Source organism: Chryseobacterium sp. HNCC26DJ241 (assembly GCF_057180505.1).
On sequence record NZ_JBXUGL010000024.1, the window covers coordinates 1 to 54,718 of the forward strand.

The following is a 54,718-nucleotide window of genomic DNA, read 5'->3' on the forward strand; positions in this document are numbered from 1 at the left end:
GTTCTGATTTATTATTCAAGTCTTCATAAGTCATGACGCTAAGATAAATAATCTATTATGAAAGAGGTCTAATTTATTTTTTTTGAATTGTAATATCTAATAGATTCTATTTTTGATACAAAGTTAATTTGATATTCGCTTTTTATAAGTAGCAAAATTAAATTTGTAAACCATATCAGAAATTTAATTTTATCTATCAGCGTTATAATATTTTTTTACAATAGTATAATATAAACTTTATTTGGATTTAGTAAATTTGAATTTAAATATTTAATCTAAATAAAAAATATTATGTCATTTGAATTACCAAAATTAAGTTACTCTTACGATGCTTTAGAACCAACCATTGATGCCAGAACAATGGAAATTCACCACACAAAACATCATCAAGCATACATTGATAATCTGAATAAAGCTATTGCAGGAACAGATTTGGAAAACAAAACTATTGAAGAAATTTGTACAAAAGGAACTGATAAACCTGTAGTACGAAATAACGGAGGCGGACACTTCAATCATACATTATTTTGGGAAATCCTTACACCGGGAGGAAGTAATGAACCAATAGGTAATGTAAAAAATGCTATTGAAAATTATGGTGGTTTTGAAAAATTTAAAACCGATTTTTCCGAAGCTGCAAAAACAAGATTTGGTTCAGGATGGGCTTGGTTAGTAAAAAACAATGATGGTTCTGTGGAAGTATCTTCTACTCCTAATCAGGACAATCCTTTAATGCCTGTTGCAGACAAAAAAGGAACTCCAATCTTAGGACTTGATGTATGGGAGCACGCTTATTATTTAAATTATCAAAATAGAAGACCAGATTATGTAACTGCTTTTTTTGACCTTATCAATTGGGATAAAGTAGAAGAGCTTTATAATAAATAAAAAAATCATAAAAAATCCGCTTCAGTTGAAGCGGATTTTTAGTTTATTAATAATATTCAAGTTAGAATTAGTTTATAAACTCAAATCTTGCATATTCGGCAATTTTCTTAGGAATCCGAATTCCGTTTTCTGTCTGATTGTTTTCCAGCAAAGCAGCCATAATTCTCGGAAGAGCCATTGCAGATCCATTCAATGTATGAACCAGTTGGGTTTTTCCTTCTCCTTTATATCGGCATTTCAAACGATTAGATTGGAACGTTTCAAAATTGGAAACAGAAGATACTTCCAGCCATTTTTCTTGGGCAGCACTCCACACTTCAAAATCATACGTCATAGCAGAAGCAAATCCTGTATCTCCACCGCAAAGTCTCAAAATACGAAACGGCAATTCAAGGTCAGTTAAAATTTCTTTTACATGTTCTACCATTTCTTCCAAAGCGGCATAAGAATTTTCAGGTTTTTCAATTCTTACAATTTCTACTTTTTCAAACTGATGAAGGCGATTCAATCCACGAACATGAGCTCCATAACTTCCTGCTTCTCTTCTGTAGCATTGAGAAAAAGCCGTATTTTTCACCGGAAGATCTTTTTCATCCAAAATTACATCTCTGTAAATATTGGTAACCGGAACTTCGGCAGTCGGAATCAAATACAAATCATCTTCGCCAATATAATACATCTGTCCTTCTTTATCCGGAAGCTGACCTGTTCCATATCCGGAAGCTTCATTCACAACATGAGGCGGATTGACTTCCATATAACCGGCATCTACGTTTTTATCCAAAAAATACTGAACCAAAGCTCTTTGCAAACGTGCACCTTTTCCAAGATAAACCGGAAAACCCGCTCCTGCAATTTTCACTCCTAATTCAAAATCAATCAGATTGTATTTTTTTGCCAATTCCCAGTGTGGAATTGCACCTTCTCCAAGTCCGGAAACTTCCACAGATTGGAAAACGATTTCATTATCATCGGCAGAAACTCCTGCTTTTACTCTCTCATTCGGAATATTCGGAATCTGATACAAAATCTGTAAAAGCTGATCTTCGCTTTCTCTCAATTTTTGCTGAAGATTTTGGGAGTTTTCTTTGTATTCGGAAGTTTTAGCTTTTGCAGCTTCTGCTTCCTCTTTTTTCCCTTTCTTCATTAGCATTCCGATTTCTTTCGATATTCTGTTCATCTGAGCAAGGTTTTCGTCCAGCTCAAATTGTATTTTTTTACGTTCATCATCTACAGAAATGGCTTGTTCCACCAATTCCGGATTTTTAAAATTTCTTTTTTGTAAACCTTCCAAAACGCGATCTTTACTTTCGCGCAAAAAATTAACTTGTAACATAAAAGTTCAATGTTTAATATTCAAAGTTCAATGTTAAAAGCTTTCATAAAAACTTTGAACACTGAACTCTAAACTTTGAATTAATAATTGCAAATTTAGCGATTATTTCGAGATTTTAATGATATTCGGCTGACCGTCTTGTTTTGTAAATACCAATTGATTGTTATACCACGCTTTTTGAAGTTGGAAAACCTCTGGTTTCAAAACATAATTTAGAACAAGATTATCTTTGAATGTGGAAGTAGTAGAATTCGTAGTCTTTTTTGTTATAATCAAAGTGATTTTAGATTGGTAGATTTTCGCATTCGTGTCTGAAGAATCAATCAGGATTCTTTTTGCCCCCGAAACATATTCAATATATTTTACAGAATCTGCATCATATTTTAGAGAGAAAGAAACAGGTGCATTATCAGTAGTTCCATTTACATCATTCATCGAAATACTTTGGTACGAACCGGCAATTGCAGAATTCAGCATATCCTGACCTACAGAATCTATGTAAAGATTCGTAATCTGATCTATTTGCTGAACAGTTTCATCATTGCCACGACAACTTACAATCGCCATCAATACGATCAAAACTGCAAAAAAAACGTTCTTCATTTCACAAAGATACTTTATTTCAGTTTTCGGAGGTAAAGGAAGAATGAAAACATAAGAAAAAATCCTGTAAAAATTAAAGTGGACGCCATAGAAACAGCCATTCCTTTTACTCCCAGATCCGGAACCAGAATTGCAGAAAATACCAGCAGAATAATAAGCGCCAAAACAGAAACTGTTGTATTGACTTTCATCAACCCAACCGCCGAAAGCAAATTTCCATAAAGATTCCGAAACAGCATATTCATACAAAAAGCTCCCAAAAGAATGGTAAAAAGCAAAGTATTATCTGAATATTTTTCGCTAAAAAACAAATGAAGAATTTCCGATCTGAAAAAATATCCAACAGCAAAAATCAAAACACAAACCGGAATAAAAATTTTATAATAGTTGGAAATATAATGAACTAAAAAAACACGATTTTTAAAATTCTTCGCTAAAATAGGAAAATCACTTTGAAGAAAAGTGAGTGCTAAAAATGTAATATTAGCTGGAATCAGAATGGCGACTTTATAATTGGCAACTGCGTTTTCATTCATTAAAAATCCGAGGAGCAAAACATCGGCAGAAAATAATGCATCGGAAAGTAGTGCCGTTCCGGACGAATGCAATGCGTAGTTCCAGATTTCTTTCGTATTCAAACTCAAACCTTTTTTTTCTGAAAAAATCTGATCTTTTTTATACCAAAATAGCGAAATAAAAGGAGCTATTGCATTGGCAATCAAATATCCGATCATTCCAAAAAAATACGTCAGAACCAACATCAGAACCAGAGTAGAAATATTGATAACATTGTTGATTTTTGCAAATTCTTTATTATTCCCGCTAATTCTGAGTTCCGATTGAATATGGCTAAAAAAATACGTTCCGAAAAGTCGTATCGCAAAAAATAAAAATATCCAGAAAATATCTTCGTATTTCGTAGTATAAAAAACGCTAATTATTAGAAATACAACGCTCAATAAAATCTGATAGAGAAATCCTTTACGAAATAAATATGTTGAAAGTATTTTTTTATCGGTTTCAGATTCTGAAATAGAGCCAAATCTCAGAAGACTTTGCATACTTCCAAATCCACTGAAAGGCGAAAAAATGGAAAATACAGAAGCAACTATACTCAATGTACCAAAATCTTCTTCCGGTAAAAGCCTGATTATGAATAGCGAACCTGCAAAAGCGCAAATCTTGGCAACCAAAAGCGAAACGAAAACATATTGCCCTTTGTTCTGAAAAAATGCTTTTACAAAATCTGCTAAACTTTTCATTTTAAAAATACAGCTTAAAAATTGCTAAAATATGTACAGCCATAGCTTTAGAATAAAAATCCGTAGAACTAAAAAGTTGGGAAACTTCATTTTTCAGATCTGCATAATGGTCTAATCTTCCGATATTTTCTTCAAAATAGTTTTGATAGTAGTTCTGATTTTCTACACTCCTGTCAAAATAATACTGATATGGATACATACTCGCATTTTGTGGAGCATTCAATATTTTTTCATTTATTTTTTTAAAAACAGGTTTCAGAAAACGATCTCCAAATGCAGTTTTCCAGGCTGCATTGGGCTTCATCAGTGTTCTTTCCCATGCATACTTTGTAGCTTCTTTGCAATATTTCGATATCCATTCCAGATAAAAATGATGGTTGTGTTTCCAACTTTCAGGAAGAGTAATCGCAAATTTCAGAAAATCTTTCGTCATAAAGGGCGAAGTCTGATACGCTTTTTGCTGAAAAACGTGAGCTCCTAAAAGTGTCCGATTAAATGCCAGATTCCGGATAAGAAACGTTTCTTCCGTTTCATATTTTTTCAGAGTTTCTTGCAATGAATCTTGAATTTTCTGAAGAAATACAGGATTGGAAACAATCTTGAATTGCGAAGGTTTCATACGTTTTGGTTCAGAATTGAAGCCTCCCAAAACTCCATCACCAATCTGTCCACTGTGAAAAATCGAAAAATTTTCATAGTGCAATCGGTCTACTGCGTGCTGCACATGAATTCCACCGGTGTACAAAACCAATCCTTCGGAAATTTTCGTAAGCTGATCTATTTTTTTGAGAAAACTCCCATCATCCAAAGAAACAAACTCATAATGAAGAAGATAATCTTTTGCTATTTTTCGGGAAATAGTTTCGTCAAAATATCCGGATTGTGAAAAGCAGAATACATTATCCGGAATTTTTTGATTCTTAATAGCATACAATAATGCAACACGGCTGTCCAAGCCACCACTGAGAAGCGAAAGATGATGCGTTCCCAATTCGTCGTCTTTTTCATATTCCAATAGGATGGATTGGGTAAATACCTCATCCATTTTCTGAAAAGCCCTGTCTTTAGAATGTGCAAAATACGATTCATCGAAAAAGGAAAAATATTTTTTTTCACTGAAATTCAAATCATTACAATTTATTTCAATGTAATGTCCATCATAAACTTTAAAAACATTTTCCAGAATGGTTTTATTTTCCAGCATATTTCCATAACACAGAAGCTGATAAACAGAATTTAAATCCGGTTTGGAAACGATTCCTTTTTCTTTTAACGTTTGGTTTAGTCTTATCAAGCTGGTATCTACAAAGAATTGTTCATTCATTTTTGAATAAAAAACTCTTTGCGTGGAAGTAGGATTCGTAAAAACAAAAATTTTCCCTGAAATCTTATCCCAAATAAATCCACGAAATTCCCCTTCAAATTCTTTGATGATGCTTTCCTTTCGATTATTGTACACTTCCAGAACGAACGTTCTGAAATCTTTCAGTGCATATTCCTGAAGAAGTTTTTTCTTATTCAGTACAACTCCTTCAATCAAAAATTCCAAATGACTTTCCTGCAAATGAAAATCATCATACTTCCCGGAAAGAAAAGTTCTGACTTCGGTTTGGTTGTCTGAAATGGTAATAGAAAATCCGGAATTCATCTTATTTTTCTATTTATAAAAAACGAAAATACGGGAAACATTCTAATATTAGGATATTATTTTTCAAGAATTTCTTTATAAACAGCATCAAATTTTTCGGCAATTTTCTGCATAGAAAAGTTTTCTTCTACATATTGATGAAGTTTTTCAGGAGAATCAAACTTGTTTTTGGAAACTAAAACGTTCTTCATGGCCTCATAAAGTTCAGCTTCGGATTTTTCAATAATCATTCCGCAATTCTGATGGACAATTTCAGGAATTCCGCCAACATTTGTCGCAATTACAGGAATTCCGGAAGACATAGATTCTAAAAGAACACACGGCAAATTTTCATAATTGGAAAAAAGAACAAAGCAATCGCTGCTTCTCATTTTTTCAGCCACCTCAACAGAGGAAATTTCTCCAAAGGTTTTAATATAATTTTCCGCTTCTAATTTTTTAATCAATTGATTCAGTGTTTCCACATCGCCATCTCCACCAATATGCAATTCAAAATTCTGAAATTCATTTCGGAGACGTGAAGCTGTTTGTATAATTAAATCAGGGTTTTTCAATGGAATCAAGCTGGAAACGTGCAAAAATTTAAACACTTTATTTTCATGCTTTTCAGTAATGAATACATTGGTATCGACTACATTTTCCACAATTTTATATTTTTTCCCAATGTTCAATTCTTGCAGATTATTCATCAGATTTTTGCTTACCGGTAAAATGTAAGATGCATAATCTGCAATTTTCCGGGCAATAAAAAGCTGGGATTTTGAAAGTCTTGAACGATTGATTTTCAAAAAACCAGACCAATGTTCAGAAATTATAAAAGGAATTTTATAGTTTTTTTTCAGCCAGACCGCAAAAAGCATATTATTCTGCATCACATTTCCGTGAACAATATTCGGTTTCTGTATTTTCTGAAAACCGACTTTATACGCTTTCATTCTTCTAAGAAAATTCAGAGCCGGATTTTTAGATTGTGGATAATACACAATCAGGGTTCGAATTCCGTTCACTGTTCTATCATCGAAAATATATTTTACTTTCTGAGAAGGATCTCCAATTGCATGAAGAATCTCCACATGATGAAGCAAAGAAACGGCTTCTGCATGACGCTGTACAAAATTTCCGTTTGTAGATTCCAGTTTATTCGGAAACCATGATGAAATAAAGAGAATTTTGTAGCGCATCCTAAAAATTTATTCACACAAAAATAATGCATTTCAAACAAAAAAGCTCTCCGAATTTTTCCGAAGAGCATTTATACTACGTTTAATTATTTTTAATCCAGATAAATTCCTGCCCAGCTTCTTTTCAATGGTAAAAGAAAATCTGAAAGGAAACTTACATAGGTAGATTTTGAAAAATCAAAAACTTCAATATTTTGAGAAATTTCTCCGCTTTTCAATCCGTTTCGGAATTCGGAGAGTTTCATGGTTTTTACTTCTCCATTTTCCACAAAGCTGGCTTTCATTCGATCAAAAAAACCAAGATCAAATTCTTTGTCCAATTCACGAATCACTCCTGTCAAAGAATCTATGGAACAACCGGAAGCCATTTCCTTTTCTTCATCTACACAAACAACAATAAACTGATTTTTTTCAATTTTAAAAGAAGAAGAAAGCGGTTTTCCATGAGCAGCCCAAGTCGCCAAAAAATCAAATAATTTTTCAGAAATTGCTTTAGCTTCTTTTGCTGTAAAAGGTCTTGATGCAGGATAAATGATTACTCGGTAATCATTGGTTTCTATTATTTCGGATTCTTGTATTTTCATAATTGTTGGTCGGATGTAAATTTACAAATCTTCGGTTTCAGCTAAAAGCTCTGCAATATCTTTAACGGCAACTTCTGTATTTTTATTGAAATGCTTTACACCGTCCGTCATCATCGTCATACAAAACGGACATCCGGTTGCTATAATATTCAGATTTTCAGAAAGTGCTTCTTCCGTTCTTTCAATGTTGATGTCTTTATTTCCTTTTTCCGGCTCTTTGAACATTTGTCCACCACCAGCTCCACAACAAAGCCCGTTTTGGCGACAACGTTTCATTTCTACCAGTTCGGCATCCAATTTTTCTAAAAGTTGGCGAGGTGCTTCATATTCATCATTTGCTCTTCCCAAATAGCAAGGATCGTGAAAAGTGATTTTCTTTCCTTTGAAACTTCCGCCTTCGATTTTCAATCTGCCTTCATTCATCAATTGCTTTAAAAATTGTGTATGATGCAAAACTTCATAATTTCCTCCCAATGAAGGATATTCGTTTTTCAAAGTATTAAAACAATGAGGACAGGCTGTTACAATTTTTTTAACTTCATAAGCATTGAGAATTTCAATATTGGTAAGAGCCATCATCTGAAAGATGAATTCGTTTCCGGCACGTTTTGCAGGATCTCCGTTACAGGATTCTTCCTGTCCTAAAACTGCAAATTCCACCCCAATTTTGTTAAGAATTTTGCAGAAAGCACGAGTTATTTTTTTTGCTCTGTCGTCAAAACTTCCGGCGCAACCTACCCAAAAGAGAACTTCAGGAGATTTGCCTTCGGCAGCATATTCTGCCATTGTTTTTATTGTAAAATCCATATTCTAAATTTGGATTAATGATTTAATTTTTTTGTCATTTTGATATTACAGCGTTGATATTCCGATTTTTCAACAGGAACTTCTTCAAAGCCAAATTTTTTGTAAAGATGAATAGCCGGAGATAATTTGGTATTGGAATACAAAATCAAATTCTGAGCTCCCATTTCCTTAGCATTATCTATACAACACTGAATCAATAAATTTCCGTATCCTTTTCCTTGTGCCGATTCATCAACTCCCATTTTGGTAAGTTCCAGTTCGTTATATTCATTGTACATCAAGGCAACTGTTCCTTTCGGAATATCATTTTCTACTGCGAAAAAAATTCTTCCTCCATTGTCTAAAATATACTTTTCCGGATCGGAAAGCACTTCTACATCATAAGGTTCTGCTACAAAATATTTTCCCAGCCAATCCATATTCAATTTTTTAAAATATGGAGCCCACTCTTTTTTATATGAAACTATTTCAGCCATTTTATTCTGTTGCCCATTTTAGACGATCTGCCTGATTGTATTGCCAAGGCGCTCCATTATTTTCAATATTGGTCATCATCAGATTCCATTCTTGAGGAGCAGAAGATTCTTCCATTATCATAAATCTTCTCAAATCCATAATAATAGAAAGTGGATCAATAAGAACCGGACACGCTTCTACACAAGCATTACAAGTTGTACACGCACGAAGTTCTTCTCTTGAAATATGATCGTCCAACAATTTTTTCCCATCATCTTCAAATTTTCCTTTTTTGTTGATTATTTTCCCCACCTCTTCTATCCTATCTCTCGTATCCATCATAATTTTTCTTGGAGATAGCTGCTTCCCGGTAATATTGGCAGGACAAACAGCAGTACATCTTCCGCATTCTGTACAGGAATAGGCATTGAGTAGCTGAACTTTATTCAAATCAAAAATATCGCTTGCTCCAAATTTTTCAGGAACTGCAATCGGATCTGCTTCAGGCGGTGATGCATAAGGATCAGCATTCGGATCCATCATCAGTTTTATTTCTTTGGTAACAGAATCCAGATTATTGAATTTTCCTTTTTTATTGAGATTGGCAAACCATGTATTCGGAAAAGCGAGGATAATGTGTAAATGTTTGGAGTAATATAAATAGTTCATAAAAAACAATACTCCCAAAATATGAAACCACCAAGCTGATTTCTCAATACTATGCAAAGTTTCTAAACTAAAGTCTTTAAAGAAAGGAAACAAATATTTTGAAATTGGAAAATTATTAGAAAAATTTTGGATATTCCATTGTGCATCTGCATAATAATCCGCTCCATTCATCATAAAAAATGCCACCATAAGAGCAAATTCTATAACTAGAATCCAGTTGGCATCATTTCTTGGCCAGCCGAAAAGCTCTTTCATATTGAGCCTTTTAACGCCTAAAAAATTTCTACGGATAAAGAAAACAACAACCGCAACAATCACTAACAAAGCTAAGACTTCCAAGGTTGCCGTAAACACAGCATAAAGAGAATGACCAAAAATTCCGAAAAGAAAACGATGCGTACCAAAAATACCATCTATAATAATTTCGATCAGCTCCAAATTGATAATCACAAAACCAACATACACAAAAATGTGAAGAATTCCGGCAATGGGTCTTTTTGTCATTTTGCTTTGTCCAAGTGCCACTTTTGCCATGGTTTTCCATCTTTCCGGTTTATTATCGGATCGATCAATAGCTTTCCCTAATTGAATATTTCTATAGATTTCTTTCAGGCTTTTTGCAAAAAGTCCGATTCCGGCAATAAGACAAATCAGAAAAAGGATGTTATCAATATATTGCATGATGTAATAGTATTAGTCTTTATTATTTTTTCCGAAAACTGAAAAATTAACATAACGTTTCGGATTGGCTTTCAAATCTTCTGCTAAAGCATTCATACTTGCAGCCGTCTTATTTAAGTTTTTATAAAGTTCATCATCTTTTGTTAATTTACCAAGACTTCCCTCTCCTTTTTCTATGCCAGAAATAATGTTATTCATTTTACTGGTAGTGATACTGAGCTGGTCGATAGTGGCGTTCAGTTTTTTTGTATCAATATTTTCCGCCAAATTTCCATATTTATCTATTGCAGTTCTTGCACTAATGGTTGCAAGGTTGGCATTATCCAAAACTTTCTCAATTTTAGGATTGGAATTTGCCAATAAAGCATTGGTTTGTTTCGAAGTAGCTTCAAATGCTGTAACGGTAGTATTAAGATTATGAAGCAAAGCAGCAAGTTCTGCTCTGTTTCTTTCATCAAAAATTTTATTGGCATTATTGGTTAGAGAATCTACACGTTTCAGAACCACCTGAAGCTGATCTTTCACAGGTCCTACTTGTGAGGAAAGACTGTTCAAAACAGATGGTTGGTAATTTCCTGTCAAAGTGTCTCCATCTTTTGCAAAAGGTCCACCATAAGCAAGATTCACACGCATTTCTTTTCCGGACATCAATCCCGGTTCAAATACCTCAAGAGTAGATTTTTTGGAAAAAATATACTTGTCATCTACTAAAATCTTGACAACAAAATGCATCTTACCCGTTTTTCCGATAACAGGCTTTATTTCATCTACCTGACCTACTTTTAGTCCATTGATAGAAATCGGACTAGAAGGTTCCAAACCTTCTACATTATCGAATTGTGCATAAAAAATATTATCTGTAGTAAAAAGGCTTTTCCCTTTCATAAACTGGTATAGATAAACAAATCCACCGATTGCAAGAACTGCAATTAAACCCGCTTTTATCTCTTTTGAAATTTTCACTTTCTTCTTTTTTATCAATTAACAAATATAATTATTTTATCCGTTGTGTTTTTCCAAACCTATGCCAAAGACCAAAAAAAGCGACATTTCTGCCGCTTCTATTGTATTCTGAATAAAGGATTATTGTTGCCCTTTATTATAGACTTCATTTCTATAATCTTCAATATCTGCATTATCCTGAAGACTCTTCATCAAACCTTGTCCAAACATTTGAGAATTTTGCTGAGAAATAGATTGGATCATACTTTTGATATCACCCGGCTGCTTATTCGTAGAAAGTGATTTTCTCTGAACAATATACACTCCTGAAAACCCTTCTACTGGATTTGAAACCTTATTATTTCCTACTCCGAAAGCAGCACCTGCAACTTTTGGCTCCATTGATCCTAATATTGACGGATTTAAAAGATTAATTTGCGCTGTCTGTCTTGATGTTGCAAACAATTTTGCAATTGCATCAAGTGAAGTTGCTTTTGCAGCGGTAATTTTTTCCTGAATTTTTTTAGCAAGAAGTTTATTCTTTATTATTGGCTCTACTTGTTCTCTTACGCTTTCAGGATCTGCACTTCCTGCTTCCTGAATTCCGTTTACAAATGCAACGATTTTGTCTCCGGTTCCTTCTACAGTAAAGATTTCGGTATCTCCTTTTTTTCTATCTTTTTCAAATGCCCAAACAATTACATCATTATCCTTATCTGTACCAACTCCCGGAATTTGTCCCTGAAAACGGGTTACATTTTTAGGATTGAAAAATTTATAATTATTTTTCTTAGCGATGTTAGAGAAATCATTGAACGATTTACCCTGAACCTGCTGAATGTATTTTGTAGCTTTCGTATAAATATCATTTTCAGTTTTGTCGGATGCTTTAATTGCTTTTACAAGATTAGCAACTTTGTAACCCATTGCTCCTGCTTTCTTGTCCTGAACATTAATAACATGATAACCAAATTGAGTTTCTGCTAATCCTGTTGATCCTTTTGCATTACTTGCAAGGAAATTTAAATATCCAGGTGCAAATTGACTTTCTGGTGTAGTCCAACCCACACTTCCTCCTCTTTGAACTGCATTTGGCTCATCAGAAAGTTTAAGTCCATCCGCAAATTTTGCAGGATCTGTCTTTATAAGAGCCAATAAACTGTCTGCAATTTTTTTAGCCTGTTCTTTAGTTCTGCTTGCAGTAGAACGTTCTGCTCCTTTGTATGCAATCAAAATGTGTTTTGAAAGAGTAGAATCTGATGGCTTTTTATCCAAAAGTTTAGAAACTACATAAAAATTTTGTTCTTTATATGGCCCGAAAACCTGTCCTACACTTGCTGTTGCAATCTTGTCTTTAATTCCAGCAGGCAATTGATTAGCCGGAAAATATTGAGGCATAAAACGGATATCAGAATTAGCTTCCACGAAAAGAGAATCATTCGTAGTATTTAGGAAGTTTTCTTTTCCGCCGCTTGCTTCGCTTCCAACGTTAAGCAATTTATCAATATCTTTCAAGGTAGCTGCATCATCTGCAGCACTTGGTACAGCAGGGAAATATACTACTCCAAGATTTCTACTTGCATCTCTTTTGAAGTTGATAGGATGAAGTTTAATATAATCTGTAATATCCTGAGTTGTAACTTTCACTGGATTTTTTTGTGCAAAAGAAGTATAATCAATTTTCACAAAATCAATTGTAGCCAACTGATCTCTTAGTTTTGCCACTTCTTCAGCTTCTTTTTTACTGGTTGTGATTGCAGAAGATATATTAGCAAAAACTTGTCTTGCCATTATTCTATATTCGATCGTTTTTCTGGTTTTCAACCAATTGTTATATTGTTGAATTTCTCCACTATTTTTAAGATCTTCAATTTGCTTTTTTAGTTCCTGAACCTTGAAGTTTCCTTTTTCATCTAAAAATGCCGGATTCTGAGCAAACATCTGGTCATACTGAACTTGACTCCAGAAAAAATCATCAGTCATTTTCATGCCCATTTTTTCAAATTGCTGTTTAACCAACTTGCTTTGAACAAGAACTTGCCATGCTTGTTCTTCCAGCCCATTTGTAGGCTGCCCCTGTTGCTGAGCTTGTTGCTGAAGAATCATGAGTTGATCATTAAACTCTTCTCTTGTAATTTTTTCTCCGTTTACTTTTCCAAAAACATTGGGATCTTTCCCGAATACCTTATCAATACTATCCGGATTTACCAAAAATGCAAGCAAAGCAATTGCAATTGCTCCCATCAAAAGCCAAGGACGTTTTCTAATCTCTCCTAAAACTGCCATCGTATATTATTATATTTTTATCAGTCTGCGAAAATACACATTTTTAAAATATTAGAAAAATTTAAATCTCTTTTTTAATTATTGTTATAAAACAGAATTTTTGAAATTCTGACCATTTTGTAAATATGGCATAGGAATTGGGCGATAAGTTGTTACCCTTAAAAAGTGTTTGATTTTCAAACAAAACAAAAAAATAAGCATTATTTTAAAAATAAAAAATGACAGATTGTCACATAATATGGTAGAATTTGAAGACTTTGATTTCGGAGATATTGTAGATGAAAATTTTAGTATTGTAGCTGAAGAAATTGATCTTTCCGAAAAAGAAAATGATAAAAGTAACGAGCAAAAAATATATCCTGTTCTTCCCGTAAGAAACATGGTGATGTTTCCTAAGGTAATTATTCCAATAACAGCAGGAAGAGACCAGAGCAAACAGCTTTTAGAAGAAGCTCAGAAAAATGGAGAACTTATAGGAATTCTTAGCCAAAAGAACTCTAATGTTGAAAACCCATCCGAAAATGATTTGTTTGCTGTAGGAACTATTGCAAGAATCATTAGAATCATAAAACTTCCAGACGGCAACATCACAGCAATAACAAGAGGTATTGAAAGATTTAAGATAAAATCTTTTGTAAGCGATCAGCCGTATTATAAAGCCAAACTTGACAAATTAAAAGATACGAAACCTAAAGATAAGGAAGGATATGAAGCACTTTTAGCCAATATTAAAGATTTGGCTTTAAAAATTATTCAGCTGGATCCCAATATTCCAAATGCTGCCAATTTTGCCATTAATAATCTTAACAACAGTGAAGATCTACTAAATTTCATCTGCACAAATGCTAATTTTCCCTCTTTGGAAAAACAGAAACTTCTTGAAGAAAAAAGCCTTCAGAAACGTGCAGATTATTGCTATGAACTAATGTTGGAAGATTTCAGAAAATTGGAACTTCGCAATCAAATTCATCAGAAAACCAACAGAGAACTGGATAAAAGCCAAAGAGAATATTATCTGAACCAACAGATGAGAACCATTCAGGAAGAATTGGGTGGTGGTCCGGATTCTGACGTGGAAGAACTTTTGGTGAAAGCAAAATCCAAAAAATGGAATATTGAAACCGAAGAGCATTTTCAAAAGGAAATAAAACGCTTACAAAGACACAATCCGAATTCTCCGGATTATAACGTGCAGAGAAATTATTTAGATTTCTTTACCGATTTGCCTTGGGAAAATTATTCCAAAGATATTTTTGATATTAATAAAGCTGAAAAAGTTTTGGATAAAGCTCATTTTGGATTAGAAGATATCAAAAAAAGAATTTTGGAACACATGGCTGTTCTGAAACTTAAAAGCAATATGAAATCCCCGATTTTATGTTTGGTAGGACCTCCCGGTGTCGGAAAAACTTCTTTGGGAAAATCTATTGCTGATGCTTTAGGTAGAAAATATGTACGTGTTTCTTTAGGTGGTCTTCATGATGAAAGTGAAATTCGTGGACATCGGAAAACGTACATTGGAGCAATGGCTGGAAGAATTATCCAAAGTATCAAGAAAGCAGGAACTTCAAATCCTGTTATTGTTTTGGATGAAATTGATAAAATCGGACAAGGAATTCACGGAGATCCGAGTTCAGCCTTATTAGAAGTTCTTGATCCTGAACAGAATAATTCATTTTATGATAATTATCTGGAAATGGGTTACGATTTATCAAAGGTTATGTTTATTGCTACTGCCAATACGCTTTCTTCCATTCAGACACCACTTTTAGACAGGATGGAAATCATTCAGATTGCAGGCTACACTTTGGAAGAAAAAATAGAAATTGCAAAAAGATACCTCCTCAAAAAACAACAGGATGAAAATGGTCTTACCACAAAATCTTTCAAACTCGGCAATGCCGAATTAAAGCACATTGTGGAAGCACATACTTCCGAAAGCGGTGTAAGAACTCTGGAAAAAAGGATTGCTGCAATCGCTCGTTGGGTTGCTTTGCAAACTGCAATGGAAAAAGATTTTGATTCTAAAATTTCGATTGAAAAAATTGATGAAATACTCGGAGTTCCGAGACCGAAAAGTTTATCGGAAACCACTTCTGTTCCGGGAGTTGTAACAGGATTGGCATGGACAAGTGTAGGTGGTGATATTCTATTCATTGAAAGTATCGTTAGCAACGGAAAGGGAAATCTTACCATGACGGGAAATCTTGGAAATGTGATGAAAGAATCTGCTACAATTGCTTTAGAATACATCAAAGCCAAACATACAGAATTAGGAATTGATTCCGAAGAAATTGAAAAGAAAAACATTCACGTTCACGTTCCGGAAGGTGCTACTCCAAAAGACGGCCCTTCTGCCGGAATTGCCATGCTTACCTCCATGGTTTCAAGTTTCAGGAATAAAAAAGTAAAGCCGCATCTTGCCATGACGGGAGAAATCACACTTCGAGGAAAAGTTCTTCCTGTAGGCGGAATTAAGGAAAAACTTCTCGCAGCAACAAGAGCCGGAATAAAAGATGTAATTCTTTGTGAAGCCAATCGGAAAGATGTGGAAGAAATCAATAAAGAATATCTTAAAAACCTCAATGTTCATTACATCAATAATATGAATGAGGTTATTAAAATTGCTTTGAAATAAATCTACAGGTAGTTTTACCATAATTGAATAATCCGTTCAGAATTTTTTTCCGAACGGATTTTATTTTATTCATCAATTCAATTTTTTTATAAATTTGTTGTTTATACTATTTATATGAAAAAAATATACTCTGGTTTTCTGCTTTTTTTACTGTATGTAAATTCTATTAACGCTCAAGAGATTCTTCCAAAAGGATTATCCCCGGAAGAACAGAAAATCGTTTCCAGCTACAACTTTAAAGGAGACGAAAAAACACCGGCTCCCAGTCTTCCGGTAAGAACAGCAGCTCAATGGGAAGAAGTAGAATATCTAGTACTTTCCTGGAATAATCAATATAAAAATATACAAAGGCAAATTGTGCAAGCAGCCGTAAAAGAATGCAAAGTTCTGATTGCAACACAAAGTGAGGCAACCGTGAAAAGCTATCTGACATCCAATGGTGTAGATCTTACCAATGTACGATTTTTGAATGCTGCAACCAATAGCATCTGGATAAGAGATTATGCTGCTAATACAGTTTATACCAATGATGTAGGAAGCCGTGCTTTGGTGGATTGGATATACAATCGTCCACGTCCATTGGATAATGTTTTGCCATCAAAACATGCAGCTTATCTTAATGTTCCGCTTTATATTACCGACACTTCTCCAAATGATTTGGTAAATACCGGTGGAAATTTCATGTCTGATGGAATGGGAAATGCTTTTGCTTCAAAATTAATTTTGGAAGAAAATATGTCCGGAAATTCTTATGGTGTGAGTCCTAAAACAGAAAATGAAGTAAATACAATCATGCACGATTATATGGGAATTAATTCTTACCGTAAAATGAATGTTCTGCCATACGATGGGATTCATCATATTGATATGCACATGAAATTATTGGATGAGGAAACAATCCTTGTTAGCCAATATCCGGAAGGAGTTGCAGATGGCCCATACATCAAACAAAATATAGATTACATAAAAAATACATACAAAACACCTTTCGGAAACGACTACGACATCAAATGGATTCCGGCTCCACCCAGTACAACAGGTGCTTATCCTGATACTGGAGGCTCTTACAGAACTTATACCAATGCTGTAATTATCAATAAAACCATTTTAGTTCCTACTTATCGTCCGGAAGTAGACGACGCTGCTCTTAATATTTACAAACAATTGATGCCCGGTTACAAAGTTGTGGGAATAGATGTTGATAATTCCGGAGAAGATTTGATAAGTCTAAGTGGAGCTATTCATTGTATTACCCATACAATTGGCGTTGCAGATCCGTTATGGATTACTCATTCCAAAATAAAAAGCGTAACCTCTTTTACTGTGCCTGTAGAAGCTCAGATCAAACATATTTCAGGAATTTCCCAAGCTAAAGTTTTTTGGAGAGAATCGGGAAGTACAGTTTTTCAGGAAACAAGTATGACGAATTCTACTGAAGATAAATGGAAAGCAAATCTTTCTCTTCCTTCAAACTCAAAAAAAATCGAATATTATATTTGGGCTCAAGCTAATTCAGGAAAATCCATTTCTCGTCCGATTGTTGCTCCAGATGGATATTGGAGCTTTAATGTAAATCAACAATTTGCTGTAGAAGAATTGAATACCAACAATATACAAGATCCTTTTCCGAATCCTACAAGTAACAAAGTATCTTTCAATGTAAAGAATCTTTCTGGTGATACTAAAGTTTCTATTCATACTATTTTGGGACAAAAACTTTCTGAACAAAAAATAAAGACTGAAAACGGAATCATTACGCTTGATCTTAATCCAAAATGGAACGGTGTCCTTCTGATCACTTTTGAAGGAAAATTTGGTAAAGTGACAAAGAAAGTCATTAAAAAATCTGAACTGAACTAAAAATTCTCTCAATTTTAAAATTTTTGAACTATGAAAATCGTAAAAACCATCATTTTTGTATTATTTGCATTAATGTTCATTAATGCCGGCTTGGACAAGTTTTTCCATTATATGCCAATGCCGAAAGATATGCCGCAAGAACAGATAAATGCTTTTAATTCTCTTATGCAAGTTACATGGTTGCTGCCATTGGTTGGTGCAGTCGAACTAATTGGAGGATTACTGGTTATTTTCCCAAAAACCAGAACACTTGGCGCAATTGTTATTTTACCGGTAATGGTTGGAATTTTAGCACATAATTTCACGGTTGCTCCGGCTGCATCAGGAATTATCATGTCTTTAGTTCTTTTCATTATTAATCTTTGGATTTTGTTTGATAACAAGCATAAACTAAATGCAATTTTCAGTTAAAACAATATTATTTTAATAAAATTTATAAAGCCTTTCTTGTTGATAAGAAAGGCTTTTTATTTTACAAAACATTAAAAATCAAAACATTGTATTGCAAATTCTCTTTACAGAAACAAAATAATGCATTTACAAACTTTACAAAGATTTCAGGCGGAAATTTGGAGTAGTCAAACCCGAAAAATAGATCGTCATGAAAACAAACTATTCAAAATTCCTTATCTGTGTATTAGTAGTAAGCATTATTTTTTCTTGCAAAAAAGGAGAAATAGCAGAAGCGGATTATAATTCTAAAATTTCAGCAACAGCCGATTCAGCAGCAGTAGTTTCGGACAGCATTTCTTCCGCAGCTACAATGACGGTAAAAGACAAAAAATTCATCAAAACCGCAAGCGTGGATATGGAAGTGAAGGATGTTTATGATGCTACTATTTCCATAGAAAAATCTGTAACTGATTTGGGCGGATTTGTTACCAAAAGTAACCTCAACAGCAATGTGGTTTCAAGCGAAACATTCAATACATCAGATGAAAATGCGATGATGGTGAAAAAATTCCAAACCGAAAATTCTATGGAAGTGCGTGTTCCTACCGAAAATTTGGGAGAATTTTTACAACTCATAAACAACAAAAAACTTTTCCTGAATTTCAGAATTATTACTGCTGAAGACGTAACCGCCAATATAAAATACGCCGGACTGGAAGCCAAAAGAACGCAAAAAACAGGAGAAAACATTGCCCAGCTAAAAACCAATAAAGATAAGGTGAACATGAGCAATGAAAATATGAGCGAAGAAAATATTCAAAAATTAGAAAGCATGAATATTGCTGATAATCTGAAATATAGCACCATTAGCATCTACATCAAAGAGCCTCAACTAAGAATTGCAGAAATCCCTGTAACCAATTCTAAAAATATTGATAATAAGTATAAATTCAATTTTTTCTACGATGCAAAAAATGCTTTTGTAGAAGGATATTATCTGATACAAATGATTCTGGTAGGAATTATAAAAATCTGGCCATTCGTTTTAATCGGAATTGTAATTTTCTATTTGTTAAGAAGAAAAAAAATAAACTTCAGCAAACAAAATTCAAATCCATCGGAAACGTAACCTTCGGGTGATCTTCATAGTTTTAATTTTGATTTTTACAGCCTTCGGAATTTTTTTTTCGGAGGCTTTAAAAATTCACATTCCCTTCACGTAAAGCATACATTTAAGATTACAATTTTTATGTAAATTTGCAGCTTCAAAATACTAAAGATTTTAAACTCATAATTAAAATAATTTGTAATTAAGATGTTATCTAAAATAAATCCAATACATACCAAAAGCTGGGAAGCACTTGAAAATCATTTCGCACAAAATGATTTCGAAATGCGAAGTCTTTTCCAATACAATCCGAATCGTTTCCATGAATTTTCAGTAAAAAGGGAAAACTATCTTTTTGATTATTCTAAAAACCTGATGGATGCTGAAACTAAAAAACTCCTTCTGGATTTGGCCGAAGAATGCCAACTGAAAGATGCTATTTCCAAAATGTTTTCTGGTGACAAAATCAACGAAACAGAAAGAAGAGCTGTGCTTCACACTGCGCTCAGAGATTTCTCGGATAAAGAAATTCTTGTAGATGGCGAAAATATAAAACCGGGAATCCGGAAAGTTCTGGAACAAATGAAAACCTTCTCAGAAAAAGTAATTTCTGGTGAACACAAAAGTTTTAGCGGAAAAGAAATTACCGATATTGTCAATATCGGAATTGGAGGTTCGGATCTTGGACCAGTAATGGTGGTTTCTGCATTAAAACATTTTAAAACAAGGCTTAATGTACACTTCGTTTCGAATGTAGATGGAAACCATATTGCCGAAGTCGTAAAAAATTTAAATCCTGAAACTACGCTTTTCATTGTTGCTTCCAAAACATTTACTACTCAGGAAACAATGACGAATGCCAACTCTGCAAAAGATTGGTTCTTAAAAGTCGGAAAACAGGAAGATGTAGAAAAACATTTTGTAGCTTTATCTACTAATATTCAATCGGTTAAAGCATTTGGAATTGCAGAAGAAAATATTTTTGAATTCTGGGATTGGGTTGGCGGAAGATATTCGCTTTGGAGCGCAATTGGTTTAAGCATTTCTCTTGCAGTTGGTTATGAAAATTTTGAACAACTTCTGAAAGGTGCTTATGAAACAGATGTTCATTTCCAAACCACCGATTTTTCTGAAAACGTACCGGTTTTAATGGCTTTGATTGGAGTTTGGTATCGCAATTTTTACGGAGCAGCTTCTTATGCAATTCTTCCATATTCTCAATATTTGGATAGATTTGCTGCGTATCTTCAGCAAGGAGATATGGAAAGTAATGGAAAATGCGTAGACCGAAACGGCGAATTTGTGGAATATGAAACCGGCCCAATAATTTGGGGAGAACCGGGAACCAACGGACAACACGCTTTCTATCAGCTGATTCACCAAGGAACTGAATTGATTCCTTCCGATTTTATTGCTTATGTCAAAAGTTGCAATCAAATTTCTGATCATCAGGAAAAACTTTTGGCTAACTTTTTCGCTCAAACTGAAGCACTTGCATTCGGAAAAACAGAAGAAGAAGCAAGAGAAGAGCTTCAAAATTCCGGAAAATCAGAAGAGGAAACGGAAAGACTATTAAACTACAAAGTCTTCCATGGAAACACTCCCACCAATTCATTGCTAATTAATGAATTAACTCCTTTTTCGTTAGGTCAATTAATTGCTTTGTATGAACACAAAATCTTTGTGCAAGGTGTAATTTGGAATATTTTCAGCTTCGATCAGTTTGGTGTGGAATTAGGAAAAGTTTTGGCAGGAAAAATCCTTCCGGAATTGGAAAGCAATGAGAAAATTTCTTCTCACGACAGCTCAACAAACGGGTTGATTAATTATTACAAAGAGAATAAGTAAGGCAGTTTAAGACTTTATCAAATTTTAAAAAATCTTTGACAAAGTTTTGTACACCAATCCTCCGGAATTTTGATTAATTTTGAGTAAAATTAAGACGATGACACAGATTACCATACAAATAAAAAACAAAGAAGAAGAAACCTTCATAGAAACTTTTTTGAAGAAAATGAAAATTAGCTTTGAAAAAAGCGAAGATGACGATTTTGAATTTACGGATGAAATGAAAAAAGTAGTGGATGAAGCGTTGAAAGAAGATAAATCCAAATTTCGGGATGCTTTTGAAGTCCTTGATGAAGTTTCTAAAAAATATGGCATTTAAAATTAAAATTTCATCACTTGCTACTCGTAATATTCATGAAGCTATTCAATATTATAGTTTTAAATCAAAGCCAACAGCAAGAAAGTTTAAAAAGAAAGTTCAGGAAGGATTTAATACCATCAAAACAAATCCTTTCTTCATTGTAAAATATAGAGAAGTAAGAGCTTTGCCTGTCAATAAATTTCCTTATTTAATATTATTTGATGTAGATGAAAAAAATATGATTGTTAATATCCTCTCCGTTTTTTGTACACATCAAAACCCTGAAAAATATCCGTAAATAAATTTAACAAATAATAGTAAAAATGGCTCAAATCCTTGATGGTTTATCACTGTCCAAAAAAATAAAACTGGAAATAAAGGAAGAAGTAGAAAAAATCCTTGCCAATAAAAGAAGAGCTCCGCATTTGGTGGCTATTTTGGTAGGAAATAATGGTGCAAGCAAAGCGTATGTAAACAGTAAAGTAAAAGATTGTGAAGAAGTAGGATTTCGTTCGACACTTTTAAAATTTCCGAGTACCGTTTCCGAATCAGAACTTTTGGAAAAAATTGATGAACTCAATAGATCTAAAGCGGTAGATGGTTTTATTGTTCAGCTTCCGTTGCCGAATCAGATCGATCAGGAAAAAATCATCATGGCGATTGATCCCAGAAAAGATGTGGATGGTTTCCATCCTGAAAATTTTGGAAAAATGGCATTAGAAATGGACACTTTTTTGCCGGCAACTCCGTTTGGAATTTTAACGTTATTAGAACGTTATAACATTGAAACCAAAGGAAAACATTGCGTCATTATTGGAAGAAGCCGAATTGTAGGAAAACCAATGAGCATTCTGATGGGAAGAAAAGATTTTCCGGGAAATTCCACTGTAACGCTTACACATTCTTACACAGAACACATTGAAGAATACACCCAGAAAGCAGACATTGTAATTACAGCTTTGGGCGATCCTAATTTCTTGAAAGGAAGCATGATAAAAGAAGGAGCCGTAATTGTAGACGTGGGAATTACCCGTGTTGAAGACCAATCCGAAAAAGGATACCATCTTGCAGGTGATGTAGATTTTGAAAGCTGTAACGAAAAAGCAAGCTGGATTACTCCCGTTCCTGGTGGAGTTGGACCCATGACAAGAGCAATGCTGATGAAAAATACTCTGCTTGCTTATAAAACCTCAGTTTATGATGACTAAAGAAGAACAGGAAATATTGATGAACGAAGGAAGAATGCTTCCCGTAATGGAACATTTTTATACCATTCAAGGAGAAGGTTTCCATACCGGAAAAGCAGCTTATTTTATTCGATTGGGAGGTTGTGATGTTGGCTGCCATTGGTGTGATGTGAAGGAAAGCTGGAATCCCGATCTGCATCCGCTAATGAATGCTGAAGAAATTGCAGAAACTGCTGCAAAATATTGTAAAACTATTGTGCTTACAGGTGGAGAACCATTAATGTGGAATCTCGAGATTTTAACTAAAAAATTGAAAGATTTGGGTTGCACTATTCATATTGAGACTTCCGGAGCGTATCCAATGAGCGGACATTTGGACTGGATTACACTTTCCCCAAAAAAAACCGGTCTCCCAAAAGAAGAAATTTATAAAAAAGCAAATGAACTTAAAGTAATTGTTTTCAATAATAACGACTTTAAGTTTGCTGAGGAACAAGCATCTAAAGTTTCCGAAAACTGTATGCTCTATCTCCAAAGCGAATGGAGCAAAAGAAACGAAATGTATCCAAAAATTACAGATTTCATTATGGAGAATCCAAAATGGAGAGCTTCTGTGCAAACTCATAAATATTTGAATATTCCGTAAATTATTTTAAATTTACCTTCCCTGAATACATTATATGCAACGAATTCGATATTCGAGATATTTCAAATCTTTATTCATACTTATTGACGTTATCATCATTACGGCAATTTTTGTTCTTTTCTTTTTCAGGAACAATGATTATAAATTTGATAAAAATATTGAAGAGCATAATTATATTCTTATCATCATTTTCGTTTTTTTCTGGATACTTTTAAGTGGACGTACCAAATTGTACAGCATACCTAGAAATCTTACCTATACCATCTATCTGGAAAGGCTCATCACGCATATTTTTATTTTTATTTTTGGAGTTATTCTTCTGGCAAAAGTAAGCAATAATGAGTTTTTGAAGGAAGACCGTTTTATAATTGCGGGAGCACTTTTCATTCTTTTATTTTTTGTAAAATCCTTTCTTTTCTTTTCCCTGAAATACATCCGTACTTTGGGAATCAATCATAGAAATGTTATGTTTTTATCCGAAAATTCTTCTTCGGAAATACTTAGAAATATTCTTACACAAAGGAAAGATTACGGTTTTAAAATTTTTGATTTTCCGGCAGAAAAAGATCATAATATTCCAGAAATTGTAAAATTTTGGAAAGACAATGGAATTCATACCATGTATCTCCCATCAGAATATTCTGAAATGGAACACGATTTTGAACGCCAACTTTTCCGTGAAGCCGAAAAGCATAAAGTGAGAATAGCGCTCATTCCGAATATTATTCAAAACAATTTTTTCCGGTATGATCTCACTTATATTGAGACTCAGCCTGTTCTTTCCCAAACCAAATTTCCGCTTGATTATCTTACTAATTTTATTATAAAAAGAACTTTCGATATAGTATTTTCAGTGATTGTTCTTGTACTAATCTGTAGTTGGCTTTTTCCGATTATTGCTTTATTGATAAAACTTGACAGTAAAGGTCCTATTTTTTTCTTTCAGAAAAGATATGGTTTTCACGACGAAGTTTTTAAATGCATAAAATTTCGTACGATGTACAAAAATGGAAATTCTTCAACAAAAACTACAGAAATGAATGATGCAAGAATCACCAATTTCGGAAAATTTCTAAGAAAAACCAGTCTTGATGAATTGCCTCAATTTATCAATGTACTATTAGGTGATATGTCCGTAGTAGGACCTCGACCTCATATGTTATTGGTAGATGATTATTATAAATTAAAAATAGGAAGATATTCTATCAGAAGTCATGTAAAACCCGGAGTTACAGGATTGGCACAAGTGAATGGTTTACGTGGAGATTCTGGAGACATGAATATCGGAATGCAAAAAAGAATTCTTGCGGATACATTCTATGTAAAAAACTGGAGCTTTGTTTTGGATCTGGTAATAATTTTCAAAACGGTTTTTCTTGTAATCAAAGGAGATAAAAAAGCGGTATGATTTTTTATTCATAAATAAAACACTAATTTCGCAGGATGCTAAAAAAATTTTTTGAACACATTGGTGCATACATACTTTTGGTAGGTATTTCTTTAAAAAAGCCTCAAAAAATGAAGGTATTTTTAAAGGATTTCATGCGGGAGATTTATGATTTAGGGGTTAATTCTTTTGGATTGGTTGTCTTTACTTCCGTATTTGTGGGTGCTGTAGTAGCCATTCAGATGTATAATAATTTCAGTGCTTCCAGTTTTCCTATTCCCAATGCATTTGTAGGATATGCTACAAAAGTGGTATTGGTATTAGAATTTTCTCCTACTATCATAAGTTTGATTCTTGCAGGAAAAGTAGGTTCTTATATTGCTTCCAGTATTGGTACGATGCGTGTTTCCGAACAAATTGATGCATTGGATATTATGGGCGTGAACTCTGCTAATTTTTTGATTCTTCCAAAAATTTTTGCATGTGTACTGTTTAATCCTTTACTTATTGCGATTAGTATCTGTGTCGGAATTGTCGGTGCTTATTCAGCGGGAGAACTTACCGGAAATTGGACTACAGCAGAATTTACGACAGGAGTACAAATGTATATGCCAACTCTTTTTATTAAATATGCATTTATAAAAACACTGGTATTTGCATTTATTATTGCCACCGTTCCAGGATATTTCGGATATTATGTAAAAGGAGGTTCGTTGGAAGTAGGTAGAGCCAGTACACAAGCTGTAGTTTGGACAATGGTTTTCATTATTATTTCAGAATTATTATTAACTCAAATGCTTTTAAGCTAATGATAGAAGTAAAAGATTTGAAAAAAAGTTTCGATAGCTCAGAAATTCTGAAAGGAATTACTACTTCTTTTGAAACCGGAAAAGTAAACCTGATTATCGGGCAAAGTGGTTCAGGAAAGACCGTTTTCCTGAAATCTCTTTTAAACGTTTATGAACCCACTTCGGGAACAATTCTTTTTGACGGAAGAGATATTACAGCCATGAGTCCTTTGGAAAAGCAGCATTTGAGATCGGAAATCGGAACTGTATTTCAGGGAAGCGCACTTTTTGATTCACTTACAGTAGAGGAAAACATTTCCTTTCCTTTGGATATGTTCAGCAATCTTACTTATAGAGAAAAGAAAAAAAGGGTGATTGAAGTAATGGGGCGAGTTCATCTTGAAAATGCCGGAAAAAAATATCCTTCCGAAATTTCGGGGGGAATGCAAAAAAGAGTGGCTATAGCAAGAGCTATTGTAAACAATCCGAAATATCTTTTTTGTGATGAGCCTAACTCCGGTCTTGATCCTTATACTTCTAATATTATTGATGATCTTCTATTGGAAATTACCAAAGAATATAATACTACTACCATCATCAATAGCCATGACATGAATTCTGTAATGACAATTGGCGAAAAAATTGTATATTTAAGGCTAGGTGTAAAAGAATGGGAAGGAAATAAAGATATTCTCATTACTGCCGGCAATAAAAATCTAATTGATTTCGTTTATTCTTCAGAGCTCTTCAAGGAGTTAAGAGAATATTTATTAGAGAATAATAAAACCTCTATCGAAAATATAATAACTAAACCACAAGAAAATGAAAACAATATTTAATACACTCCTTATTTGTACTTCAGTATTTGCCTCAGCGCAAATTAGTTTAGCCGGGAAAGCCAACTTACTTTTCCCAACAGCTTCTCCTTCTTGGGAAAATTTGAAAAACACTGCTAATAATGCTTATAATTCCAATGGTAAAAACAATGTAGGCTTCAATGTAGGACTTTCTTTAAAAATTTCTACACCTACCTCATTTTTTGTAATGCCGGAATTATACTATACCACATTTAAAAATGAAGTTACCGATGAAAAGACCGGAACTACATTGGAAGCGAAGAGCAACAGAGTAGATCTACCTGTACTTTTAGGATATAATTTATTGGGAAAAAATCTGGGCGTTTTTGCAGGCCCTGTTGCAAGCTATAATATAACTTCAGATGATACGTTTCAGGATTTTCAGGAAAATGCAAAAAATAATTTTACGGTAGGATATCAGTTCGGGGCACAAGCGCAAATTAATAAACTGATTTTGAATGCCCGTTATGAAGGTTCATTTTCTAAAGACCAAAGAGAATTCATTAATAATAATGTAGCCGGAGGTTATACTGTTCGATATGATAACAGACCCAGCTTGTTCATTGTTGGTTTAGGATATCAATTCTAAAACAATAGTTTTGACAAAAAAATATAATCCTCAGATTAAATCTGAGGATTATTTGTATTGCTCGTTTGCTTTTTCAATTTTTCCAATTCGGCTGCTTGCTTTTCCAATTCCAATTTTTCTTTTTGTAGCTGCTTCATTTCTTTTCTTTTTTGCTCGGCTTTCACAGCAGATCCTTTGCTGATATATCCTACTAATCCTCCAATAATCAACCCAATTCCTACACCTGCCAAAATCCCCATTAAAGTGGTAGGTTCAAAAAGTTTCATTACAGTGAAACCGGTATTGAAATAAAATAAAACTCCTGCTAAAGCTAATAAAATGAGTCCTATTAAAATTAAACTTTTCATTATAAATAAATTAAAACCTTCCCAAATTTAATAAAAAAATTCAGGAAGGCTATATTTTAAATTATTATTATGCTTTTCCTCCTGCCGCTTTATAATATTCCAACGCTTTAGCCATATGTTTTTCTAAATCCGCTCTTCTATTTTCCGGACTTGGGTGGGTAGACAGAAATTCAGGGGTTTTGCTTCCACTGGAGCTCGCTTCCATTCTTTGCCAGAAAGATTGTGCTTGTCTTGGATCATATCCTGCCATAGACATTAGATAAAGTCCCATTTCATCGGCTTCCAATTCCTGATTTCTTCCATATTTCAGTAAAGCCACTTGTGCACCAATCGGATATGCCTGTTGAAAAATTTTCGCCCATTGTGAATTGGAAATAGAACCTCCAATAATAGCTCCTCCATATTGAGCAACCATTGCTTGTGAGATTCTTTCGTTTCCGTGACCTGCCAATGCATGAGAAATTTCGTGTCCCAAAACAACAGCCAAACCTGTATCATCCTTTGTTACAGGCAAAATCCCTGTGTAAACAACCACTTTTCCTCCCGGCATACACCAAGCATTAAGTTGTTTATCATCTATTAAATTAAATTCCCACTGATAATTTGCAAGATCCGCTTCTCTTCCAATACCGCGATAATAATTTTCCGCAGCATTTTTAATTCTTAATCCTACATTTTTAACACTTTTTGCTTGAGAAGTTCCTGATATTACTTTTGATTCTTTCAGAGTTTGCTGGTATTGTTGTAATGCCATCGCCGCTAATTCCTGATTATTGGCGATCTGAAGAGATTTCCTACCTGTAATCGGATTGGTAGTACATGCTACTATTGCCAAAGAAATAGCGCCAATTCCTAAAAATTTATATATTTTCATAGTCCAAAATATTGATTATTTTTTTGATATTTACAATTATTATTCCAAAAGCAGGAATGCTGTATGTTATATCAGGTATCAAATTTAGCACTATTTTTGATAGAGTTTTAAAAATTTAATATGGAAAAATCTTTTTATTATATAATAGTAGTTTTTTTGGCATTCTCAGTTTTATCTTGTAGCAGTAGATCAAATCTGGATTCAGAAAAAACCGAGCATTTATTGAACTCCGGTAATTTCAGTTTTATGGCTGAAAAAGCAAACCCGACCAATATGGATGTCATTAATATGATGAATTCTTTGCCTTATGGCAATCCTCCAAGAATTTTAAATTTAGACCCTGGTTACTCGGTAGATTTTACCAGTGATAAAATTATTACACGACTTCCTTATTTTGGAAGAATGTTTATTGCGAATATAGACACTACTAAAAACGGCTTTGATTTTACTTCTAAAAACTTTACCATTGACAAATCTAAATCCACAGACAAAAAAACAGTATGGATTATAAATTTTGATGATGTTCAGAATATTAGTCAGATGTTTTTAGAAGTGTACAAAAATGGAAGAGCCTATCTTTCTGTAAATTCTAACGACAGACAGGCAATTTCCTATGATGGTTTCATTGCTGACACTCCTCAAAATTCAGGGAAATAATTTTTCTACAAAATCTTTTGCTTCGGATATCGGATTGCTTTTCAGTTCCGAAGCATTTTTTTTGTGTTGTTCATAAGATAATTCTGAGGAATCATTTTTCTGCATCTTTTGGAGAATAAGTTCTTTCACCCAATATTCAAAACGTTTCTCAGCTTGAATTTTCCGTATTTCATCAAACCTCCCATTCTCCTTTTTTTGAGAAACAAATTCATCTATTTTTTTGTAAACATCATAAAGTCCAGAGTTTTTCAATGCTGAACCTAATAAAACTGGAACTTTCCAATCTTTCTCTTTTAGAGCATGAAACTGCAAAGCTCTTATCAATTCAAGTCTTGTGTTTTTAGCCGCTTGAAGATTGTTTTCATCTACTTTATTAATGAAAACAATATCCACCATTTCCATGATTCCGCGTTTGATTCCTTGCAACTCATCTCCACCTCCGATAATTTTTATAAAAAGAAAAACATCTGTAATATCGGCAACCAAAACTTCACTTTGCCCTACTCCAACCGTTTCAATCAAAATATAATCAAAACCTGCAGCTTCGCAAATAAGCATAGTTTCAAAAGTAGTATTGGCAACACCTCCCAAAAATCCGGAACTCGGAGAAGGACGAATAAAAGCATTTTCTTCTTTTGCTAAATCTTCCATTCTGGTTTTATCTCCTAAAATAGAACCTTTGTGAAGAGATGAACTAGGATCAATTGCTAAAACTGCCACTTTTTTGCCTTCTTTTATGGCTAATTTTCCAAAATTTTCGATAAAGGTAGATTTTCCGGCTCCAGGAACTCCGGTGATTCCGATTCTGACAGAGTTTCCAGTGAAAGGCATTATTTTTTTTAATACTTCTTCTGCTTGTTCCCGATGTTCGGTTTTTTTACTTTCCACTAAAGTAATGGCTTTCCCGATAAGACGCTTGTCTCCGGATTGTATTCCTTTTACTAAATCTTCTGTGGAAATTTTCATAAAAACAAATGTAATAAAAGATTAACGATTTCTTTGAGTTTGATTATCATTTAAAAACATATTCAAGGAAGTATTAATGCGAATTTTCATAAGTAATTTACCTTTGTAAAGAATTCATTTTCAAAATTTAAATTTGAAATATTTCTAATGCATCTTTAAAATTAGCGAATTGTGGTTGATTTATATTTGTTGAACACGCCTTTGTGGCGTGTTCCTACATATATATAGCCTTTGTGGCGTGTTCCTGCATGTATACAGATTTTTGATGTGTTTTCTTGATTGTAATCATCTAAAAAATGTTGATCATTTTGTCATTAAATTTACTTCATAAATATAGCGCTCCTACGGAGCGCATTTGCAATAGCATAATTTCTGCTACACAGATGTTGCTCCTACGGAGCAAACTATCTTAAAGTATTTTCAAAGATTATTTAATATTACACTTTGACTAAGTTTAAATTTTAAAGTTATTTTTAACATTAAGAAACCTTTAGATTCGATGAAGTCAAACATAAGACCTTGCTTAAAAAGTTTAACAAAAATCAATTCATTAATCCCTTAATAGTATTTAACTTAATCAATTTATAATCTTAATATTAGAAAATTAAGAAAACGCTATAAAATAACACTGAATAAAATTTAAACAGTCTCTGAATCTATGAATTTTCACCTTTGAAAACGAGCAAAAGTCCGTTCCTATAGACTTTTATAAAATCAGATCATCCAGCTCAGTTATTTATAAAAATTCTAAATCATATATTTTTTATCAGATTTCGATATAAAATAATATTTTTGAGAAAAGTTTAACTATGAAAAATATATTCTTCATTATAGCCGTTGTTGGAATTACAGCCGCTTCATGTACTTCAAAATCTACGTCAGTTGCAACAACTACTTCTTCCAATATGGGTACTACCGGAAAATTAGCAAAAGGGAAAACCATTTTTGAAAATTCTTGCGGAAAATGCCATGATCTACCGAACCCTACCCATTATAATTCTGTAGATTGGGTGGGAATTATGAATAGAATGGCTCCAAAATCTCGACTTAATGATGAACAACATCAATTGGTATATGACTATATTGTTTCTGTAAAAAAATAATCTACTTAAAGTATCGAAATTCCTAATCCCGGATTTTCGGACAGTATTATTTTTCCATTTTCTACAAAACTTCCTGTTGCATAATCGTTGGAGATAAGATTTGCTCCGTCCAGATCTGCATAATCCAGAAGTCCGGCTAAAGCACATCCCGCAGAAATTCCTACGGAAGATTCTGTCATGCAACCAAGCATCACCTTGTAATCCAACTCTTTAGCTTTTAAAATAAAATCCAAGGCAGGAGTAAGGCCGCCACATTTCATTAGCTTGATATTTATACTTTTATAATGAGACGTTAATTTTTCTAAAATTTCAATATTTTGAGCATCTTCATCTGCCATCCAATTGGCAAAACCATCACGTTTCAAAATTTGAAAATCTCCAATAGGAAGTGGCTGTTCAACGTACATTAATTTCTCAGAATCAGGGTTTTCCTGAATCCAAATACAATCCTTATCTGTAAAACTTGCATTAGAATCCAAAGCGATATTTCGGTTCAATGAGATTAATTCTTCAAAATTTTCTTTATTGAAGCCATTGCATTTTACCTTAAATTTATTCCAATTGCTTTTTTCAATTTTCTGGACTTGCTCATCAATTTCTGCAATGGAAATAGTAATGGAACTTTCGGCTAAATGCTTATTTTCCAATTGATTCAATTCTGCAAAAGTTTTGTTTTCCAACTTTCCAAATAAATCCCAATAGGCACAATCCAAAGCAGAAAGCAAAAAAGGATGCAGTTTCAAATTCAGCAAAAATTTAAAAAAATCTTTCGGATGAATGATTGTTTGATTTTCAATTACAGATTGGATTTCTTTTAGTTTAGAAACGAATTCATTCAGATGTATTCCATAGTAATTGATGGAAACACATTCTCCATATCCTTTTTTTCCTAAATGTGAAAGCTCTATCAATAATGCATCACGCTTATCATAATTTCCATAAGCAATAGAAAATGTCTCTTTCAGCATTAATTCTTTGAAAATATATTGTAATTGCATGGAATAAAAATAGGAAATCTTAAATTTAGTTTTGTAAAACTCTTGTAAAAATTTCACATCAATCTGTTTTTCAGTAAATTACATTTTACCAAACAAATACATTTCATTTTCAAAAGAAAATTTTGAAACGGTTCTAATTTTACCTCAACAAAAAATCAAGAAACTTAAAAAATTACCATTATATGAAAAAGATTATCTTAACCCTTATCGTAACATTGAGCATTGTTGCCTGCAAAAAAGCAGAATTAAACGAATCTCAAAATCCTACCGCAACAGCAGATTATTCTGCTTCTGTTTCTATGGCTGCAGATTCTATAGAAACCCCAATTGTAACTGCAAAAAAAGAAATCACATCCGAAATTCTTAAACTGGAAGAAGCAAAAAAAATATTGGATGAGAAATTTAAAAACGAAATTGATTCTACAGCTAAGAAAGAAATTGTATCCGAAATCAAAATCACTCAGAAAAAACTTGATTCTGCAAAGGAAAAAATAGTTTCCAGTATCGAAAAAATTAAAGCTCCTCAAAAAGTAGTAAAAGAGACGAAAGTAATTTATAAAGAAGTTCCAAAACCTGTCGTGGTGAAAGAACCTGTAAAAACGATTGCTAAAAATGGCTCACTGGAAATCCATGTGGAAGATATGGAAATTGGAAAAGAAATTGCGAAAGAACAGATCAGAAAATATGATGGGATTATAAAAAGTGAACAAATCTCCGCAACGGACAATCAGAAAATGGACTTTCTTAAAATTCGCGTTCCTTATGAAAAATCTGATTACCTGATTGAGGATCTGGAAAGAAATGTCGGAAAAATTGAATATAAAAACATCCAAATTACAGGTGATGAATATTCTAAAAATGCTGTCTGCGATTTGGAAATTACACTTTATACAACTGATGAAAAAATAGCATCCACATCTACAAATCCTGAAACTTTCGGCGGAAGATCGGCAAATGCTATTTCCAGTGGATGGAATGTAATTGAAGAAATTTTCCTTTTTCTGCTTCCGTTCTGGCCTGTATTTTTAATTGGTGGTGGTATCTTCTATTATCTGAAAAGAAAGAAAAAGCAGGAAACTGAACAGAATATATAGATAAAAAGAAAAAATACATTTATCACTTTTAAGTCTTTCAAATAAATCATATAAGCTAAAGATCAGTCCGCAGAAACAGACTGATCTTTTTTATTTTAGCCGTTTTTTGCTTTCATCAAATAAATCTAAAAAAAGGAAACCATTAAGCGGTTTCCTTCTTTTTTTGGGGTTTAAATTTCTTCATTTTTTCTTTGACAAATTTTTTTCGTCCATTCAAAAAGTCGGTCATATTTTGATTAAAACTGTATTTTTCAGCTTCTTTCAATATTTTCACTGCCATTTTAAAATCTTGCTTTTTTTCAAACAAAAAAGATTTCCAATACAAAATAGTTGCTTTGTCTATTCCTTTTATTTTCAAGGCAAATTCTATCAATTTTTCCGCTTCTTCCATATCTTCATTATTCAAAAGACAATGTATATAAAATTTTGGCGTATTGACATTATTCACATCATACAACATCGCTTCTTCAAAATACAGTTTTGCCGTTTCATAATCTTTAAGAACCTCAGAATGCAATCTCCCCATCAGACAAAGGCTGTCTGCATCTTCCGGATCATAAGACAATGCATAATTCAATGCTTCCAGACAATCCGGAAGACTGTATGGATAATTGTCTAAGGCTTCAAAGTAGTATTTATTTTTAGTTAAGGTCATTTTTGTAATTTTTTAATTCGTTTTTCAATTGATTTCTTTGTTTTTTGAAAGATTTTTCCTGATAATTCTTTTTAAAATCTGTTCCAGAAAATGTTCGGATTGGATTTCCTCTCTGTACCTGCAAATGATTGTTCCAGGTTTCCTGCATTCTTTTTTGAAGCTGAATTATATTTTGTTCCAAAACTTTTTCTTTCAGCCTCTCAATAGAAATCTTTTTATTCTCCAATTGTGAACGGAAATCCTGTACAAAAACACTTTGTCCGGTTGGAAGATGTGTTGCACGAACAGCGGTGTTCACTTTATTTACATTTTGTCCTCCACTTCCCTGACTTCTGGTTGTTTGAAACTGAATCTCTTTTTCATTAAAATTAATTTTCTCCAAACCTTCAAGTTCAAAAATCCCAATAAACCAATTGCTTCTTTTGTGCAGTTTTCGGAACGTACTTTTACCAATCCAAAGAATACTTCCCAACCAATTTTTTAGAAATTCATTTACTTTTTTTGATTTTAAAAGTATTGTAACTGATTTCAGCGTCAAGTTTTCATCACCATTTTCTCTGTGGATGATTTCGTAATTAATTTCATTTTGTTTTGCTTCCTCAAGGAAAACCTTCAGAACTTTTGCAACTACCCATTGACATTCCAAAGGTCCTCTTCCTGAGGTTATTTGTATGAGTTTTTCCATTTTTGTAAAATTTTTAAGATTGCCTCTCTGTTTTTAGCTTCTTTAATAAATGTTGGTAATCTTTCCACCATTCGCATTTTGTAAGGCAATCTTGTTCTTAAATCTGATGAAATGTAATTCTCCATTTCCAGAAGATATTCCTGATTTCTTGCCCAGAATAATTTCCCTTTAAAATCTGTCTGAAAATAATATGGAAAACCGGATCATGAATTAAACCTTCTTCTTTTGGAGAAGAATTCAAATATTTCTCAGTTTTTGGCTGAATCTGAAATTGAGAATCACATTCATCACATTTTATGCTTATATTTTTAGGTTTTTCTTTTAAATTACCTTGTTCATAACGAATAGGATGTGTACAGATCGGACAATTAAGTTTTACAAAAGCTTTGTAAACAACCAGATCTAATCCATTTTTCCGCAAATCACAATGCCTGCATTCCAAAGTCACCAGTTTATAACTGTGTTCATTTTTCACCACTGCATCTTCTCCACAATCTGGACAAACAACTAAAATGCTTTCATTATAAGAAAAATATTCTTGTTTGTATATTTTTTTCATTTCAATCTATTTTGGCATTTCACTTAATCGGGGATGACCAACAGGATCAATTCTTTTCTCCAATAAATCTTTTGCGGTCATTACCGCCCAACATTTGTCACTGGAATGAATATTTCTGTAAAATGAAAGTAAAACATCGGGTTTCACAACGGTAAATCCATTGGCTTCAACAGTTTCCAAATCATTCCGTTCAAAGAAATCTATGGTAATTCTGTGAAATTTCCCGCTTTCCATTTCTATCATTTTCTCATATCTGCGGAAGTTTTCTTCGCTTGGAAGATGATCGTACCTCGTCCATACTTTCTGAAAACCTTCTTCCTGAAGAATCATAACTACTTCAGCTACATTCTCTTTTTTTACAAAGACATCAATATCCTTGTGGTCATGGGCATGCTTATATTCAGTATGTCCAATTTCAGACATAAAATGCCACGCCCAACCTCCTGAAATAACGACTTTATCTTTTAATTTTTCTAAAATTTCCAGTCCGTTTTTAATTCTAGATTCCGGCCAGACTTCACCGTATCTTTTTATATTATGTGGTGCTCCCATTTCTTTTATTTTTTTAGTTGATAGTTATTAGTTGATAGTTGTCAATCCATCAACTGACAACTAACAACTAACAACAAAATTTACCTATCCATCCTCACAATCCTTGGCTGAAAAGTTCCGAGAATATCAACCAATTCGCTTTGTGCGTTCATTACTTCATTGATATCTTTGTACGCCATCGGTGCTTCTTCCGCATTTCCTCCCATCAAAATAACGTTCTTCAGTTTTAATTCTTTTTTAATATCATTCTGAGTAAACAAACTTCTGCATTCTCCTCTGGAAAAAGCTCTTCCTGCTCCGTGAGAGGCGGAATTCAACGAATCCGGATTTCCTTTTCCACGAACAATAAATCCTTTTGCTGTCATAGATCCGGGAATCATTCCCAATTCATTTTCATTGGCGGGTGTTGCTCCTTTTCTGTGAACAATCACTTCTTTTCCATTATGGATTTCTTTCCACGCAAAATTGTGATGGTTCTCAATTCTGGCTTTTACTCTTCCACCTATAGCTTTTACCAACCTTCTGTGAATATCGTCGTGACAAGCTGAAGCGTAATCTCCGGCTAAATTCATTGCTGTCCAATATTCTAATCCAAGATGTGTACTCAAATCCAGCCAAGCAAATTGTTGTGCTTCTTTTGGTAACGGACATTGTTCTACCGCAACTCTCGAATAATATTGAGCGATTTCTGCACCCAATCCACGGGAGCCGCTGTGTGAAAGAATTCCGAGGTATTTTCCTTTTGGAAGTCCGATTTGTTCGTCTTCTTCCGTAATTTCTACTTCTCCGAACTCTACAAAGTGATTTCCGCCACCGGAAGTTCCCATTTGCTTGATGGCTTTTCCTTTTAATCTTCTCAAAATCGGAATGAGATCAAATGTATCTCTGTCGAAAATTTCATTTTCTACATGAGATTTATGTGTTTCGTACATTCCGAATTTGGTATGTTCTGCAAGAGCTTTTTCATATTTATCTCTCGCTCCGTCCAGATATGAAATTGGCGTATCCAAAATACTGAGGCTCATTCTGCAGCCGATATCCATCCCGACTCCGTAAGGAATCACGGCATTTTCTACGGCAAGAACTCCACCAATCGGAAGTCCATATCCACTGTGTGCATCGGGCATCAAAGCTCCCTGTGTTGAAATTGGGAGTTTCAAAGCGGTGTACAGTTGGTTTTTTGCTTCTTCCGAAATATTGTTTCCGAAAATTTGAAAAGAAGCACGATTTGTATTAAGCATTCTTTTCTCGGTTTTCTTTGATGAAAGCAAAGCTTCTGCAATTTGTCCAAAGGTTAAATCTTTTTCAAAATTTTCGGGATTCACCAGAATTTCCTTTAAAATAGATTTTGCATGATGAATATTTTTGGTTGCAAAATTTCTTTTCATGACTTCCAAAGCGATATTCACACTTTGATTATTTGGATAGCCTAATTTTAATATATCTTTTCCTTTAAGTTTTAAATTTCCCATTGTTTTAGATTTTAGATAATAGATGTGAGATACTTACACATCAGATTATTATTCAACTAAATTTTTAGTTGATTTTAATTTTATCATTCTGACAAAGTGATTCTACAAATTCAATCTATTTTAAATACATTAAGATTCTTCAATTCGCTTCGCTACTTTCTGAATGACAATGCGGATACTTTTTCCTAGCCCCGATTGCAGTGGAAATCCTTTTTCTTTTTTTCGAGAAAAAGAAAAAGATTGTAACGGAAAGCGGGAAATAGCTCCTAAAAAAGATTTCGGGGAAACTGTTTTGAGTTTGAAATATTGCACAATAAAAAACCCGAAATCTCTTCGACTTCGGGTTGATATTTCATTGTACTGTTATTCTAAGAATATACCAAACCACGAAGCCTTATCACCATAAACGGTAATCCAACTGTAGAATTTTGATTAAATATGAACATTGCTTCGTTGTTTTTTAAGTGGTTAAACTTTATTTACTGCGCAAATATATGTATTCTTTTCTTTAAAAAAAAGAATACTCTTAAAAAACGTTAATAGTTTATTTATAAACTAAAATTATGAAATAATGGTATATTTTTTGATATTGTTTTTAGGTAACATTATAAAATAAATTATTATGAAAATTTTTATTAAGCATTTGCTTTTGGCAGCGTTTTCGGCTGCTACAATATCGTCATGTGATGATAATGATACGGAAGTTATTCAACCTGAAACTGTTTATGAATTTATTGCTACAGATTCGGATTTAACAAATTTGAAATTAGCTATAGACAAAGCAGGATTAGCCACAACTTTAGATAGTAGTGGTAATTATACGTTATTTGCACCTTCTAATGCTGCTTTCAATACATTTTTGCAAGCAAATGGATACAGTAGCTTGAATGACGTTCCAGTAGCTGCTCTTAAAGAAGTTCTTCTCAATCATGTTTTAGGAACAGAAGTAAAAGCAGCTAATGTAACAACAGGTTATGTTTCTACTTTAGCAAAAGGAGCTGCTTCTTCTACAAGAAATCTAAGTATGTATATCAATACTTCAAGCGGAGTAAAAATCAATGGGGTATCCAATGTTGTAAAAACCGACATTGACGCTACTAATGGTGTAATTCACAAAGTAGATGCCGTAATTGGACTTCCTACTATTGTTACTCACGCAACAGCAAATCCTAATTTCAGCACATTGGTTTCTGCGCTTACACGAAATGATATGCCTAACTTTGTAGGTATCTTGAGCGGAACAGCCAATTCTCCTTTTACAGTTTTTGCTCCTACAAATACTGCCTTTTCTTCTCTACTTACAGAGTTAAATTTACCTAATTTGGCAGCAATACCTACTGCAACTCTTGAAAACACATTGAAATATCATGTTGTAACCGGAGCGAATGTAGCATCCAACAATCTCACTAATAATATGGTTGTTACTACTTTCCAAGGAAGTACATTCACTATTACAACAACAGGAGGAGCAAAAATTACAGATAAAAATTCCAGAGTTTCTAATATTATTGCAACAGATGTACAATGTGCCAATGGTATTATTCATGTATTAGATAAAGTTTTATTACCTTAAATACAATCATTAATTCTGTTTCAGAGGCTGCACTTCATAAGAAATGCAGTCTCTTTTGCAACTAAACCTAAATAAAAACAGATCATTAACTTTGCAAAAAAACTAATGAAAACAACATTAGCCTCTCTATTTATATTTGTTTCAGCAATTTTATCTGCCCAACTGGGAAGTATAAACATCAATGTTTATGATGAGTTCAGCAAGAAACCTTTAGATGTAAATATCAAAATCCAAAATTCTGAGAATGTTTTTTCAGGAACAGGAAATGTGCAGATTTCGGAATTGACAACGGGAAATTATACATTCGAGATTTCGTCAGAAAATTATTCGACAGGTTTTCTGAATGACATCAACGTTGTTCCCAATCAAAACCTGAGTTTTTCAGTAGGTCTTCAAAGATCCGAACAGAAAATTGAGGAAGTGGTCATCAACAAAAAAGTCTATAAAACTACGGCCGAAAGTCCACTCTCTCTGAGAAATATTACCAGCGAAGAAATTCAGAAAAATGCGGGTTCTAACCGTGATGTTTCCAAAGCAATTCTCAGTTTTCCGGGAGTTGGAAGCACAGCTACTTTCCGAAATGATCTTTTTATTCGTGGTGGAAGTTCTGCGGAAAATAAATTTTACATTGATGGAATTGAAGTTCCTATCATTAACCATTTCCAAACTCAAGGTGCAAGTGGTGGACCGAGAGGAATTATCACTGTAGATTTCATCAAAGATGTGGATTTCTACAGCGGTGCATTTCCTGCAAGACGAAATGGTGTTTTGTCTTCACTTTTTGAGTTTAATCTGAAGCAGGCAAGAAAAGATAAACTCGGCTACAAAGCGATTGTGGGATTGGATGATTTGCAACTGATGGCAGATGGACCACTTAGCAAAGACCAAAGCTGGAGCGGACTTTTTTCGGTAAGAAAATCGAATTTGCAGTTGCTTTTCAAAGCTATTGGGTTGCCATTTTTGCCTTCTTATTATGATGCAACTTTCAAAGTTTCTAAAAAATATAAAAGCGGAGATGAATTGTACTTCATCGGATTGGGTGCAATCGACAAGTTTGAATTCAATAACAATGCGGAAAAAACGCTTACCAATCTTACTTTAATCGATCGCCTTCCCAAAGCTCCACAATGGAATTATACTGTTGGAGCCGGCTACAGACATCTTGCTGAAAACGGAAATTGGCTTTTTACGATCAGCCGAAATACACTTGACAATCAAGCGATCAAATATTACCGAAATATTGAAACACCTGAAAATCTTCTTTTCGATTACAAGTCTCAGGAAATTGAAAATAAATTGCGAATTGACCGAAATCTTAGTATTAAAGATGTACAGCTTAGTTTTGGAACCAACCTTAATTTTGCAACTTACACGAACAACTCTACAATAAAGAATGTAACTCAAAATGCTGTCAATTTTGATAAACTTGATGTGAATCTTAACCTGATGCAATATGGAGTTTACATTCAGGCAGCGAAGAAATTCTTTGATGAGAAAGTTCAGATTTCTGCGGGAACACGTTTGGATGCGAGCAATTATTCTGATAAAACCAACAATCCGTTGGAGCAATTTTCGCCAAGATTATCTTTGAGTTACAGATTTGCTCCGCAGTTTGCTTTTAACTTCAATTCAGGAATTTTTTACCAGCTTCCTGCTTACACTGCTTTAGGATTTTCGGAAAACGGAAATTTTACCAACAAAAATACTTTGAGTTATATTAAAAATTCACATTTAGTTGGCGGATTTGAATTTAATGGAAAAAATAATCTGAGAATTACACTTGAAGGGTATTACAAAAGATACAAAAATTATCCTTTCTCACTGAGAAATCAAATAAGCATTGCGAATATTGGGGCTGATTTTGGTGTTGTCGGCAACGAACCTTTGGATTCTAGAGGTGATGGTGAAACTTATGGAATTGAGTTTTTGGCTCAAAAAAGAACACTCAATAATTTTTATGGAATCGTGGCTTATACTTTTGGATATTCAAAATTCAGCAATGCGAATGAAAACCTGCTCCCTTCTTCGTGGGACAGCCGACATATTTTGACTTTGACCACCGGAAAATATTTCAAAAAAAACTGGAATATTGGTGTAAGATTCCGTATGCAAAGCGGACTTCCGGAAACACCTTATGATTTGCAGAGAAGTGCTTTGGTGAATATTTGGAATATTAATAATGGACCTTTGCAAAATTTCGTACAACTGAATTCGCTTCGTGGAAATCTGGCGCATCAGCTGGACGTTCGTCTGGAGAAAAAATGGATTTTCAGCAAGTGGCAAATGACCGCTTATATGGATGTTGTGAATATTTATGGTTCCGAAAGTCCAAGTAATTTACCAGTTGTAAATCTTCAAAGAGACGAAAATTATAATGGAATCGTCGCTAATCCAACTGCTCCACAAAACCAACAATATTATCTTCTGGAAACCGGAAAGCAGGACAGAAATACGCCACTTCCTTATTTTGGGTTGATTTTTGAATTCTAAGAAAACAAAGTTACTAATCTCGTCTGTTAGTGATTTTTATTAGTTAGGAATTTCTCCAAAATCTCCACCGCTGATTTTGGTAAATTAGTTCCTGGACCAAAGATGAAGTCTGCCCCGTTTGCATAGAGAAATTCATAATCTTGCTGCGGAATTACTCCCCCCACAACGATGGTGATATCATCTGCTCCCAATTTTTTAAGTTCCTCCACAACCTGTGGAACCAAAGTTTTGTGTCCTGCTGCCAAAGAAGATACTCCTAAAATATGAATATCATTTTCTACAGCCTGTTTTGCTACTTCTTCCGGAGTTTGGAATAATGGTGCTACATCTACATCAAATCCCATGTCGGCAAATGCTGTCGCCACTACTTTTGCCCCTCTGTCATGACCGTCTTGTCCCATTTTTGCGACCATAATTCTTGGTCTTCTTCCTTCTTCTTCCTCAAATTTTTGAGTGAGTTGAAGGGCTTTTTCAAAATATTCATTCTTTCCTGCATTCATAGCATACACTCCTGAAATGGTTTTAATATTGGCTTTATATCTTCCGAAAACACTTTCTAAAGCATCCGAAATTTCTCCTAAAGAAGCTCTTTTCCTTGCGGCTTCTATACTCAGAGCGAGAAGATTTCCTTGCCCGGTTTTTGCGCAATTTTTAATTTCATTCAATATTTGGCTCACCGCCTCGTTATTTCTTTCGGATTTAATTTTTTCTAATCTTTCAATTTGTTTTCTGCGGACTTCTGTGTTATCAATATCTAAGATCTCTATTTCGTCCTGTTTTAATGAAGATAAGAATGAGTTTACCCCGATGATAAATTCTTCACCACTGTCTATTTTTGCCTGTTTTCTGGCTGCGGCTTCTTCTATTCTCATTTTTGGAATTCCGGCTTCAATGGCTTTTGTCATTCCTCCTTCCTGTTCTACCTCATCAATATATTTCTGTGCTTCTTCAATCATTTGTTGGGTAAGGCTTTCTACTAAATTGCTTCCGCCCATCGGATCAACTACATCACAGATTCCGCTTTCTTGTTGTAAAATAATTTGTGTGTTTCTTGCGATTTTTGCGGAATAATCAGTTGGCAAAGCTATCGCTTCGTCTAATGCGTTTGTATGTAAAGACTGGGTTCCTCCTAAAGCTGAAGAAAGTGCCTCAATCGCAGTTCTTGTGATATTGTTGAATGGTTCCTGCTCTGTTAAAGACCATCCTGAAGTTTGTGAATGGGTTCTTAATGCTAAAGATTTGGGATTCTGAGGATTGAATTGTTTTAAAAGTTCAGTCCAAATATAACGAGCGGCTCTCATTTTGGCAATTTCCATGAAGTGATTCATCCCGATTGCCCAGAAGAATGATAATCTCGGCGCGAAATCATCCACATTCATTCCTGCTTTTATCCCTGTCCTTACATATTCCAAACCATCTGCAAGCGTATAAGCCATTTCCAAAACGGGGGTTGCTCCGGCTTCCTGCATGTGATATCCTGAGATGGAAATTGAATTAAATTTTGGAATATTTTGAGAAGTATATTCAAAAATGTCTGCTATAATTTTCATGGAAGGTGCAGGTGGATAAATGTAAGTATTACGCACCATAAATTCCTTCAAAATATCATTTTGAATAGTTCCTGAAAGTTGTTCTTGAGAAACACCTTGTTCTTCCGCAGCTACGATATAAAAAGCTAAAATCGGTAAAACTGCTCCATTCATCGTCATAGAAACCGAAATTTGATCCAACGGGATTTCATTGAACAAAATTTTCATATCTTCTACAGAATCAATAGCAACTCCTGCTTTTCCAACATCCCCCACAACTCTGACGTGATCGGAATCGTAACCTCTGTGTGTCGCCAAATCGAAGGCTACAGAAAGTCCTTTTTGTCCTGCTGCTAAATTTCTTCTATAAAAAGCATTGGATTCTTCTGCCGTGGAAAATCCTGCATATTGGCGGATCGTCCATGGTTTTTGAACATACATTGTGGAATATGGTCCTCTTAAATAAGGTGCAATTCCCGGAGAAGTTTGTGTTAAAGATTTGTTTTTAATGTCTTCTGTTTTGTAAGACGATTTTAATTGAAGTCCATCTTTTTCAAAAAGATAAACTTCTGTATCGGAATTAAATATAAAATTTTGAAAATCAGGATTTTGATTCTGTATCTTGTGACGCATTTTTACTTTTGTCTTGTAGAAGTAAATGTAAGAATTTTTTGATGATTTTTTCTAAATAAACAGATCACTTCCTTCAGAGCTTTCTTATAATGATCTTATTTTTTACAAATAGATCTCCATTTCGCAGCTTCTTATTATTCTTTCTTTGGTGAATTTTTGTGTGAGCGATGGTAGCGAAAATCCTTTTTTTTTGATTCGGCGGCGAAGCCGCCGAATCAAAAAAAAAGATTGTAGCGGACGTAGCGACCCGAGCTGCTGCTTTGTTGCTGCGAGGGACACACCCAAATAAAAAAAGCGAACCTAAGTCCGCTCAATTTTTATAAAATAAAGATTTACATATCTTCATCTCCTTTCATTTTTTCTGCATTTTCTGCCATGATTACGGCATCAATCATTTCTGAAATATCTCCGTTCATGTAAGCATCAAGATTGTAGATCGATTTGTTAATTCTATGATCTGTAACCCTTCCTTGCGGATAATTGTAGGTTTTGATTTTTGCTGAACGGTCGCCGGTAGAAACCATTGTTTTTCTTTGGGCAGCAATGTCTCCAACTACTTCCTGTAATTTGATGTCGTATAATTTTGCACGAAGCATTTCCATCGCTAATTCTCTATTTGCTAACTGAGAACGCGCCTGCTGACAAACTACTACAATTCCTGAAGGTTTGTGAGTAAGTTGCACTTTGGTTTCAACTTTATTTACATTCTGACCTCCTGCTCCTCCAGAACGAGAAGTCTGCATTTCAATATCTGCAGGATTTATTTCTACATCTACTTCTTCGGCTTCAGGTAAAACTGCTACCGTAATTGCAGAAGTGTGAACTCTTCCTTGAGATTCGGTTTCCGGAACACGCTGTACGCGGTGAACTCCAGACTCAAATTTCATGATTCCGTAAACACCTTCTCCTTCTACTTTCATAATTAATTCCTTGTAGCCTTTTGCTGCTTCGTTGGAATCGGTTACTTCATGTCTCCATCCTTTAGTTTTGAAATACATGGAATACATTCTGTATATATCTTCCACAAAAATAGCGGCTTCATCACCTCCAGTTCCGGCACGTAATTCTACAATCACGTTTTTATCATCGGCAGGATCTTTAGGAATAAGTAAAACTTTTAGTTCTTCTTCCAAACCGGGAATTCTTTCCTGAGCTTCCAACTTTTCCATTTTTGCCAGATCTACCAGATCTCTGTCCGATCCATCAGCAATAATCTCATCCGATTCTTCGATAGTATCTAAAGCTGATTTATATTGATCGTAAACTTTCACAATTTTTCCCAAATCACTGTATTCTTTGTTTAAAGAAGAATATCTTTTTTGGTCTGAAATTACGTCTGGCTGAATAATAAGATCAGCAACTTCGTTGTAGCGTTGCTTTATGGCTTCTAATTTTGGAATTAGTGACTTCGACATTTTTCAAAAAATATTTGGGTGCAAAGATACAAAAAAGTAGTAGGTTGGAGAGAGAAAGCTAAAGGTTAGAAAATAATCATTCTTCTGAAGTATCAAGAGGTATTCTTTTATCAAACAAATACAATATAATTCCAATTAGTACGATTACCAGACCAATTAAACTTTCAGTAGGATTGCTAATGAGTGTGAAATATAAAATATAGCAACTGAACAAAACAAAAATGGTTGGGAAAAAATAAAACCAATTCGACTTAAACAATCTTCTGTCCGATTTTTTCAAGAAAAACGCTGCTGAAATTGCCAATGTAGAAAGCAATTGTAAAACAAAAGAAGTGTAAAGAAAAATTTGCTTGAAACTTCCTGTAGAAATGATTAAAATAGCAATTATAGAATGGGCAAAAATAGCTCTCACAGGAATATTTTTTTTGTTTTTTACAGCTAAAAACCGCCAAAGCCTATTTTCTGAAGCAGTTGCCTGAGTAATTCTAGAACCTACCCAAAGATAACCACTAATAGTTGCGACCAGTTGTAGTGCAATAAAAATATTCACGACTTTCCCGAAAGTATTACCAAACATATAATAGGCGGCAATTCCCATTACATCTTCTTTACCTTTTAGAGCATCAATTGGTGCGTGTTTCAGCATAATATAATTGATGAAAACATAACAAAAAGTGACAAAAACAGTTCCTATGATTAAAGATTTCGGAAGATTTTTCTGTGGCTTTTCTATCTCGCCTGCAATATAAGAAGCAGAATTCCAGCCGGTATAAGCATACGTTACAAAAACCAATGAAGTCGCAAATGCTGGAAAAAGAATCTCTTGCTCCCAACTATTGCCAAAATTAAGAGAAGTATGAGCCGAATTTTGGGACAATAAAACACCAATAATAATTAAAACAACCACAAAAATTACTTTAATAAATGTAAAAAAATTGTGGAATTTCCCTGAAATACTTAAACTAAAGGATAACGCAAAAGCAACTAATAAAATAATTGCAACTGCAAAAAAATTCCCGAGATCTCCCTGAAAAAAAGACATATATTTCGCCATTGCTAATGCTGCTAATGAAACCGGTGAAGAAAAGCCGATAATAAGAGAAATCCAGCTGCTGAGATATCCCAAAATTGGATGGTACGTTTTAGAAAGATAGATATAATCTCCACCATTTCCCTTGAAAAAAGTACCCAATTCTGCATAACAAAAAGCACCAAAGAGCGCTAAAACACCACCAATAAACCATAGCAAAAAAATAGTGATGGTGTTTTGCAGCTCTACAACCTGAAAACCCAAAGTGGTAAAAACGCCAGTACCAATCATATTAGAAATAACAATTGCTGTGGCTGTTTTCCAACCGATTTTGTTTTTTAGGTTTTCCATTTTATAATTTTTAGAAATTGTAATTCAATCTTCCGAAGAAGTAGTTTCCTGTAGTTCCCATCTGAACTGGGGCGTATTTGAAGACTCCGAAATAAGAATTTTCATACACTTGTAAATCCGGGAAAACATCAAATAAATTATTAGCTCCTACTGTAAAATTAATTTTCTTCGTAATATCATAGCCAACGCTAACATCTGTAACAACCTTAGGATTAAATTCTTGCACTACACCAAACGGAAAACCATCTCGGATTACTTTCCCAAAATACGTATTTCTCACCAAGAAATTAAATTTATTGATCTTGTAATTTAAACCTAAAGAGGCTTTAGTTTTTGGAGAAAGCGTCTCGATGATGTTAATTTGATCCGGTCCAAAGAATTCATCTTGTGAATGATTTGCCAAAACTTTTTCTGGGAAATTGAATTTGGTAATCTTCGTTTCGGTATAATTTCCTGCCAAGTTAATATTAAGATTTCCTACACCAATTGCCCAATCATAACTCACAACTAAATCAACACCTTTCGTCTCTGTATCTACTGCATTGGAAAAAAATCTTGCACTTTCTACACCATAAGCCGCAAAAGAAGGGTCGGAAAACTGACTGGTAATTACAATTCTGTCTTTTACTTTGATTAAATAACCATCAAGTGTAATAAATAGTTTATTAGCTGGTTTAAATGTAAATCCGGCACTCGCATTTACAGATTTCTCTTCTTTTAGTTTATCAAAACCTATTGCTTTTGCAACATCGCTATCATTAGTGAAAATCCCTTTGTTTACAATTCCACTTCCTGAAGTAGAAATATCAGAAAAAGAATTATTAAAATATTGTTGCTGTAAAGATGGCGCTCTAAAACCAGTACCCACTGCAGCTCTTACGGCAAAGTTTTTCAAAAATTCATATCTAAAGGCTAGTTTTCCTGTAAGCGCACTTCCGAAATCCGAATAATTTTCAAATCTTGCCGCTGCATCTACATTAAAATTTTCTAAATCGTAGGAAACATCTGCATAAATCGCTTCAGAATTTCTAGATTTTTTAAGTGCATTATTTGGAGAAAAACCAATGAATGATTGCGCTCCACCCAATGTTCCGGAAACTAAGCCATAATTTTTGTAAGAGGCTTCTTCACCTGCTTTTATTTGATATTGTTCAAATCTCCACTCACCACCAAAAGCGATATTAATGTTGTCGATTTTTTTAGAAATATCTACATTGAAGGTATTTTGCAAAAATCCGTGAGAACCTGCATTAAATTCTGTAGGAGATTGTGCACCCAATGAAGCATTGTTGGTATTCTTTACATCATAGTTGAATACGTTGCTTCCGAAGGTATTGCTTAGATCTAAAGTCCAATTATTGTTTTGATATTTAGTGCCAATAGCATAAGAAAAATCATAAATTTTAGAACCTAAAATAGGCTGAAAACCATTAGGAAAAATCGATAGTACTACGTTAGAAGTTTCGCTTGGCAGTCTTCTAAAACCGAAACCTTCTCCTTGTTTTATACTCGCTCCCCCAAAAGAATAGAGATCCCATTTATCGTTTATTGGATATTCTGCATTTAAAAACAATTGCCCTTGTTTTATCTGTGCATCGCCAACTTGAAAATTAAAATCATCACGAGTTAAACCTCTTTGTGCGATAATAGCATCATCATTTGCTCTTGCTTGGTTGGGGTCATCAGCAAAATCATACGCAAAATTACTACCGAAAATATCTAGATTATGATTTTGAGACCTATTCGTTTTTCCTCTATGGCTTAATTGAAGGGATAGATTTATAAAACCTTTGTCCTTACTTAAAGAAGTCCCATAATTAGCTCCTGCTTGATACGTTTCACCATCATTTCTTCCTGTAATTCCGTAGGTAATGGAAGCTGAAGCACCTTGATTTTTCTTTAAAATAATATTGATAACACCGGCAATAGCATCAGAACCATATTGTGCTGCTGCTCCATCTCTCAATACTTCTATTCTATCAATAGCAGTTACGGGAATGGTGCTTAAATCTGTTCCTACAGAACCATTCCCAACGGTATTTTGATAATTAACCAAAGAAGTAGTATGTCTTCTTTTACCATTAATCAAAACTAAAACTTGGTCTGGACCTAAACCTCTTAAAGTAACAGGATCAATATGTTCTGTTCCGTCCGATGCCGATTGTCTTACCGAATTAAATGACGGGATTACATAATTCAATAAATCCTGAACCGTATTTTGTGGAGCACTTTGCTGAATTTTTTGAACCGAAATAACATCTACAGGAACCAACGTATTTGTTTTCGTACGATTATTCGCTCGGTTTCCTACCAATACAACAGTTTCTATGTCTTTTTCTGTAACTTCCTGTGCTTGAAGGTAAAAAGCACTTAATAATAAAACGCTAAAGGTAAATTTTTTCATTTCTATATATTTTTATTTTAAATCAAGAAATGCAAAAGGAAACCTATAGAAACAAAAAAAATAAATACTTAATTTTTTCTTATCTATCCTATAACTAGGTTGGAATTAGCACCATTACACAATTCAGAATATGTTGGTTGCTAAGGTTTCTAAGGGCCAAATCCCTCCACCTTTCTTGATAAGTTTTGTGTTGCAAAAATAAAGGTATTTTTTTATTTTCAAAATTTTTTCAAAAAAAATACTCTCAAATTTTGAGAGTACTCTGTTATATATTGTTTTGCTTTGATATTACTTTCTTCAAATTCAGGGAAGAAAGCAATGACATCAAAATTAATGATGACCGTGACCGGAATGTACAAAAGGACCGTCTCCTTTCGGCTGATTGTAGATGATTTCCACACCTTCCTGTTCAAAGATTTTTTTTCTTCTGATGTCTTCCGGATCGAAAGGTTTCGTTTTTCCGAAATATTCAGCCAAACCTTGTGTAAGCCAAAGTGGAATGATAAACCCAAAAAACATAAAAATACACCAAAATCCTACTAAAAACATAGTAAAGAAATATACCGTCCAAAGAAATTGGTAAAATGGCCAAAAAGATGATAGTATCATTTTTCTAAATATTTGAGGCAAAAATAGACTATTTTTTCTTTTTTGCAAAACGAATTTCTGATGAATTTTGTCATTTGCTGAAAATTGGGAATTTTACTACTTTCGTGTATTCTCATTTATAAACATAAACATCTAAAAATATATGAATTACCGTATCGAAAAAGACACGATGGGAGAAGTGCAAGTACCGGCAGATAAATTCTGGGGAGCACAAACCGAGCGTTCACGAAACAATTTTAAAATCGGACCGGAAGGAAGTATGCCTCAGGAAATTATTGATGCATTTGCTTACCTCAAAAAAGCTGCCGCTTTCACAAATGCCGAATTGGGTGTTCTTTCCACAGAAAAAAGAGATCTGATAGCAAAAGTCTGCGAGGAAATTCTGGAAGGAAAACTGAATGACCAATTTCCTTTGGTGATTTGGCAAACCGGTTCCGGAACTCAAAGTAATATGAACATAAACGAAGTGATTTCCAACAGAGCTCATGTGAATAATGGTGGAACTTTAGGAGAAATATCCGAAGTTCATCCGAATGATGATGTGAACAAATCCCAATCTTCCAACGATACCTATCCAACTGCAATGCACATCGCCGCTTATACAAAAGTGGTAAAATATACGCTTCCTGCATTGGAAAAATTGAGAAACACTCTGAACGAAAAAGCTCAGAAATTTCAAAATATTGTAAAAATCGGGAGAACGCATCTGATGGATGCTACTCCACTTACTTTGGGGCAGGAATTTTCAGGATATGTTGCGCAGTTGGATTATGCTAAAAAAGCGATTGAAAATACGTTAGATCATTTAAAAGAATTGGCTTTAGGCGGAACTGCTGTCGGAACCGGACTCAATACTCCGAAAGGTTATGATGTGTTGGTTGCAAAATATATTGCAGAATTTACCGGACTACCTTTTGTAACGGCACCCAATAAGTTTGAAGCATTGGCTGCACATGACGGAATTGTGGAAACACACGGAGCGTTGAAACAACTGGCGGTTTCACTTTACAAAATTGCTCAGGATATTCGTCTTTTAGCTTCCGGGCCACGTTCCGGAATCGGAGAAATTTTTATACCTGAAAACGAGCCGGGTTCTTCCATTATGCCGGGAAAAGTAAATCCAACACAAAATGAAGCGATTACAATGGTTTGCGCTCAGGTTTTAGGGAACGATACTACGATTTCTTTTGCAGGAACTCAAGGAAATTATGAACTGAATGTTTTTAAACCAGTAATGGCGTACAATTTTTTACAATCTGCACAGCTTTTGGCAGATGCAATGATTTCCTTCAACGATCATTGTGCGGTAGGAATTGAGCCGAATGAACCGAGAATCAAAGAATTGGTAGACAAATCTTTGATGTTGGTTACTGCTTTGAATACACATATCGGTTATGAAAATGCAGCAAAAATTGCAAAAACTGCACACAAAAACGGAACTACTTTGAAAGAAGAAGCCATCAATCTCGGATTGGTAACTGCGGAACAATTTGATGAATGGGTAAAACCGGAAGATATGGTAGGAAGTTTGAAATAGAATATTTTAATAGCTATTATAAATCAGCCCTTTCAGAATTTTGAAAACTCCGAAAGGGTTTTTAAATTCAGACAATCTTTATATTTGCATGGTCAATTTTATTTTTTGAAAATTGATAAAAAATATGGCATTAGGTTTTAGAAAAAGAATTCAGCAATATTCATTTGATAATAGCGGTTTCGGAACCAGTTCATCCGGAAGGTTTATCAATAAAGACGGATTGCCCAATATCCGACGAAAAGGAGTGAAATTTTTAGATCAGTTTAGCTGGTATCACACGATGCTCAATCTTTCTACCTTTCGTTTTTTATCTTATTTGGTAATTGCCTATATATTTGTCAATTTACTTTTTGCTTTCATCTATTATTTAATTGGTGTTGAACATCTTACTGGTATTGATAAAAGCAATACCATGAATGAATTTATAGATGTTTTCTTTTTCAGTTCACAGACTTTTACAACAGTTGGATACGGAAGAATTGCTCCGGTTGGTTTTATGGCAAGTCTTGTTGCTACGTTTGAAGCATTTCTGGGACTTCTAACTTTTGCAATTGCAACAGGTCTATTTTACGGAAGATTTTCAAGACCACGAGCATATTTAAAATTTTCAAAAAACATTCTTATTTCTCCGTATAAAGATACCCGAGCTTTGATGTTTCGTCTTGCTCCCTATAAAAATAACGCTCTTACAGATGCCGATATTACGCTTTCTGCTGCCATAGAAATCGTTGACGAAAACGGGGAAAAGAAAAATAATTTTTATTTTTTGGAAACAGAAGTGAAGCGCATCAATACATTGGCTCTCAACTGGACCATTGTTCATAAGATTGATGAAAGCTCACCTTTTTACAATTTCACAAAAGAAGATTTTCAAAATGTAGGTATCGAAATCATTGTTCACATTCGTGCTTTTGATGAAGTATTTTCCAACACGGTGGTACAAAGAACTTCTTATATTACTCCCGAAATTGTGTACGGAGCAAAATTTATCCCCATGTTTTTTCCTGCTGAAAACGGAGAATCAACGGTTTTGGATTTGGAGAAAATCAGCACTTTTCAAAATGTAGAAATTCCTGATTTGGAAATTGTTTCATGAATAGAAATCTAAGCATATTAAAACATTTTACAGGGCACAATTCTGTTATGTTCAAGGTTGAATCTTTAAATTCCATAGAATATAGTTTCTTATATATCCCTTTTCAATTTCTATAATTTCTAATGGATAATATTTCTCTAAGATTTCTCTTATTCTACAAACCGGATGAAAAACACTCTTAATATTTTCTGAAATCCACATCTCTGAAAAAATTTGATTTTGTTCTTCGGGAGAGTTAAATTCAGGAAACTCAGCATTAGTTTCTGCATCTATCAATTCTGTATAAGAAACCAAAACCTTAAAACATTCTATTCCATTGATTACTTTTCTTACTTTTCTAAATTCCTTTATTTTTAAATCCTTTATTTTTTCAAATTGAAACTTAAATGATATATCATTTTTAGAATTAGGAAAATCATAATACTCTTTTGCGTTTTTAGTATTGATATAAACGCTTCCAGATAATATATCTCCATTCTTTTTTGTCTCATATCGTTGAATAATACTATCATTAACATATTTATAATGAAATATCTGTTGATATTGCTTTAGATCATTATTAGAGATACTATTTATAAAATCGTTTTTTTCTTTTTTTGATGTAGAATAAATTTCAAAAATTTCATTTATTTTGTCTAAATCCTGTGATACTTCTTTTTTATATATATCAATATCAATAATAGAATCTTTTCTTATAAAAGAGATTTCTTTTACGTTAATACTATTTTGCGCATAAAATAATATCCCAAATTGTAAAAAAAATATCAATAGAATCTTTCCTTTCATTATTTTACTTTTATATATCGCAGATAATCTCCTTCTTTATATTGCATATTATTCTCCTTAGTTGCGGGTACAAATGGAGTAAAAACATATAATGCTAAAGCACCGTCTTTTTTACGGTAGTAAATATCTATATTTCCCCCACCATTAAATTTTTCGTTATTCACTCTCAGATCTGAAAATGGGGGTTTTTCATTATAATCATTAGTATACTGTAACTTACCATTATATTCTTTTAATTCTAATTCTCTGTTTTTGTAGTTTATATAGTTTGCAGCAGTAAAAGAAGAATCGCTTCTAATTTTAAACTCTAATGCTACACTATCATGTATGTTGTACCTTTTTTTAGAGTTCTTATCTAATTGATATTCCCCTACTAGTTTACTAAAAGGCAATTCTTTAGATTCATCAAAAATGGCAAAGTCCTCATTTAATATTGCTTTTGGTCCATAATCACAACTCAAAAGAGTTGTGATTAAAAAAAATGTTAAACTTATTTTTTTCATAATTCTATATTTTTATGGAACCGTAACAATTTCATACTAACCAAAGGTTTCACCAATAGTTCCGCCCAAATGTAGACCTTGTCCTCTTGGTTTATCCGGAATTATGCTGTCATTGCCATGATTATTATCTCCATTATTCAATCCTCTCGTTCCAGACTCCCATCCTGTCTTATTTTTTACGATAAATGTTAATTTATATTGATTTCTTCCTAAAGAAGTAATGCTAACAGTTGTAAGGTATGATCCTAAACAAAACTGCAAACCATCTAATTGCATTATTGTATCAATCGTAGCATCAAATCCGAATCCCCAATTTCCGCCAATGGTAGCTAAATTACCTTTTCTAATATTATTAATTGCTGTTTTCCTTAAATCTACAATTTTCCTTGTGGGGTGAAGTTTATCTTATCTTTTTATATAGTTTATATATTAGGTAAATAATAATAGAATTAATCCTAAACATTCTAATATAAACAAGTAATAACTAATTCATTAGTAATTTCTTTCATGTTCAATTTTTTATAAGTCAATAAATTTATTTTTCATCATAGATATTAATTTTAACTCATATGATTTTGATAAAAAATATTGTCTTTTCTTATGTTCATGTTATTTATTATCTTTTCCCCATAACATTTTGTCCTCTTTTCTTCTTTCTTTATAAAATTTTCTTGCAACCGAATCTAATTCTCTACTTTCATAATAACTCAAACATGTTGAAATAATAAAATTTTTACCTTCCAATTCTTTTTCATTTTCTACATGAATATATGGAGGTGGTAGCTTCATTATTATTTTTTTTGCCAAACTATCTTGTATAGAATCTTCTCTTATAAATGGGTCATCACTCATAGAAAATAAATCTTTTTTAGCTATTAACTTTCCAATCTCCATATTAAGTTTATCCCCATAACCATGCCTTAGACATTTATAGAAAACTTCGTCACGAAATCTTTTAGTGTAAAAAATTTGTTCAGCATTCTTTTGAGAACTATTTTCGCTTCGATATTTAAATTTAGGTCTTTCTCTAATTTCGCATGAAATAAGCGATAGAAAGTAGACAATAAAAATTGTTTTTTTTGCTTTTATCATTGCTTATATTTTAAATTATTGAAGTTTCCATATGTCAATATATGCAATCGGTGCATCATAAAAATGGCAGCCATTGATACAGGTTGCGTTCGATTGTAATATATCAGCATGTCCAGATGCCCAATTGTTATCACTTGAAACAAGCGAATATATACCTTTGATATAAACATTTATGTTGGGTGTAGATAAATTACTGTCAATTAATAGATTAGGTAAATTCGCACCATGAACACCAGCTTGTGTGGATGTAATGTTAATATGATTAGCATTAAATGGTGTTGTTTGGGTTGCCGGATTTGTTCCAAAAGTTTTTCTCATCCAAGTATTCAATTTTTTTGCACTCAAAAAATAATACTTACCATCTCCTCCTTTAAATGTCTGGTTCGGCAAATTAGGTATTATTACTCCAGAATAATTTAAGGCTCTAGAAACTCTTAAAGCACAAGCATTATCGTAATCGTGATCATTATTAGGGTTAGAATCATTTAAAACACCATCTCTCAAAGCTTTTGGAGTACCACCAATAAGATTATATATTGTAGAACCAGGTAAACCATTTCCATTTGCATCTTTAGGAAAACCATCATAGTATTTTTGCCAAGTAGGCAAATTTTGTTTTGGAAAAGTAAGATTTGGATTATCCCAATATGTAGTATCGTAATCTTCACCTGCCTTCCCTTCCGAAGTTCCCATGAACCAATTACTAAACTGCGTCCATGTTGTGTTAGGATTTTGCATAAAGAAATCTATTGCCCAGTTGTGG

At 33.7% G+C, this 54,718-nt stretch carries 51 protein-coding genes and 1 riboswitch; of the genes, 21 read left to right on the forward strand and 30 right to left on the reverse strand.

All coding sequences use genetic code 11. The features are described 5' to 3' along the window. The first annotated feature begins 291 nt into the window (after window positions 1–291). Complete coding sequence (locus AC2A1C_RS11410) at window positions 292–888, forward strand: superoxide dismutase (protein ID WP_484025841.1); 597 nt, start codon at window positions 292–294, stop codon at window positions 886–888. A 67-nt stretch (window positions 889–955) separates the two neighbouring features. Here the strand turns inward: AC2A1C_RS11410 and serS are convergent, their stop codons facing one another. The 11 genes from serS to AC2A1C_RS11465 form a co-directional block, all read right to left on the reverse strand. Continuing rightward, window positions 956–2,224: a serine--tRNA ligase gene (gene serS, locus AC2A1C_RS11415; RefSeq protein ID WP_484025842.1), complete on the reverse strand. Its 1,269-nt coding sequence runs from the start codon at window positions 2,222–2,224 to the stop codon at window positions 956–958. Window positions 2,225–2,326: 102 nt separating this feature from the next. Beyond that, entirely contained in the window at window positions 2,327–2,827 is a 501-nt protein-coding gene (locus AC2A1C_RS11420; protein WP_484025843.1) for a hypothetical protein, read from the reverse strand. Between the two features lie 14 nt (window positions 2,828–2,841). After that, entirely contained in the window at window positions 2,842–4,089 is a 1,248-nt protein-coding gene (locus tag AC2A1C_RS11425) for an oligosaccharide flippase family protein (protein ID WP_484025844.1), read from the reverse strand. Window position 4,090: 1 nt separating this feature from the next. Beyond that, window positions 4,091–5,737, reverse strand: coding sequence for an asparagine synthetase B family protein (locus AC2A1C_RS11430; protein WP_484025845.1), 1,647 nt, complete (start codon window positions 5,735–5,737; stop codon window positions 4,091–4,093). 56 nt (window positions 5,738–5,793) lie between these two features. Next, entirely contained in the window at window positions 5,794–6,918 is a 1,125-nt protein-coding gene (locus tag AC2A1C_RS11435; RefSeq protein WP_484025846.1) for a glycosyltransferase, read from the reverse strand. A 92-nt stretch (window positions 6,919–7,010) separates the two neighbouring features. After that, on the reverse strand, window positions 7,011–7,502 hold the full coding sequence (locus tag AC2A1C_RS11440) for a hypothetical protein (protein WP_484025847.1): 492 nt from the start codon (window positions 7,500–7,502) through the stop codon (window positions 7,011–7,013). Between the two features lie 21 nt (window positions 7,503–7,523). After that, the gene (locus AC2A1C_RS11445; RefSeq protein WP_484025848.1) at window positions 7,524–8,309 is read right to left on the reverse strand and encodes a (Fe-S)-binding protein; all 786 of its coding nucleotides are present in this window, start codon (window positions 8,307–8,309) and stop codon (window positions 7,524–7,526) included. A 14-nt stretch (window positions 8,310–8,323) separates the two neighbouring features. Then, the gene (locus tag AC2A1C_RS11450; RefSeq protein WP_484025849.1) at window positions 8,324–8,785 is read right to left on the reverse strand and encodes a GNAT family N-acetyltransferase; all 462 of its coding nucleotides are present in this window, start codon (window positions 8,783–8,785) and stop codon (window positions 8,324–8,326) included. Window position 8,786: 1 nt separating this feature from the next. Further along, a complete protein-coding gene (locus AC2A1C_RS11455; RefSeq protein WP_484025850.1) occupies window positions 8,787–10,115 on the reverse strand; it encodes a 4Fe-4S dicluster domain-containing protein in 1,329 nt (442 codons plus the stop codon). Between the two features lie 12 nt (window positions 10,116–10,127). Beyond that, the gene (locus AC2A1C_RS11460; protein WP_484025851.1) at window positions 10,128–11,078 is read right to left on the reverse strand and encodes an MlaD family protein; all 951 of its coding nucleotides are present in this window, start codon (window positions 11,076–11,078) and stop codon (window positions 10,128–10,130) included. A 120-nt stretch (window positions 11,079–11,198) separates the two neighbouring features. Further along, window positions 11,199–13,343 carry a peptidylprolyl isomerase gene (locus AC2A1C_RS11465; protein ID WP_484025852.1) on the reverse strand — a complete coding sequence of 715 codons (2,145 nt, stop codon included), beginning with the start codon at window positions 13,341–13,343 and terminating at the stop codon, window positions 11,199–11,201. A 238-nt stretch (window positions 13,344–13,581) separates the two neighbouring features. Between AC2A1C_RS11465 and lon the strand changes: the two genes are divergently transcribed. The 13 genes from lon (at window position 13,582) to AC2A1C_RS11530 (ending at window position 26,945) form a co-directional block, all read left to right on the forward strand. Next, window positions 13,582–15,981, forward strand: a complete 2,400-nt coding sequence (gene lon / locus AC2A1C_RS11470) for an endopeptidase La (RefSeq protein WP_484025891.1) — start codon at window positions 13,582–13,584, stop codon at window positions 15,979–15,981. 114 nt (window positions 15,982–16,095) lie between these two features. Further along, complete coding sequence (locus AC2A1C_RS11475; RefSeq protein WP_484025853.1) at window positions 16,096–17,841, forward strand: agmatine deiminase family protein; 1,746 nt, start codon at window positions 16,096–16,098, stop codon at window positions 17,839–17,841. 30 nt (window positions 17,842–17,871) lie between these two features. After that, entirely contained in the window at window positions 17,872–18,252 is a 381-nt protein-coding gene (locus AC2A1C_RS11480) for a DoxX family membrane protein (RefSeq protein WP_484025854.1), read from the forward strand. A 190-nt stretch (window positions 18,253–18,442) separates the two neighbouring features. After that, window positions 18,443–19,363 (forward strand): DUF4349 domain-containing protein, encoded by a 921-nt coding sequence (locus AC2A1C_RS11485; protein ID WP_484025855.1) that lies wholly within the window; start codon window positions 18,443–18,445, stop codon window positions 19,361–19,363. Between the two features lie 186 nt (window positions 19,364–19,549). Further along, a complete protein-coding gene (pgi, locus tag AC2A1C_RS11490) occupies window positions 19,550–21,190 on the forward strand; it encodes a glucose-6-phosphate isomerase (protein ID WP_484025856.1) in 1,641 nt (546 codons plus the stop codon). A gap of 97 nt (window positions 21,191–21,287) precedes the next feature. Beyond that, complete coding sequence (locus AC2A1C_RS11495) at window positions 21,288–21,509, forward strand: hypothetical protein (protein WP_484025857.1); 222 nt, start codon at window positions 21,288–21,290, stop codon at window positions 21,507–21,509. Continuing rightward, window positions 21,499–21,789, forward strand: a complete 291-nt coding sequence (locus AC2A1C_RS11500) for a type II toxin-antitoxin system RelE/ParE family toxin (RefSeq protein ID WP_484025858.1) — start codon at window positions 21,499–21,501, stop codon at window positions 21,787–21,789. Before AC2A1C_RS11495 ends, AC2A1C_RS11500 begins: the two co-directional genes overlap by 11 nt. A 25-nt stretch (window positions 21,790–21,814) precedes the next feature. Then, a complete protein-coding gene (locus AC2A1C_RS11505) occupies window positions 21,815–22,699 on the forward strand; it encodes a bifunctional 5,10-methylenetetrahydrofolate dehydrogenase/5,10-methenyltetrahydrofolate cyclohydrolase (protein WP_484025859.1) in 885 nt (294 codons plus the stop codon). Then, window positions 22,689–23,324: a 7-carboxy-7-deazaguanine synthase QueE gene (locus AC2A1C_RS11510; protein WP_484025860.1), complete on the forward strand. Its 636-nt coding sequence runs from the start codon at window positions 22,689–22,691 to the stop codon at window positions 23,322–23,324. The genes AC2A1C_RS11505 and AC2A1C_RS11510 overlap by 11 nt, the downstream gene beginning before the upstream one ends. Window positions 23,325–23,358: 34 nt before the next feature. After that, window positions 23,359–24,732, forward strand: a complete 1,374-nt coding sequence (locus AC2A1C_RS11515) for an exopolysaccharide biosynthesis polyprenyl glycosylphosphotransferase (protein ID WP_484025861.1) — start codon at window positions 23,359–23,361, stop codon at window positions 24,730–24,732. 35 nt (window positions 24,733–24,767) lie between these two features. Continuing rightward, a complete protein-coding gene (locus tag AC2A1C_RS11520) occupies window positions 24,768–25,520 on the forward strand; it encodes an MlaE family ABC transporter permease (protein ID WP_484025862.1) in 753 nt (250 codons plus the stop codon). Next, entirely contained in the window at window positions 25,520–26,338 is an 819-nt protein-coding gene (locus AC2A1C_RS11525) for an ABC transporter ATP-binding protein (RefSeq protein ID WP_484025863.1), read from the forward strand. Before AC2A1C_RS11520 ends, AC2A1C_RS11525 begins: the two co-directional genes overlap by 1 nt. Further along, on the forward strand, window positions 26,322–26,945 hold the full coding sequence (locus AC2A1C_RS11530; protein WP_484025864.1) for an outer membrane beta-barrel protein: 624 nt from the start codon (window positions 26,322–26,324) through the stop codon (window positions 26,943–26,945). Before AC2A1C_RS11525 ends, AC2A1C_RS11530 begins: the two co-directional genes overlap by 17 nt. A gap of 35 nt (window positions 26,946–26,980) precedes the next feature. On the opposite strand, the gene AC2A1C_RS11535 is transcribed toward AC2A1C_RS11530, so the two are convergent. Together AC2A1C_RS11535 and AC2A1C_RS11540 are read right to left on the reverse strand one after the other, a co-directional pair. Then, window positions 26,981–27,292 (reverse strand): hypothetical protein, encoded by a 312-nt coding sequence (locus tag AC2A1C_RS11535; protein WP_484025865.1) that lies wholly within the window; start codon window positions 27,290–27,292, stop codon window positions 26,981–26,983. Window positions 27,293–27,359: 67 nt separating this feature from the next. Then, complete coding sequence (locus tag AC2A1C_RS11540) at window positions 27,360–28,166, reverse strand: M48 family metallopeptidase (RefSeq protein ID WP_484025866.1); 807 nt, start codon at window positions 28,164–28,166, stop codon at window positions 27,360–27,362. Window positions 28,167–28,286: 120 nt separating this feature from the next. Between AC2A1C_RS11540 and AC2A1C_RS11545 the strand changes: the two genes are divergently transcribed. After that, complete coding sequence (locus AC2A1C_RS11545) at window positions 28,287–28,823, forward strand: DUF4251 domain-containing protein (RefSeq protein WP_484025867.1); 537 nt, start codon at window positions 28,287–28,289, stop codon at window positions 28,821–28,823. On the opposite strand, the gene meaB is transcribed toward AC2A1C_RS11545, so the two are convergent. Continuing rightward, on the reverse strand, window positions 28,812–29,789 hold the full coding sequence (gene meaB / locus AC2A1C_RS11550) for a methylmalonyl Co-A mutase-associated GTPase MeaB (RefSeq protein ID WP_484025868.1): 978 nt from the start codon (window positions 29,787–29,789) through the stop codon (window positions 28,812–28,814). The genes AC2A1C_RS11545 and meaB overlap by 12 nt on opposite strands. Window positions 29,790–30,598: 809 nt before the next feature. Between meaB and AC2A1C_RS11555 the strand changes: the two genes are divergently transcribed. After that, the gene (locus AC2A1C_RS11555) at window positions 30,599–30,892 is read left to right on the forward strand and encodes a cytochrome C (protein WP_484025869.1); all 294 of its coding nucleotides are present in this window, start codon (window positions 30,599–30,601) and stop codon (window positions 30,890–30,892) included. Between the two features lie 5 nt (window positions 30,893–30,897). Here AC2A1C_RS11555 and AC2A1C_RS11560 read toward each other — a convergent pair whose 3' ends face one another. Then, window positions 30,898–31,947 (reverse strand): enolase C-terminal domain-like protein, encoded by a 1,050-nt coding sequence (locus AC2A1C_RS11560; protein ID WP_484025870.1) that lies wholly within the window; start codon window positions 31,945–31,947, stop codon window positions 30,898–30,900. Between the two features lie 125 nt (window positions 31,948–32,072). On the opposite strand from AC2A1C_RS11560, the gene AC2A1C_RS11565 reads away from it, so the two are divergent. Continuing rightward, entirely contained in the window at window positions 32,073–32,984 is a 912-nt protein-coding gene (locus tag AC2A1C_RS11565) for a DUF4349 domain-containing protein (protein WP_484025871.1), read from the forward strand. A gap of 142 nt (window positions 32,985–33,126) precedes the next feature. Here the strand turns inward: AC2A1C_RS11565 and AC2A1C_RS11570 are convergent, their stop codons facing one another. The 5 genes from AC2A1C_RS11570 to AC2A1C_RS11590 all read right to left on the reverse strand — a co-directional run bounded on the left by AC2A1C_RS11570 (window position 33,127) and on the right by AC2A1C_RS11590 (window position 36,907). Further along, the gene (locus AC2A1C_RS11570) at window positions 33,127–33,639 is read right to left on the reverse strand and encodes a tetratricopeptide repeat protein (protein ID WP_484025872.1); all 513 of its coding nucleotides are present in this window, start codon (window positions 33,637–33,639) and stop codon (window positions 33,127–33,129) included. Next, complete coding sequence (gene prfH, locus AC2A1C_RS11575) at window positions 33,626–34,324, reverse strand: peptide chain release factor H (RefSeq protein ID WP_484025873.1); 699 nt, start codon at window positions 34,322–34,324, stop codon at window positions 33,626–33,628. Before prfH ends, AC2A1C_RS11570 begins: the two co-directional genes overlap by 14 nt. Window positions 34,325–34,421: 97 nt before the next feature. Beyond that, window positions 34,422–34,883, reverse strand: coding sequence for a hypothetical protein (locus AC2A1C_RS11580; protein ID WP_484025874.1), 462 nt, complete (start codon window positions 34,881–34,883; stop codon window positions 34,422–34,424). Window positions 34,884–34,889: 6 nt separating this feature from the next. After that, window positions 34,890–35,435 (reverse strand): nucleotidyltransferase domain-containing protein, encoded by a 546-nt coding sequence (locus AC2A1C_RS11585; protein WP_484025875.1) that lies wholly within the window; start codon window positions 35,433–35,435, stop codon window positions 34,890–34,892. Between the two features lie 80 nt (window positions 35,436–35,515). Further along, on the reverse strand, window positions 35,516–36,907 hold the full coding sequence (locus AC2A1C_RS11590; RefSeq protein WP_484025876.1) for an RtcB family protein: 1,392 nt from the start codon (window positions 36,905–36,907) through the stop codon (window positions 35,516–35,518). 622 nt (window positions 36,908–37,529) lie between these two features. On the opposite strand from AC2A1C_RS11590, the gene AC2A1C_RS11595 reads away from it, so the two are divergent. Then, on the forward strand, window positions 37,530–38,480 hold the full coding sequence (locus tag AC2A1C_RS11595; RefSeq protein WP_484025877.1) for a fasciclin domain-containing protein: 951 nt from the start codon (window positions 37,530–37,532) through the stop codon (window positions 38,478–38,480). 105 nt (window positions 38,481–38,585) lie between these two features. Continuing rightward, window positions 38,586–40,970 (forward strand): TonB-dependent receptor plug domain-containing protein, encoded by a 2,385-nt coding sequence (locus AC2A1C_RS11600; protein WP_484025878.1) that lies wholly within the window; start codon window positions 38,586–38,588, stop codon window positions 40,968–40,970. Window positions 40,971–40,996: 26 nt separating this feature from the next. On the opposite strand, the gene scpA is transcribed toward AC2A1C_RS11600, so the two are convergent. The 5 genes from scpA to AC2A1C_RS11625 all read right to left on the reverse strand — a co-directional run bounded on the left by scpA (window position 40,997) and on the right by AC2A1C_RS11625 (window position 48,941). Continuing rightward, window positions 40,997–43,132: a methylmalonyl-CoA mutase gene (gene scpA, locus AC2A1C_RS11605; RefSeq protein WP_484025879.1), complete on the reverse strand. Its 2,136-nt coding sequence runs from the start codon at window positions 43,130–43,132 to the stop codon at window positions 40,997–40,999. Between the two features lie 332 nt (window positions 43,133–43,464). Further along, on the reverse strand, window positions 43,465–44,547 hold the full coding sequence (prfA, locus tag AC2A1C_RS11610; protein ID WP_484025880.1) for a peptide chain release factor 1: 1,083 nt from the start codon (window positions 44,545–44,547) through the stop codon (window positions 43,465–43,467). A gap of 76 nt (window positions 44,548–44,623) precedes the next feature. Further along, complete coding sequence (locus AC2A1C_RS11615) at window positions 44,624–45,928, reverse strand: APC family permease (protein ID WP_484025881.1); 1,305 nt, start codon at window positions 45,926–45,928, stop codon at window positions 44,624–44,626. Between the two features lie 10 nt (window positions 45,929–45,938). Then, on the reverse strand, window positions 45,939–48,332 hold the full coding sequence (locus AC2A1C_RS11620; protein WP_484025882.1) for a TonB-dependent receptor plug domain-containing protein: 2,394 nt from the start codon (window positions 48,330–48,332) through the stop codon (window positions 45,939–45,941). Window positions 48,333–48,408: 76 nt separating this feature from the next. Then, a riboswitch (SAM riboswitch) is annotated at window positions 48,409–48,517 on the reverse strand. Between the two features lie 145 nt (window positions 48,518–48,662). Further along, entirely contained in the window at window positions 48,663–48,941 is a 279-nt protein-coding gene (locus AC2A1C_RS11625; RefSeq protein ID WP_484025883.1) for a hypothetical protein, read from the reverse strand. A 142-nt stretch (window positions 48,942–49,083) separates the two neighbouring features. Here AC2A1C_RS11625 and fumC point away from each other — a divergent pair, with 142 nt between their 5' ends. Continuing rightward, window positions 49,084–50,478 (forward strand): class II fumarate hydratase, encoded by a 1,395-nt coding sequence (gene fumC / locus AC2A1C_RS11630; protein ID WP_484025884.1) that lies wholly within the window; start codon window positions 49,084–49,086, stop codon window positions 50,476–50,478. A 124-nt stretch (window positions 50,479–50,602) separates the two neighbouring features. After that, window positions 50,603–51,574: an ion channel gene (locus tag AC2A1C_RS11635; protein WP_484025885.1), complete on the forward strand. Its 972-nt coding sequence runs from the start codon at window positions 50,603–50,605 to the stop codon at window positions 51,572–51,574. Between the two features lie 51 nt (window positions 51,575–51,625). Here AC2A1C_RS11635 and AC2A1C_RS11640 read toward each other — a convergent pair whose 3' ends face one another. From AC2A1C_RS11640 to AC2A1C_RS11660, 5 genes are all read right to left on the reverse strand, one after another. Then, entirely contained in the window at window positions 51,626–52,360 is a 735-nt protein-coding gene (locus AC2A1C_RS11640) for a hypothetical protein (protein ID WP_484025886.1), read from the reverse strand. After that, the gene (locus tag AC2A1C_RS11645; RefSeq protein WP_484025887.1) at window positions 52,360–52,863 is read right to left on the reverse strand and encodes a hypothetical protein; all 504 of its coding nucleotides are present in this window, start codon (window positions 52,861–52,863) and stop codon (window positions 52,360–52,362) included. The genes AC2A1C_RS11640 and AC2A1C_RS11645 overlap by 1 nt, the downstream gene beginning before the upstream one ends. Before the next feature lie 36 nt (window positions 52,864–52,899). Next, window positions 52,900–53,139: a hypothetical protein gene (locus AC2A1C_RS11650; protein ID WP_484025888.1), complete on the reverse strand. Its 240-nt coding sequence runs from the start codon at window positions 53,137–53,139 to the stop codon at window positions 52,900–52,902. 333 nt (window positions 53,140–53,472) lie between these two features. Beyond that, window positions 53,473–53,955, reverse strand: a complete 483-nt coding sequence (locus AC2A1C_RS11655) for a hypothetical protein (protein ID WP_484025889.1) — start codon at window positions 53,953–53,955, stop codon at window positions 53,473–53,475. A 15-nt stretch (window positions 53,956–53,970) separates the two neighbouring features. Further along, window positions 53,971–54,718 (reverse strand): T6SS effector amidase Tae4 family protein (locus AC2A1C_RS11660; RefSeq protein ID WP_484025890.1); only part of this gene is annotated, 748 nt, incomplete at its 5' end.

Coding starts and splice junctions, on each gene's coding strand:
- meaB (WP_484025868.1), bottom strand. CDS start 29,789: ATGAAAATTTCCACAGAAGATTTAGTAAAAGGAATACAATCCGGAGAC.
- scpA (WP_484025879.1), bottom strand. CDS start 43,132: ATGCGTCACAAGATACAGAATCAAAATCCTGATTTTCAAAATTTTATA.
- pgi (WP_484025856.1), top strand. CDS start 19,550: ATGTTATCTAAAATAAATCCAATACATACCAAAAGCTGGGAAGCACTT.
- lon (WP_484025891.1), top strand. CDS start 13,582: ATGGTAGAATTTGAAGACTTTGATTTCGGAGATATTGTAGATGAAAAT.
- AC2A1C_RS11620 (WP_484025882.1), bottom strand. CDS start 48,332: ATGAAAAAATTTACCTTTAGCGTTTTATTATTAAGTGCTTTTTACCTT.
- AC2A1C_RS11635 (WP_484025885.1), top strand. CDS start 50,603: ATGGCATTAGGTTTTAGAAAAAGAATTCAGCAATATTCATTTGATAAT.
- AC2A1C_RS11465 (WP_484025852.1), bottom strand. CDS start 13,343: ATGGCAGTTTTAGGAGAGATTAGAAAACGTCCTTGGCTTTTGATGGGA.
- AC2A1C_RS11650 (WP_484025888.1), bottom strand. CDS start 53,139: ATGCAATTAGATGGTTTGCAGTTTTGTTTAGGATCATACCTTACAACT.
- serS (WP_484025842.1), bottom strand. CDS start 2,224: ATGTTACAAGTTAATTTTTTGCGCGAAAGTAAAGATCGCGTTTTGGAA.
- fumC (WP_484025884.1), top strand. CDS start 49,084: ATGAATTACCGTATCGAAAAAGACACGATGGGAGAAGTGCAAGTACCG.
- AC2A1C_RS11440 (WP_484025847.1), bottom strand. CDS start 7,502: ATGAAAATACAAGAATCCGAAATAATAGAAACCAATGATTACCGAGTA.
- AC2A1C_RS11555 (WP_484025869.1), top strand. CDS start 30,599: ATGAAAAATATATTCTTCATTATAGCCGTTGTTGGAATTACAGCCGCT.
- AC2A1C_RS11595 (WP_484025877.1), top strand. CDS start 37,530: ATGAAAATTTTTATTAAGCATTTGCTTTTGGCAGCGTTTTCGGCTGCT.
- AC2A1C_RS11525 (WP_484025863.1), top strand. CDS start 25,520: ATGATAGAAGTAAAAGATTTGAAAAAAAGTTTCGATAGCTCAGAAATT.
- AC2A1C_RS11500 (WP_484025858.1), top strand. CDS start 21,499: ATGGCATTTAAAATTAAAATTTCATCACTTGCTACTCGTAATATTCAT.
- AC2A1C_RS11420 (WP_484025843.1), bottom strand. CDS start 2,827: ATGAAGAACGTTTTTTTTGCAGTTTTGATCGTATTGATGGCGATTGTA.
- AC2A1C_RS11655 (WP_484025889.1), bottom strand. CDS start 53,955: ATGATAAAAGCAAAAAAAACAATTTTTATTGTCTACTTTCTATCGCTT.
- AC2A1C_RS11430 (WP_484025845.1), bottom strand. CDS start 5,737: ATGAATTCCGGATTTTCTATTACCATTTCAGACAACCAAACCGAAGTC.
- AC2A1C_RS11615 (WP_484025881.1), bottom strand. CDS start 45,928: ATGGAAAACCTAAAAAACAAAATCGGTTGGAAAACAGCCACAGCAATT.
- AC2A1C_RS11505 (WP_484025859.1), top strand. CDS start 21,815: ATGGCTCAAATCCTTGATGGTTTATCACTGTCCAAAAAAATAAAACTG.
- AC2A1C_RS11580 (WP_484025874.1), bottom strand. CDS start 34,883: ATGAAAAAAATATACAAACAAGAATATTTTTCTTATAATGAAAGCATT.
- AC2A1C_RS11535 (WP_484025865.1), bottom strand. CDS start 27,292: ATGAAAAGTTTAATTTTAATAGGACTCATTTTATTAGCTTTAGCAGGA.
- AC2A1C_RS11545 (WP_484025867.1), top strand. CDS start 28,287: ATGGAAAAATCTTTTTATTATATAATAGTAGTTTTTTTGGCATTCTCA.
- AC2A1C_RS11600 (WP_484025878.1), top strand. CDS start 38,586: ATGAAAACAACATTAGCCTCTCTATTTATATTTGTTTCAGCAATTTTA.
- AC2A1C_RS11530 (WP_484025864.1), top strand. CDS start 26,322: ATGAAAACAATATTTAATACACTCCTTATTTGTACTTCAGTATTTGCC.
- AC2A1C_RS11565 (WP_484025871.1), top strand. CDS start 32,073: ATGAAAAAGATTATCTTAACCCTTATCGTAACATTGAGCATTGTTGCC.
- AC2A1C_RS11410 (WP_484025841.1), top strand. CDS start 292: ATGTCATTTGAATTACCAAAATTAAGTTACTCTTACGATGCTTTAGAA.
- AC2A1C_RS11450 (WP_484025849.1), bottom strand. CDS start 8,785: ATGGCTGAAATAGTTTCATATAAAAAAGAGTGGGCTCCATATTTTAAA.
- AC2A1C_RS11640 (WP_484025886.1), bottom strand. CDS start 52,360: ATGAAAGGAAAGATTCTATTGATATTTTTTTTACAATTTGGGATATTA.
- AC2A1C_RS11445 (WP_484025848.1), bottom strand. CDS start 8,309: ATGGATTTTACAATAAAAACAATGGCAGAATATGCTGCCGAAGGCAAA.
- AC2A1C_RS11435 (WP_484025846.1), bottom strand. CDS start 6,918: ATGCGCTACAAAATTCTCTTTATTTCATCATGGTTTCCGAATAAACTG.
- AC2A1C_RS11645 (WP_484025887.1), bottom strand. CDS start 52,863: ATGAAAAAAATAAGTTTAACATTTTTTTTAATCACAACTCTTTTGAGT.
- AC2A1C_RS11520 (WP_484025862.1), top strand. CDS start 24,768: ATGCTAAAAAAATTTTTTGAACACATTGGTGCATACATACTTTTGGTA.
- AC2A1C_RS11495 (WP_484025857.1), top strand. CDS start 21,288: ATGACACAGATTACCATACAAATAAAAAACAAAGAAGAAGAAACCTTC.
- AC2A1C_RS11540 (WP_484025866.1), bottom strand. CDS start 28,166: ATGAAAATATATAAATTTTTAGGAATTGGCGCTATTTCTTTGGCAATA.
- AC2A1C_RS11625 (WP_484025883.1), bottom strand. CDS start 48,941: ATGATACTATCATCTTTTTGGCCATTTTACCAATTTCTTTGGACGGTA.
- AC2A1C_RS11585 (WP_484025875.1), bottom strand. CDS start 35,435: ATGGGAGCACCACATAATATAAAAAGATACGGTGAAGTCTGGCCGGAA.
- AC2A1C_RS11510 (WP_484025860.1), top strand. CDS start 22,689: ATGATGACTAAAGAAGAACAGGAAATATTGATGAACGAAGGAAGAATG.
- prfH (WP_484025873.1), bottom strand. CDS start 34,324: ATGGAAAAACTCATACAAATAACCTCAGGAAGAGGACCTTTGGAATGT.
- AC2A1C_RS11590 (WP_484025876.1), bottom strand. CDS start 36,907: ATGGGAAATTTAAAACTTAAAGGAAAAGATATATTAAAATTAGGCTAT.
- AC2A1C_RS11455 (WP_484025850.1), bottom strand. CDS start 10,115: ATGCAATATATTGATAACATCCTTTTTCTGATTTGTCTTATTGCCGGA.
- AC2A1C_RS11485 (WP_484025855.1), top strand. CDS start 18,443: ATGAAAACAAACTATTCAAAATTCCTTATCTGTGTATTAGTAGTAAGC.
- prfA (WP_484025880.1), bottom strand. CDS start 44,547: ATGTCGAAGTCACTAATTCCAAAATTAGAAGCCATAAAGCAACGCTAC.
- AC2A1C_RS11425 (WP_484025844.1), bottom strand. CDS start 4,089: ATGAAAAGTTTAGCAGATTTTGTAAAAGCATTTTTTCAGAACAAAGGG.
- AC2A1C_RS11475 (WP_484025853.1), top strand. CDS start 16,096: ATGAAAAAAATATACTCTGGTTTTCTGCTTTTTTTACTGTATGTAAAT.
- AC2A1C_RS11570 (WP_484025872.1), bottom strand. CDS start 33,639: ATGACCTTAACTAAAAATAAATACTACTTTGAAGCCTTAGACAATTAT.
- AC2A1C_RS11480 (WP_484025854.1), top strand. CDS start 17,872: ATGAAAATCGTAAAAACCATCATTTTTGTATTATTTGCATTAATGTTC.
- AC2A1C_RS11515 (WP_484025861.1), top strand. CDS start 23,359: ATGCAACGAATTCGATATTCGAGATATTTCAAATCTTTATTCATACTT.